The sequence below is a fragment of the Ekhidna sp. genome (assembly GCF_039960695.1).
GTDB lineage: Bacteria > Bacteroidota > Bacteroidia > Cytophagales > Cyclobacteriaceae > Ekhidna.
Map to the genome: position 1 here is coordinate 461,369 of NZ_JBDVKP010000020.1, position 57,671 is coordinate 519,039.

54 protein-coding genes (2 of these 54 running past the window's edge) are annotated in these 57,671 nt (G+C 36.8%); 12 read left to right on the forward strand and 42 right to left on the reverse strand.

Translation table 11 applies throughout. The features are described from left to right. From ABJG98_RS18335 to ABJG98_RS18415, 17 genes are all read right to left on the reverse strand, one after another. Positions 1-719, reverse strand: the beginning of a protein-coding gene (locus ABJG98_RS18335; RefSeq protein ID WP_348281007.1) for a serine hydrolase domain-containing protein. 1,009 nt of this gene lie to the left of the window's left edge; the window shows 719 of its 1,728 coding nt (coding positions 1-719); its start codon is at positions 717-719; the stop codon falls past the left edge of the window. A 122-nt stretch (positions 720-841) separates the two neighbouring features. Continuing rightward, the gene (locus ABJG98_RS18340; RefSeq protein ID WP_348281008.1) at positions 842-3,655 is read right to left on the reverse strand and encodes a pitrilysin family protein; all 2,814 of its coding nucleotides are present in this window, start codon (positions 3,653-3,655) and stop codon (positions 842-844) included. 243 nt (positions 3,656-3,898) lie between these two features. Then, on the reverse strand, positions 3,899-4,357 hold the full coding sequence (locus ABJG98_RS18345; protein ID WP_348281009.1) for a heme-binding domain-containing protein: 459 nt from the start codon (positions 4,355-4,357) through the stop codon (positions 3,899-3,901). A gap of 275 nt (positions 4,358-4,632) precedes the next feature. Then, on the reverse strand, positions 4,633-4,953 hold the full coding sequence (locus tag ABJG98_RS18350) for a hypothetical protein (RefSeq protein WP_348281010.1): 321 nt from the start codon (positions 4,951-4,953) through the stop codon (positions 4,633-4,635). A gap of 49 nt (positions 4,954-5,002) precedes the next feature. Then, a complete protein-coding gene (locus ABJG98_RS18355; protein WP_348281011.1) occupies positions 5,003-5,896 on the reverse strand; it encodes a hypothetical protein in 894 nt (297 codons plus the stop codon). A 20-nt stretch (positions 5,897-5,916) separates the two neighbouring features. Next, positions 5,917-7,761: a serine hydrolase gene (locus tag ABJG98_RS18360; protein WP_348281012.1), complete on the reverse strand. Its 1,845-nt coding sequence runs from the start codon at positions 7,759-7,761 to the stop codon at positions 5,917-5,919. A 2-nt stretch (positions 7,762-7,763) separates the two neighbouring features. Continuing rightward, positions 7,764-9,602: a serine hydrolase gene (locus ABJG98_RS18365; RefSeq protein WP_348281013.1), complete on the reverse strand. Its 1,839-nt coding sequence runs from the start codon at positions 9,600-9,602 to the stop codon at positions 7,764-7,766. Between the two features lie 15 nt (positions 9,603-9,617). After that, positions 9,618-11,330: a DUF885 domain-containing protein gene (locus ABJG98_RS18370; protein ID WP_348281014.1), complete on the reverse strand. Its 1,713-nt coding sequence runs from the start codon at positions 11,328-11,330 to the stop codon at positions 9,618-9,620. 23 nt (positions 11,331-11,353) lie between these two features. Further along, positions 11,354-11,797, reverse strand: coding sequence for a hypothetical protein (locus ABJG98_RS18375; RefSeq protein WP_348281015.1), 444 nt, complete (start codon positions 11,795-11,797; stop codon positions 11,354-11,356). Positions 11,798-11,850: 53 nt separating this feature from the next. Beyond that, the gene (locus tag ABJG98_RS18380) at positions 11,851-12,588 is read right to left on the reverse strand and encodes a hypothetical protein (protein WP_348281016.1); all 738 of its coding nucleotides are present in this window, start codon (positions 12,586-12,588) and stop codon (positions 11,851-11,853) included. 24 nt (positions 12,589-12,612) lie between these two features. After that, positions 12,613-12,789: a hypothetical protein gene (locus ABJG98_RS18385; RefSeq protein ID WP_348281017.1), complete on the reverse strand. Its 177-nt coding sequence runs from the start codon at positions 12,787-12,789 to the stop codon at positions 12,613-12,615. A 54-nt stretch (positions 12,790-12,843) separates the two neighbouring features. Beyond that, positions 12,844-14,262 carry a leucine-rich repeat domain-containing protein gene (locus ABJG98_RS18390; RefSeq protein WP_348281018.1) on the reverse strand — a complete coding sequence of 473 codons (1,419 nt, stop codon included), beginning with the start codon at positions 14,260-14,262 and terminating at the stop codon, positions 12,844-12,846. Continuing rightward, positions 14,259-14,921, reverse strand: a complete 663-nt coding sequence (locus tag ABJG98_RS18395; protein WP_348281019.1) for a hypothetical protein — start codon at positions 14,919-14,921, stop codon at positions 14,259-14,261. The genes ABJG98_RS18390 and ABJG98_RS18395 overlap by 4 nt, the downstream gene beginning before the upstream one ends. A 65-nt stretch (positions 14,922-14,986) precedes the next feature. Next, entirely contained in the window at positions 14,987-15,742 is a 756-nt protein-coding gene (locus ABJG98_RS18400) for a DUF3667 domain-containing protein (protein ID WP_348281020.1), read from the reverse strand. Beyond that, on the reverse strand, positions 15,739-16,824 hold the full coding sequence (locus ABJG98_RS18405; RefSeq protein ID WP_348281021.1) for a hypothetical protein: 1,086 nt from the start codon (positions 16,822-16,824) through the stop codon (positions 15,739-15,741). Before ABJG98_RS18405 ends, ABJG98_RS18400 begins: the two co-directional genes overlap by 4 nt. A gap of 205 nt (positions 16,825-17,029) precedes the next feature. Beyond that, the gene (locus tag ABJG98_RS18410) at positions 17,030-18,349 is read right to left on the reverse strand and encodes a S41 family peptidase (protein ID WP_348281022.1); all 1,320 of its coding nucleotides are present in this window, start codon (positions 18,347-18,349) and stop codon (positions 17,030-17,032) included. Further along, the gene (locus ABJG98_RS18415; protein WP_348281023.1) at positions 18,346-19,485 is read right to left on the reverse strand and encodes an alpha/beta hydrolase-fold protein; all 1,140 of its coding nucleotides are present in this window, start codon (positions 19,483-19,485) and stop codon (positions 18,346-18,348) included. The genes ABJG98_RS18410 and ABJG98_RS18415 overlap by 4 nt, the downstream gene beginning before the upstream one ends. 97 nt (positions 19,486-19,582) lie before the next feature. Here ABJG98_RS18415 and ABJG98_RS18420 point away from each other — a divergent pair, with 97 nt between their 5' ends. Then, positions 19,583-20,455, forward strand: a complete 873-nt coding sequence (locus tag ABJG98_RS18420) for a winged helix-turn-helix domain-containing protein (protein ID WP_348281024.1) — start codon at positions 19,583-19,585, stop codon at positions 20,453-20,455. Positions 20,456-20,490: 35 nt separating this feature from the next. Here ABJG98_RS18420 and ABJG98_RS18425 read toward each other — a convergent pair whose 3' ends face one another. The 4 genes from ABJG98_RS18425 to ABJG98_RS18440 all read right to left on the reverse strand — a co-directional run bounded on the left by ABJG98_RS18425 (position 20,491) and on the right by ABJG98_RS18440 (position 26,477). After that, a complete protein-coding gene (locus ABJG98_RS18425) occupies positions 20,491-21,984 on the reverse strand; it encodes a serine hydrolase (RefSeq protein ID WP_348281025.1) in 1,494 nt (497 codons plus the stop codon). A gap of 322 nt (positions 21,985-22,306) precedes the next feature. After that, the gene (locus ABJG98_RS18430; protein ID WP_348281026.1) at positions 22,307-23,815 is read right to left on the reverse strand and encodes a hypothetical protein; all 1,509 of its coding nucleotides are present in this window, start codon (positions 23,813-23,815) and stop codon (positions 22,307-22,309) included. Positions 23,816-24,099: 284 nt separating this feature from the next. Then, on the reverse strand, positions 24,100-25,626 hold the full coding sequence (locus ABJG98_RS18435; RefSeq protein WP_348281027.1) for a serine hydrolase: 1,527 nt from the start codon (positions 25,624-25,626) through the stop codon (positions 24,100-24,102). A 323-nt stretch (positions 25,627-25,949) separates the two neighbouring features. Beyond that, a complete protein-coding gene (locus ABJG98_RS18440; protein WP_348281028.1) occupies positions 25,950-26,477 on the reverse strand; it encodes a TlpA disulfide reductase family protein in 528 nt (175 codons plus the stop codon). A gap of 291 nt (positions 26,478-26,768) precedes the next feature. Here ABJG98_RS18440 and ABJG98_RS18445 point away from each other — a divergent pair, with 291 nt between their 5' ends. Both ABJG98_RS18445 and ABJG98_RS18450 read left to right on the forward strand, forming a co-directional pair. Next, positions 26,769-28,214: a S41 family peptidase gene (locus ABJG98_RS18445; protein WP_348281029.1), complete on the forward strand. Its 1,446-nt coding sequence runs from the start codon at positions 26,769-26,771 to the stop codon at positions 28,212-28,214. A 516-nt stretch (positions 28,215-28,730) separates the two neighbouring features. Continuing rightward, a complete protein-coding gene (locus tag ABJG98_RS18450; RefSeq protein WP_348281030.1) occupies positions 28,731-31,010 on the forward strand; it encodes an outer membrane beta-barrel family protein in 2,280 nt (759 codons plus the stop codon). A 47-nt stretch (positions 31,011-31,057) separates the two neighbouring features. On the opposite strand, the gene ABJG98_RS18455 is transcribed toward ABJG98_RS18450, so the two are convergent. The 4 genes from ABJG98_RS18455 to ABJG98_RS18470 all read right to left on the reverse strand — a co-directional run bounded on the left by ABJG98_RS18455 (position 31,058) and on the right by ABJG98_RS18470 (position 35,299). Then, the gene (locus ABJG98_RS18455) at positions 31,058-32,101 is read right to left on the reverse strand and encodes a hypothetical protein (RefSeq protein ID WP_348281031.1); all 1,044 of its coding nucleotides are present in this window, start codon (positions 32,099-32,101) and stop codon (positions 31,058-31,060) included. Between the two features lie 518 nt (positions 32,102-32,619). Then, on the reverse strand, positions 32,620-33,834 hold the full coding sequence (locus ABJG98_RS18460) for a site-specific integrase (protein WP_348281032.1): 1,215 nt from the start codon (positions 33,832-33,834) through the stop codon (positions 32,620-32,622). Positions 33,835-34,082: 248 nt separating this feature from the next. Then, a complete protein-coding gene (locus ABJG98_RS18465) occupies positions 34,083-34,700 on the reverse strand; it encodes a hypothetical protein (protein WP_348281033.1) in 618 nt (205 codons plus the stop codon). Between the two features lie 14 nt (positions 34,701-34,714). Then, positions 34,715-35,299, reverse strand: coding sequence for a hypothetical protein (locus ABJG98_RS18470; RefSeq protein ID WP_348281034.1), 585 nt, complete (start codon positions 35,297-35,299; stop codon positions 34,715-34,717). Positions 35,300-35,459: 160 nt separating this feature from the next. Between ABJG98_RS18470 and ABJG98_RS18475 the strand changes: the two genes are divergently transcribed. The 3 genes from ABJG98_RS18475 to ABJG98_RS18485 all read left to right on the forward strand — a co-directional run bounded on the left by ABJG98_RS18475 (position 35,460) and on the right by ABJG98_RS18485 (position 39,170). After that, positions 35,460-37,163, forward strand: coding sequence for an ATP-binding protein (locus tag ABJG98_RS18475; protein WP_348281035.1), 1,704 nt, complete (start codon positions 35,460-35,462; stop codon positions 37,161-37,163). Further along, a complete protein-coding gene (locus ABJG98_RS18480; protein ID WP_348281036.1) occupies positions 37,160-37,789 on the forward strand; it encodes a response regulator transcription factor in 630 nt (209 codons plus the stop codon). The genes ABJG98_RS18475 and ABJG98_RS18480 overlap by 4 nt, the downstream gene beginning before the upstream one ends. A gap of 103 nt (positions 37,790-37,892) precedes the next feature. Continuing rightward, a complete protein-coding gene (locus tag ABJG98_RS18485; protein ID WP_348281037.1) occupies positions 37,893-39,170 on the forward strand; it encodes a sodium:proton antiporter in 1,278 nt (425 codons plus the stop codon). A 10-nt stretch (positions 39,171-39,180) separates the two neighbouring features. Here the strand turns inward: ABJG98_RS18485 and ABJG98_RS18490 are convergent, their stop codons facing one another. The 7 genes from ABJG98_RS18490 to ABJG98_RS18520 form a co-directional block, all read right to left on the reverse strand. Next, entirely contained in the window at positions 39,181-39,471 is a 291-nt protein-coding gene (locus tag ABJG98_RS18490) for a hypothetical protein (RefSeq protein WP_348281038.1), read from the reverse strand. Positions 39,472-39,573: 102 nt separating this feature from the next. Continuing rightward, on the reverse strand, positions 39,574-40,212 hold the full coding sequence (locus tag ABJG98_RS18495; RefSeq protein WP_348281039.1) for an MCP four helix bundle domain-containing protein: 639 nt from the start codon (positions 40,210-40,212) through the stop codon (positions 39,574-39,576). Further along, positions 40,209-40,430 carry a hypothetical protein gene (locus ABJG98_RS18500; RefSeq protein WP_348281040.1) on the reverse strand — a complete coding sequence of 74 codons (222 nt, stop codon included), beginning with the start codon at positions 40,428-40,430 and terminating at the stop codon, positions 40,209-40,211. Before ABJG98_RS18500 ends, ABJG98_RS18495 begins: the two co-directional genes overlap by 4 nt. 47 nt (positions 40,431-40,477) lie before the next feature. Further along, a complete protein-coding gene (locus ABJG98_RS18505; protein WP_348281041.1) occupies positions 40,478-41,029 on the reverse strand; it encodes a DUF3124 domain-containing protein in 552 nt (183 codons plus the stop codon). Continuing rightward, positions 41,011-41,595 carry a hypothetical protein gene (locus tag ABJG98_RS18510; protein WP_348281042.1) on the reverse strand — a complete coding sequence of 195 codons (585 nt, stop codon included), beginning with the start codon at positions 41,593-41,595 and terminating at the stop codon, positions 41,011-41,013. Before ABJG98_RS18510 ends, ABJG98_RS18505 begins: the two co-directional genes overlap by 19 nt. A 123-nt stretch (positions 41,596-41,718) precedes the next feature. Continuing rightward, the gene (locus ABJG98_RS18515) at positions 41,719-42,273 is read right to left on the reverse strand and encodes a hypothetical protein (RefSeq protein WP_348281043.1); all 555 of its coding nucleotides are present in this window, start codon (positions 42,271-42,273) and stop codon (positions 41,719-41,721) included. Positions 42,274-42,277: 4 nt separating this feature from the next. Further along, positions 42,278-42,682: a hypothetical protein gene (locus ABJG98_RS18520; protein WP_348281044.1), complete on the reverse strand. Its 405-nt coding sequence runs from the start codon at positions 42,680-42,682 to the stop codon at positions 42,278-42,280. Between the two features lie 295 nt (positions 42,683-42,977). Here ABJG98_RS18520 and ABJG98_RS18525 point away from each other — a divergent pair, with 295 nt between their 5' ends. Next, positions 42,978-43,379 carry a response regulator gene (locus ABJG98_RS18525; protein WP_348281045.1) on the forward strand — a complete coding sequence of 134 codons (402 nt, stop codon included), beginning with the start codon at positions 42,978-42,980 and terminating at the stop codon, positions 43,377-43,379. Between the two features lie 2 nt (positions 43,380-43,381). On the opposite strand, the gene ABJG98_RS18530 is transcribed toward ABJG98_RS18525, so the two are convergent. From ABJG98_RS18530 to ABJG98_RS18555, 6 genes are all read right to left on the reverse strand, one after another. Continuing rightward, the gene (locus ABJG98_RS18530; protein ID WP_348281046.1) at positions 43,382-44,908 is read right to left on the reverse strand and encodes a HAMP domain-containing sensor histidine kinase; all 1,527 of its coding nucleotides are present in this window, start codon (positions 44,906-44,908) and stop codon (positions 43,382-43,384) included. A gap of 37 nt (positions 44,909-44,945) precedes the next feature. Next, positions 44,946-45,731: a GAF domain-containing protein gene (locus tag ABJG98_RS18535; RefSeq protein ID WP_348281047.1), complete on the reverse strand. Its 786-nt coding sequence runs from the start codon at positions 45,729-45,731 to the stop codon at positions 44,946-44,948. A 57-nt stretch (positions 45,732-45,788) separates the two neighbouring features. Next, on the reverse strand, positions 45,789-46,208 hold the full coding sequence (locus tag ABJG98_RS18540) for a VOC family protein (RefSeq protein WP_348281048.1): 420 nt from the start codon (positions 46,206-46,208) through the stop codon (positions 45,789-45,791). Beyond that, on the reverse strand, positions 46,208-47,833 hold the full coding sequence (gene pruA, locus ABJG98_RS18545; RefSeq protein ID WP_348281049.1) for an L-glutamate gamma-semialdehyde dehydrogenase: 1,626 nt from the start codon (positions 47,831-47,833) through the stop codon (positions 46,208-46,210). Before pruA ends, ABJG98_RS18540 begins: the two co-directional genes overlap by 1 nt. An 87-nt stretch (positions 47,834-47,920) precedes the next feature. Continuing rightward, a complete protein-coding gene (locus tag ABJG98_RS18550; protein ID WP_348281050.1) occupies positions 47,921-48,607 on the reverse strand; it encodes a YjjG family noncanonical pyrimidine nucleotidase in 687 nt (228 codons plus the stop codon). Beyond that, entirely contained in the window at positions 48,604-48,987 is a 384-nt protein-coding gene (locus ABJG98_RS18555) for a metalloregulator ArsR/SmtB family transcription factor (RefSeq protein WP_348281051.1), read from the reverse strand. The genes ABJG98_RS18550 and ABJG98_RS18555 overlap by 4 nt, the downstream gene beginning before the upstream one ends. 73 nt (positions 48,988-49,060) lie before the next feature. Between ABJG98_RS18555 and ABJG98_RS18560 the strand changes: the two genes are divergently transcribed. Then, positions 49,061-49,678, forward strand: a complete 618-nt coding sequence (locus tag ABJG98_RS18560) for a carboxypeptidase-like regulatory domain-containing protein (RefSeq protein WP_348281052.1) — start codon at positions 49,061-49,063, stop codon at positions 49,676-49,678. Positions 49,679-49,681: 3 nt separating this feature from the next. Here the strand turns inward: ABJG98_RS18560 and ABJG98_RS18565 are convergent, their stop codons facing one another. Next, positions 49,682-50,950 carry a dipeptidase gene (locus ABJG98_RS18565; protein WP_348281053.1) on the reverse strand — a complete coding sequence of 423 codons (1,269 nt, stop codon included), beginning with the start codon at positions 50,948-50,950 and terminating at the stop codon, positions 49,682-49,684. Positions 50,951-51,165: 215 nt separating this feature from the next. On the opposite strand from ABJG98_RS18565, the gene ABJG98_RS18570 reads away from it, so the two are divergent. Further along, positions 51,166-51,900: a hypothetical protein gene (locus ABJG98_RS18570; protein ID WP_348281054.1), complete on the forward strand. Its 735-nt coding sequence runs from the start codon at positions 51,166-51,168 to the stop codon at positions 51,898-51,900. A gap of 54 nt (positions 51,901-51,954) precedes the next feature. Here ABJG98_RS18570 and ABJG98_RS18575 read toward each other — a convergent pair whose 3' ends face one another. Continuing rightward, on the reverse strand, positions 51,955-53,382 hold the full coding sequence (locus ABJG98_RS18575; RefSeq protein ID WP_348281055.1) for an aldehyde dehydrogenase: 1,428 nt from the start codon (positions 53,380-53,382) through the stop codon (positions 51,955-51,957). Between the two features lie 7 nt (positions 53,383-53,389). After that, positions 53,390-54,166 (reverse strand): SDR family oxidoreductase, encoded by a 777-nt coding sequence (locus ABJG98_RS18580; RefSeq protein WP_348281056.1) that lies wholly within the window; start codon positions 54,164-54,166, stop codon positions 53,390-53,392. A 41-nt stretch (positions 54,167-54,207) separates the two neighbouring features. On the opposite strand from ABJG98_RS18580, the gene ABJG98_RS18585 reads away from it, so the two are divergent. From ABJG98_RS18585 to ABJG98_RS18595, 3 genes are read left to right on the forward strand one after another with little or no spacing between them, the layout of a single operon-like run. Continuing rightward, a complete protein-coding gene (locus ABJG98_RS18585) occupies positions 54,208-54,738 on the forward strand; it encodes a 3-hydroxyanthranilate 3,4-dioxygenase (RefSeq protein ID WP_348281057.1) in 531 nt (176 codons plus the stop codon). Between the two features lie 9 nt (positions 54,739-54,747). Next, a complete protein-coding gene (gene kynU, locus ABJG98_RS18590; protein WP_348281058.1) occupies positions 54,748-56,022 on the forward strand; it encodes a kynureninase in 1,275 nt (424 codons plus the stop codon). Then, positions 56,012-57,328, forward strand: a complete 1,317-nt coding sequence (locus tag ABJG98_RS18595; RefSeq protein WP_348281059.1) for an NAD(P)/FAD-dependent oxidoreductase — start codon at positions 56,012-56,014, stop codon at positions 57,326-57,328. Before kynU ends, ABJG98_RS18595 begins: the two co-directional genes overlap by 11 nt. Here ABJG98_RS18595 and ABJG98_RS18600 read toward each other — a convergent pair. Beyond that, positions 57,303-57,671 carry the 3' portion of a hypothetical protein gene (locus ABJG98_RS18600; protein ID WP_348281060.1) on the reverse strand. 78 nt of this gene lie beyond the right edge of the window, so 369 of the gene's 447 nt are visible here — the last part of the coding sequence; its start codon lies off the right edge, out of view — the gene reads right to left on this strand; its stop codon occupies positions 57,303-57,305. The two genes, ABJG98_RS18595 and ABJG98_RS18600, sit on opposite strands and share 26 nt — an antisense overlap.

A 57,671-nucleotide genomic window follows, 5' to 3' on the forward strand; every position in this document is an offset into this window, starting at 1 on the left:
CCGACATAGCTATATTCATAAGTTGGACTAACAACTCCTTTATGGTAAGATTTAGTCTCCTGCAATGACCCATACCAACTTTCATTCATTTGCAACGGTTCAAATACTTCTTTTGCTACAAATTCCTCAAATTTCAACCCTGATACTTTTTCTACCAGTAGAGCCAGTAAATCTGTGCCCCAGTCAGAATATTGGGAGACTAAAGCGGGTGGAGCAATTAAATAGCTGTCTCTGGAAATATCCAAGATTCGTGATAATGGCCTTTCTTCAATCAAGGAGTATCCTTTTGCATGTACTCTAGGCAATCCAGCAAAGTGAGTAAGTAAGTGCCGAATAGTGAATGGTGTCTTCTGTTTGAAGTGTTGCTTTATTGAAAATTCAGGGACATAGTAGGTATATGGTTTATCTATGTCAATTAAATTATTGCTGTAGAGTTTCAAGACTGCTGTCGAAGTGATCAACTTTGATATAGACCCTACAGCAAATTGCGTATGTTGGTCAACAGTAATATTATCCTTTTTATTTGCAAATCCGTATCCTTTGGATAATAGAACTTGACCATCAATTGCCAGCGATACACTTACTCCGGTGACTTTCTTTTTGTCTTTTTCCTTGCCAATGAATTTGTCAAGTTCGGTTACAAATTCTTTATGATTCTGACTAAAGCATCCATTAATTGAGATGTTCAAAACAAGCAATAGTAAAATTGTATATTTCATATTATATATTATTATGTGAGGAACATTTCTCGTTATTTTCAGTTTTTGATAACTGTCTCGATTTAAAATTCCCTATTGATTATATTTTACCTCGTATTTCAGACCTAATTCAATCCAATCTCTCACTTATTAATCAGTATGGGCTTGCCGAGACCCAATTCTTCGAACTTTTCAAGCTGTTTTGACACATCCCCCACAATCAACCAGATCATTTTGTCAGGATGTATATATCTTTTTGCAAGTCTTTTGATATCATCTACTTTCATTTCTTTGACCATTTCCATTTGTTGACTTGGATAATTCTCTGGTAGGCCATAATTGTCAATATTGAATAATAGATTAATCTTACTTTCATAGGACTCATATGACAAAGCACTGTTTTTGATAAGGAAATCTTTAGTGGTATGCAAATCCTCCTCGCTATAGGTTACGCCATAATTTTCTAGAATTTCTAAAATTTCCTTGGCTGACTCATATATAACATTCGTACGAATACTGGCTCGTACGTAGAATGGGCCCTTTACTTGACTCCCCACAAACCTCGATTTTATGGAGTAAGTGTAACCTTTATCTCTGCGCAAACGCTGCATTAACTGCGAATTGCCACCCCCAAGACGATAATTTAGAACTGTGGATATTGCATAGTAATCTTTAGATGTAGCTGCAAGCGCAGGATAGCCAAACCTTATTTCAGCTTGTTTTGCCCCTGGAACGTTATAGAAGTATATAATGGAAGAATCCACTTCTTTGGGATTTTGAATAATCGGAAATTCAAATTCTTTCGAATTCCAATGATTGTCCAGACGAACAAATGGATCCATCGCCTCTTCCTTGGAAATTGCTCCAATTAAATGGACACTCATTATAGTTGTAGAAACAAAGTTATCGTAGTATTCCTTTAAATCATTGATTGATATCGTCGTGACAGATTTCTTAGTTCCAAGGATAGTTTTTGAAAGAATATGGTCTTCTCCGTAAAGAAGTTTAGCAAAGAGGTCATCCGCAAGTTGGGCAGGTTCAACCAACCGCCGTTCAATTCTACCAATTACGCCTTTTTTTAGTAATTCAAATTCATCGACATCCCATCTTGGTTCTTGCAGTATTTCTTGAACTAGTTCAACCGTTTCAGAATAATACTTAGCCAATGTTGTTACGGAAACTATAATGGATTCTTTTCGAGCATTAACTTGAATTGATGCACCAAGATCCAATATGGCATCTTCAAGATCATCCGAAGTTCGTGTTGCCGTTCCTTTCATTAGCAAGCTTGCCAACAAATTAGAGACCCCAGTTTTATTCAGATTTTCCAACAACATCCCGCCTTTTAGCTGAATTTGAAACTTCACAATTGGGATTTCATTATTTTCAATTCCATATAGTTTAATCCCAGAGGCGAGTTGATCAGTCCAAATTTCAGGCACTTTCACTCTGAGGCTCTCGCCATACGGGGGTTCAACACTTCTATCAAAAAAAGAGGGGGTTCGTTGAAGCGCAGTATTCGTTTGAGGTAAAATTTTAGCGCTTTCGACATTCGTCGATTCTTCATCGAATATCTGAGCCAATTTCGAGTCCTTCAAGGATAGATGTTTTTTACCTTTAGGTACAAAACTGGTAGCTACATAATCTTTATCTTTTAAATACTTCCGATAAACACGGATAACATCGTCTTGTGAAACTGATCTAATATTTTCGATATGCTCGGTCATGAATCCAGAATCTCCTGTGAAAATCTCATACTCTGATAATTGGAGTCCCTTTCTAAGAACGGAGGTTAAATTATTGGATAAACTGGCTTCACTCTGTATCTTGATCCGATTCAGGTCTACTGGTGAAATACCCTCCCTTTCAAACTTGGAGAAGGCCGAATTGAGCTTTTTATGGATATCTTCTAAAGAAATGTCCTTAAACGCCGTAATCCTCAAAAGAAGACTACCGGCTAGTTCACCATTTCTTTGCCCCATAATTATATGATCTGTCAATTGATCATCTAAAATCAACATTTGATACAACGGGGAGTTTCTACTTTCAGCTAAGTAATCGACAAGTGCCTGCAATGTATACATGTCATTATGATATTTATAAACTCCAGGCCAAGTCAAGCTCAATTGTGGAACACTAGCAAAATTATCTTCATAGTAGAGTTTTTTAGTTTGATTTAAGCTTACTGGCCTTTTTTCCGCTTTGGGGATTTGAACACCAGCTTCAATCTCATTAAAGTATTTCTCGATCCATTTTTTAGCTTGGCTAGGATCAAAGTCACCAACAATTGTAAGCACTGTATTATTTGGGACATACCACCTTTCATAAAAAGCCCTGGCATCACTTAAATTGACATTCTGAATATCTTTCAAAGAACCTATCACTGGCCAATTATATGGATGGTTCTTTGCGTATAGATTTTTACTTATAACGTAATTAGTTAACCCGTATGGTCGGTTATCGAATCTTTGCCTTTTTTCATTTTTTACTATTTCCTTTTCAATGTCTATTGCAGACTCTGTAATTGTATTTATGAAAAACCCCAACTTCTCTGCCTCAGCCCATATCATCTTTTCCAAAGCATTCTTTGGGACAGTTTGGTGAAAATTTGTTTTGTCTCTATTGGTAGACCCATTAGCACCCGACCCACCAACTCTTTCGCTCAATTCATCCAAGCCTCCTTTCCCAAGGTTTTCCGAATTAATAAACAGAAGGTGCTCGAAAAGATGGGCAAGGCCAGTCGTACCTTCCAGCTCTCTTGAGGAACCCACATGGCACGTCAAAACCACTGCGACGACTGGATCCGATCGGTCAATATTAAAGATTACCGTTAAACCATTAGTAAGTTTGAATTTTTGATATTCAATACTGAACTCATCAATTTCTATTGCCCTTTTTTGGGCATAGCTAGTAGCAACCACCACAAAAGCACAAAAACACATTGCTATGCATCTCATATTTTCATTCTTAAGATTGATATAACACAGTAGCATATGTTTCATTGAGACATGTCTTTAATATCTTTTTTGCATTTACGTTATTTGGGTTCAGCTCGAGAGATTTCTTGTAATTTTTGATTGCATTTGATTTGTTAGCATATATGCCTCACCTAGGCTATCAAAAACATTCGTACTATTCGGATACAAATCCGTGTTAATCTTAAAAACTTCGGACGTTTTGAAAAAACAACACAATCTTTTTTATGGCTTTTCCAACTCTTGGCTTAATCTATTGATAAAACTTATTACCATCTCACTTTCTTTTTTACTCCATTCTGCATCAGAGTGCATAATTAGGTAGTTTGAAGGAGGCATTTCTTTTTTCACTATTTCATCATTAATCAGTCCAAGGATTTCTCTTTTTTCTTCAATTGTATAGCTTTCCCATTTACTGAAATTCAACTTCCCTTTTCCATGTCTAACATGCCCCTTAATCCAATTTGAAATGGGAGGGAAGTATGCATAAATAGGAAAAGATGCTTCTGTGGAGTGGCAATCATAACAAGCCGACTTTACCAACCCTTGGACATCTATTGGAGGGTTGGTAATCGCAAGAAAATCCATGTCTTCTGAGTAGACTTTGGGGGTATCAGGAAGTGATAAGACAGTTACGATAACGTATCCAATTGCAACAATAATTATCAATACTTTTTTTTTCAATTCGGTTTATTTTTATCGATACTTAGTTTGAAATTTCTATGGTTACAAAGCCTACTAAAAGACCATCACTTGTTAAATAAAGTTCTGCTAAAAAATGTTGATTGCTTTTTTTAACAAACCTTCTATTCATCCAAGTAGAATATTGTCTAAAATATATGTCATATGCTTGTGGTTTTGCAGAAGGGATGGTAGTATGAATGTGTCGGTTATCAGTACTAGATCCATAATCACCTGGCAAGATGGTAGAAATGAAAACCCTTCCTGCCGAATCTGTTCTAGCTTTTCCACTTAACCTTGCAGGTGGACTCATCTTCAGGATTTGTAGGATTATATTCACCATCATTGTTAGTGTGATAAGTTTCTATTTCCTCGTCGACAATTGGCTCATTATTATGTTTATTTATCACATAAACACATAATAATAACTGTTGGCCGGGTTCTGAGGAATCAGTTATTTGAATCCTCGATTTTGGATTTAAATCCATAAATTCTTTTAATAGAGGAGCACTTTCATTCTCTATTAAAGTAATCTCTCTCTGGTTTGAACAACCAAATAGTACGAGTAGTAGAAGTATTGGAACAATTATAGTTTTCATCCTTTATAAGTTTGATAGTTTTTACAATTGAGTTGGTTTTTATTTATTCTTATTTCAATTTAATAGTCTGTATGCGGTCTGATTTAGTAAATAATTCTGTAAAATATAGGACATTGTTTTTACGATCAAAGGCTAAACCATCAGGTTGTATGTTGTTTTGATTTGATTTGTTTACTAACTCACTATTTGTATTTTCAGCATCAAATAAAAATCCTATTTGACCATGCAAATCAATTTTATAAATTTTAAAATTCTGCAATCCAGCAACATACAAATTGCCTTTTATGAATTTCAAATAGCTAATTCTCCATTGTTTATTACTTGATATTTTTGCAAAAACACTTGCAATTCCATCAGTGATTTTTATAATATTTCCGTTATTGAAATTAGCAACGTAAAGATTCCCTTCATCATCAAAATCAATTCCTCCAGGATTTACAAGTAGAGGATCAGATATAATAATAATAACCTGACCATTTTGGTCAATTATTGAAATAAAACCTGACCCATCGTTAATATTATGTGTAACATATATGTTTCCCTTAATATCAATTGTCATAAGGCCTGGACCGGGCTTTACTTCGGCAAATGTTGTAACCTTACCTTTCGATGAAATTTTTGATATTCGTCCCCCTTTTTTATTGCCGTTCATCCATTCAGACACATAAAGGTTTCCATCTTTACCCATTATTATATCAATTGGTCCCTGAAGATTAGATGCGAACACCTCTACCTGTCCATTCTTTATTTTATAAATTTTAGAACCATCCCATCCTTCTGCAGCGTAAATGACTCCATTATTAGTAATTAAAATACCATCAGCATTAATTTCCTTGTCTAACATTATATAACTTAACTCTTGACCCAATACCAATGAGTTCGTTACTAAGCTGATTAAAACAATTAGACATGTGCAGTTTAAAATTTTAGTAAATGATTCCATAATGAATTATTTTTAGAGTCTCATTGAGACATTTCCTTAATATTCTTTTTTGCATTTTCGTTATTTGGGTTCAACTCTAGAGATTTTTTATAATTTTTGATTGCATTTAATTTGTCACCATTAAGCATATACGCTTCACCAAGGCTATCAAAAACATTAGCACTATTCGGATACAAATCCGTGTTAATCTTAAAAATCAAAATGGCTTTGTCAAATTCTTTATCTCGAATTAATTGATACCCAAATCGGTTGATTGAGTTTTCTTGCACCAAGGAATGGTTCGGTTTTTTTACTTGAAGTTTCTTATATGCTTCCCGTGCACTATTATAATCCCCACCTTCAAGAACAACTTCATTCGGAAGCTTACCGAAAAACTTTTCGTACATAATTTCTGAAGGCACATTTTCATCTCTGGAGTATTCAATTAAAGTGTCTTTTTCACTAAAAATGAATTTGAATTTACCGGGAACTTCATTTGTAATAAATGTATTATCACCAATATGGATTAAATCATTTCTTACACCATTCCAATAACTTGGAACATAAAGTTTACCATTCATATCTTTTATTTCAAATATTGCCCCAAAGGTTAAGTCTTCATAGCGCCCTACAATTTTGGTTGTTAAGGCTTCCGGAATTTCCTTTTTGTTTTCCCAATCATATTGTAACCCCCACTTGTGAGTTCTGATGATATTGTCCCTTAATAGATTTATTGTTGGGACACGAATTGAATTCGGGCCATTACCAAGCAAGACAATCCCTTTACCTTCTTCCATTGTAGCATAGACATGACCGCCCACACCAGTATTTGCTCCTCCATGAGAAAACCAATCTAGATTTCCGAAAGCATATCTACGTTCCCAACCCAGGCTCCAACCTCGCATCACCTTTAAAGTGACAATTTCAGTAACCCGATTTGCAACACTGGTTGATATAATTTTCGATTTATTATTTAATGCTTTTTGAATTTCAATTAAGAATAGTGACAAATCAGTTGGAGTAGACCATAAACCAGATGCTGAAACTTGAGGTGTTATCGGAAAACCTGTTCTAATTACATTTCCAGTATTGTCATGCGCTTTTGCAAGATTCAAAATTTCACCCGCCTGATATAGTGAATCAGATATAGTAGCCCTTTTAAGTGGATTATACTTAGGCTGAATCATCGTAGTGTTTTGAAGATTTAATGCGTCAAAAATGTATTGTTGCGCCAATTCCGCTAATGTCTTCTCAAGATGGTCTTCTAAAGCCATCATCGCTATAGTGTAGCCCCCTCCGCTATATTTCCAATGCGAACCTGGTTTAAAAGTAATTTCTATCTCGTCATGATCTGAATTTGGTATTTCACCCTTTATAGATTCTAGTATGGTAGGTATTTCATCTCCCTCATAGAAGTCTATAAAACCCCCTTGAGTAGTTCCTGCTGTATGACTTAATAAATGCTCCAAGGTGATAGGTGTATCTTTATTGTATTCCCCAACAGGGATCTTCCACCTCTTGAGATAATTGTTAACCGGGATGCTTAAATCGATTAAGCCCTTCTCTTCAAGAATTGAAAATAAGGTAGCAGTAATTGGTTTAGCAATTGATGCAGTAGAAAAAGCTGTATTTACATCTAATGGTACTGAATCATACTTGACTCCCCATGAGTCAGCCCATATTATTTTATAATCTTCAAAAACGGCAACACTTAAGCCCTTTAATCCATTTTGAGCCATTAATTCTTCAATTGACAAGGTGTCGCCATTACTCAGAGGTATCTTCGAAATGGCTTTTTCTTTTGCTAAAACATGTTTTTGAGAGAATGCTGTTTTGCATATCAAAAACGTTAATACAAAAAGTAAGGGGAGAATTATAGATTTCATACTTATAAGTTTGAGAGTCTTATCAATTCCTGTTTTGCGAACGTATTATCAGGGTCTATTTCCAACGATTTTTTATAGAATTTAATGGCCTGTTGAGTGTCTCCAGCCTCATTATAAACCCAGGCCAAATTGGACCAAACGCTGGGTGATTCAGGGAATAATTTCGTCGATAATAAAACGATGCTAATACCCTTCTCATACTCTTGTTCTTTGTGAACTATATTAACTCCCCAATCAACTAGCCTGTTCATTATTGTCTCCTTCATCTCAGCTTCGTTATCAATCAAATTTTGATAAGCATTAAAGGCTTGATCAAAATCTCCATTATCTATAAACTCGGAAGCAAAGCTTTCATTTTTCGATAACCTCGAATACTTAAACTCACGGCCATTATCTAAGGTGATTATGGTGTAAAATTCATCATTAACTGGATCTCTTTTAAAGCTATACTTATAAGTTCTGTCTCTTCTTACGTATGTCGAATCCGAGACCCTTATTAGTTCTGTCTTCGGAGACTCCTGATACTTTATAAACAATTTTTCGTTTTCCTTGAAAATTCGGAACAGCTTGTCATAAGCTACATTATACCTCCCATTAATTCTTTCAAACTCCTTTTCATCTATTAAAACCTTTTTATAAGTTGAGTTCAAAAACCCTTTCCAATTGTATGTGTCCGCAATACTTCTTTCAATTTCTTCGAGCAGTGAGACCTTCATCGCATTTTGCATTACAATAACACCATAACCGTCTTTTTTATGCAGCCACATACGCGCAGTAAACCCAGGTGAAGCACCATTATGGTATAAGTACTCTTCTCCTTCTTTTATTTGACTCATAATCCCTAAACCGTAAAAATCACTTAGATAGGGTTCAGACATAATGTTAGCCATGTCTTGAGAGATCACCTTTCCGGAATCATCTTTTAGTGTTTTCTGAATGTCAATAATAAACTTGGCTACATCTTCTGCTGTGCACCACAGACCACTAGGTGCTAACATAGCCTTATACCAGCTTTTTCCTAGGATGGCCTCACCGTTTTCTAAATGTCCAGTAGCTGCTGCCTCATCAAATTTTTCAGGCAATGGTATTGATAAACATGTGCTTGATCGCATATCTAAAGGTTCAAATACCAGATTATTGACAATAGAATCAAAGCTCATTCCTTCTACATCCATGATAAGCTGTTGCATGACCGCATAACCTCCACCTGAGTACTTGTGTCTAGTGTTAGGTGGTTCCACCACCCGAATAGGATCATTAGTGGCAGGAGGTTTTCCATCCAGAACGTCCAAAAGAGTGGGGAATGGAGGGGTCTCATAACCGCCACCCCCGCCAATATTAAATCCAGCTGTGTGGCTTAAAATTTGCCTCAGCGTAACTGGTGTTTGTTGCGTAAACTCATTTGATGGAATCTTCCAAGACTTCAAGTAATCATTAACAGGGCTATCTAAAGACAATTTCCCCTGCTCAACCATCTTCAAAGCGGCATAAGCAGAAACAGGTTTACTAATTGAACCAATTCTGAAAATAGTACTTTCTTTAACGGGTTCATTAGTCTTAGTGTCAGTAACCCCGTACGTTTTTAACTGATGTATTTTAAAATCTTTAATTATGGCAATACTCACTCCGGGAGTACCATAATATTTCATTCTATCTTCAATATTCCATAGAGACTCTCCTTCAATTCTTATATCTGGCTGGAGTCTATTGTCAAATTTTTCGAGATCAGGAGTTTGCTCTGATTTACAAGAAATAAATAGAAAGAAAATATGAAAAGTCCATAGAATTGATCTTACTATTTTGTCTTTACTATTATGTGCTCTTTTTGCCAATGGTTTCATTCTTCGAGATTTATATTATTTGGATTTCTCTTGAATCCAGTGATTAATTCTTTGTTCAAATAAGGTTAAGGGCACTGCTCCCATACTGAGAATTTCATAATGAAACTCTTTTGGATCAAACGTGTCCTCAAGCGTCGTTTTGGCTTGCTCTTTTAATTCCAGAATTTTTAACTCTCCTACTTTATAAGAAGTAGCCTGACCAGGCTCTCCAACGTATCGCTGAAACTCCCTTGTCATTTGGCCAAAATGATACTGAGCTACATAATCTTGACAATCCTCAATTGACCACCCTAAGTGATGAATGCCGGTATCAACTACAAGTCTAATGGCTCTCCATAATTCCGATTCAAGTTTCCAGCGTTTTTGGCGGGGGTCTCGAAACAAATTCAGCTCTGATCCCAGGCTCTCAGCATAAAGTCCCCAACCCTCCATAAAAGCTGAGTAGAATGAACTCTTTCTGAAGTCAGGAAGGTTCGATTCTCTTTGAATTGCAATTTGGTAATGGTGCCCCGGAACTGCCTCGTGTAAAAAAAGTGCCTCGCTAACAACATCCGGGTTTTCACTCAAGTTATAAGCATAGAAATAAAAAATACCTGATCTGGAGCCATCCAAAGATCCAGGTTCATAATAGGAACCTAGAGTAGATGGCCTGATTTCCAAATCAGTTTTCGGTGTGATCCCAAATAAAGAATCTAATTTAGCCTGACTCCCATCGTAAATATTCTGATAAGCTTTAGCTAACGAATCTTCGTTGTAAAAGAAATGAAGTGGCCATTCTTCAGATCGATTTGACAATCTCTCTTCATATAATTTCGAAATCCTGCTGACTTCTTCAATACCCAGTTGGTGTATTTCATTCGCAGTGAGATTTGCCGTAGTGAATTTTTTAAGTTTGAAAGCGTACCATTCTTCTCCGCTTGGAAGATCAGACCATGCTAAAGTTTCTCTAGTATTTGGTAAGTATTCCCTCTGAAGAAAGTCAAGCAATCGCTGGTAAGCAGGAAGTAAAGTAGTTTCAGCTACATTCTTATAATTATCTCGTAATCTTTTCTTGTCAAATTCAGTGAAATGTACAGGTAATGCCTGAATAGGGTGATAAAATTCACTTTCCTCAAATTTTTCAACAGCAAGTGGCCTAATCCTTTCAATAGTTAATTCACATACTATCTTAGGCAAAACAACCTCTTGGTCAATTCCTGTTTTCATGTTTGAGATTGAAGTATCAATCCACACTGTGAAATCTTCCATTCGACTCAAGAAATTATCATAATCTTGGACTGAATTGAAAGGGTGAGCAGATTCTCCTGAGCCCCAGTTGGCAAATTCAGCCGGCACGCAGTTTACGGTATGGTTGAAGGGTATTAAGTGATCAGGAAAGTTCAATTCATCAAGACCCGTTTCAATATTGTAACTCAGAATATCATAGGAGAATTTATTTTCAATAGTCAGTTCATCATAATGAAAAGAATTCAGTTTTGTCTGGTAGCCTCGATAGAATTCCCTCGCTTTAGTGCGGTGATCTTCACTAATGTCCACTTCATATAGGCTATCAAAATCATGCACTCCAATCTCAGTGGCTTGAGATGGATACAAAGCTAAATATTCCTTATGATACTCGTTAAACAGACTTTCTATTTGAATATTACTATTGTTTAAATTGTTGCACCCACAAATAATGAAAAATATGACCCATCTGAATCCTCTTGGTCGAAGTTTTAATTGGCTCATATCAATACGGTATTTTCTAGTCATCATGTTCGAAGTTTATCGTAAGGAATAAAGTGCTTTAAATCAGATTTTACCCATTTATGTCTGGCTTCAGCTGACATCAAAAGTTCTTTACTGTAAAACTCAAGTGGATATTCTCTCTTAGAAAAAGGAGATTGTAAGAATTCACTTAATGCCTGAGAAATTGAGTTAAATTTCTCCTCTTCTATAAAAACAAAGGCAGTAGTCAACCAGAACTGAGTAATTGTTTCATGGTAGCCTTCAGAATTGGAATTAGGTGTTCCTACTGACTCATTGAATTCCTTAATATTCTTCCGAATTCTTACTAAGGCTTCACCATAACCATATGCCGAAGCATAATAAATAGCAACAGATAAGTGGGATGTGTGATCCCATTCGTTTTTTGTCAGAAGTCTTTTCTCAAATTTTCTTACAAGACTAATTACCTGTTGATCACTTTCTTTCATCTTTTGTTCGAATTATTAGCATAATATCTTCGTGTATAGAAATTTTCAAAGAATCAAAATTGACTTTTGATTAACTCAATCGTTAATTCCGGCCCAGGAACATAAAATTTTACGATCTTCTTTGGTTCTACATTACTTATCCAAATCTTATTCGTGGGCATTCCACCACTAGATTGAAGTAAGATCACTATACATTCGAAATTCCCTGCTGGCACCTCGACTTGATCTTGACCTATATATTTAATGACCGCTCTAGAAATTCCGAATCCAGTTGGAACGAAGACATCTAGTACCAAGCTATCTCCCGGTTCGTAATCCACTGCGTGCATAAGCATATAAAGCTCTTCTCTAAAGGCATCAAGTCCGTAAACAGAATCCACTAGATTTTGTCTAGAAAGAGTGTCTCTTCTCATAGTAGCTCTACCTTGTATTTTTCCATCCTCGTGCAATACATCGACATCCAGAGTAGTTGGTCCCATCGACATATCAATAAAAACTGCTGACATTGTAAAATCAGCAGTATCAAATTCGAAGACAGCAGTTTCATACACACTTCCATCATCAAATTGAGAAGTATCTCGTGAGACTAACATCCCATCCTCGAATGACCAGCCAAAATCCATTGAGCCAATTTTTGTTCCCGTAGAGTCAAACATGTGATAGATATTGACCGATTCTTGGATCCGACTGAACTTCACCGGTTTACCAAGCCATTGCTTAGAAATTCCCTTCTCACTGATCGAACTGCATGAGGATATAAGTAGTGAAAGCAGTATAGTTGTGTATTTCATCTCGTTTGATTTTGGATTTGATGTTTACTCAGTTTGTTTCTTTCTTAACCCAACAACTAACCGATCCAGGAATGCGCCAAAGACTACCAATAATAGTACATCTACACTTAGAAGGGCGCTCAATTCGTTTCTTGAGAAAATGAAGGATCCAATAACGATCAGAAATATTACAGATACTTTAATGGCTTTCCAGTCTTTCATAATTTTTAGGTTTGAATAGGTTTATAATTCTATTTGTTTGTGTTAAATATTCGATTATTGAATGATCTTAATGGATGGAAAAAGCACTTGAAATCGATTCACATCTTTCTCTGGTATCTCATTTCCACGGACTACCAAATATTGTAGACTTTTCACTTTTCCAATGACATCTGGTATCGTTTCCATATCGTTGTTGTTCAGGCTAAGTACTCGTAACATTTGAAGGCTGACCAAATTCTTGGCCAATTCATCTACATTCAATTCAGGGTTATTATTTAGCGAGAGTGATTCAAGATTTTCACACAAAAAAATCTGATTTGGCAATTCTTTTAATCCATTGTTGTTTAGGCTTATTGATTTGACCTTTGACAGCTTCTCAACTCCTGGTATGCTAGTTAAACGATTGCCAGCCAGCCATACATTCTCAAGGTTTTGAAACGAGCCTTCCTTGAAGGTTAGAGTTTCTATACCAATACCACCAAATCCTAGATGCTTCAAGTTGGGTAGTTTTTTCAAATCGTCTAATGCTAAGGAGATGTTTAAGTCTTTGTTTTGGCCAATCCATACTTGCTCAATAGATTTTAGATTCTTTACATTCTCAGGAAGTCTTACAATATTATTATTCATCACTGCAAGAATTTTTAAACTGGAAAAGCTGGCCAGTTGATCGAATACTTTTTCCAAATCCAAATTTGGATTTCCATTGATGTTTATTTCTTCAAGATTCTGGAGCTCCATAATACCTTTGGGAAGGGCATTTAGATTTTGGTTTGGGGATTCTAGATGATCGACATTCAGTTTTTGAAGTTTTTTTAGCTGACTTATTTTTTCTGAGATAACACTAACTCCTGTATTACTCAGATTCAAGCTTTGAAGATTATCCAATCGGAATACTTGATCCGGAATTTTAGTCAACTCTGTTCCTGAGAAGTCGAGTACATAAACGGAATCTTCCATCCCTTGAGTAGATTCAATAGATTTAAAGACTTTAGCTTGCCTCAATTCGTCAGCAGATAAAAGCTTTACGTCTTGCCCGATCATTTCTTTTATCTCAACTATTGCCATTGCCTCCGTTTCAACCCTCATACTCCTTAAGGCTAATTCCTCCACCCCAACCATCGTGATGGCCGGCATATTACCCTCGCCAAAAATTTCCATACGTACTTTGGAGATAATATCGAGATGTCTAGGCCGATAATCGTCAATATAGATTGTCATTTTTACCACATCGGAGAAAGAAGCTCCTGCATCTTTGAGTTGTTTTAAAACACCTAGAAATGAAGTCTTGTAATGTTCCTCTAACGTTTGTCCATGTCCAACCTGACCCGCCACATAAATGGTTTTAACATTCCCGTTAGTTACAACAACTGCATTACTGTATCCCGGTGTGGGATTTACATAATCTTTACTAAACGGTTGCGCGTCAACGGCAATCATTAAACCAAGCACAATAGGTACCAATATGTTCTTCATTCTTTTTGAATTTTAGTTAGTAGTCTTTTAATATGAATATCTGTAAACCCGTATACTCCCTCTCTTTCACAGAAAGACTCAAAAATCGCTGAGAATTCAACGGTTTTTAAATCTTCTATAATTCGTTTAAGCACTATAGTGGGTTGATTATCATCTTCAATGCCTCTATTTAAATGGGCATTAATAGCCTGTTTTATGAAATCAAATTTTGAAGCATCGGCTAGACTTTTTAAGTCCAGAAAACGATTATGCTTAAAAGCGATCCAACATTGATTGAAGAATTGAATATCATCTTTTGAAAGTCTTTCTTTAGCGAGAATTTGCTTTTTTAGTTCAGCCGTCTTCATGTTTGCAAAACCAGACCAACCAATGTCTTTACTAGGTATTACAAGAAAGACTTCTACGTCAGATCTATTGATTAGCGAGCAACAAAACCAAAAATTAACTTGACAAAAAAGATCTCTTTCAAACCATAAATGCACTGTGCTAAAGGCTGGTATCGACAAAATTTTCTGAAATTCAGGGATAGATTTTTGATAGTATTCTGTTGATGGAATGGAATAGGCTTTACTCAGATACACAGCTCTTCTATTCCAAAAATCTGTCAAATTTTCACCAGAAACATCTCCATCAACAAGGCACTCTCTAGCAACAATCACCTCACCTGGAAGAGTGAATTTGTCCTTTAATGTATCCCCGTTCAGAATATGATATACTGCTTCCATCATTTCATCATTAGAATGGTAATTCCTGCAACCAGAATAGCATATATGAAATAGCTTAAGAGTACAACTGCGAGACTCTTGAAATAATCAGATATTCCATATTCGTCTTTTAACTGCATCAATGCAATTGGTAGAGGTATAATGATGATTAATATTCTTAGAGCGAAAAGTTTGACGTTTAAAAGAGCTAATAATAATATACCCGAGTTCATTAAGATGGCTATTCCTATTAAATAGAAGGAAACAATTAATTTTTCGGCGAAATTGTACCTTCCTTTCTGAATGAACAATCCCATGACCATTGCGAAAACCAGTGGAAGAAGAAAATATAGATAGTTTAGATTTATTTTAAGAAAAGTGCCTAGTTGTTCAATCTTTTGCTTTGTTTCATCTTCCTGAACAAAGCTGTCATTTATTGAATCATAAATCAAATTGCCCACTGATACAAAAACCAGAAGGTAGACACCTAAAATCAAAATGAAGAAATGCACAGGACCTACAAAGTCAACCTGTCTGCCGTCGATATAAGATTTTACAAAACGTCCTTGCTTCTTAAGAATTTCTCTAATGGTTCTGTAGACTCTTAAATCTAGTAAAAAGAAGGTTTGGAAAAACTCTGTAATCAACAGGCCTAGATTCGGCTTGTATAAGAAGAATCTTTGACCACAGATTGAACAATATGTGGCGTGAACCTCGGATTCACAATTCAAGCAAAACTTCTTAGAGCCCCTATTCATATCTACTGTCTCTTTCATTCTATTTCTGCTCCTTCAACATCAAATCGTTGAACAACGCTTCTTTTACCTTTTGAATCGTATTGGAAAGACATTCTAAAAAATCCTTGTTGGGGGTGCATTCGCGGCTCCTTATTTTGCCCGTAGTATTCTATTGACTTCAAATCTCCGCCCTTGGTCATTTTATAGAATGTCTCATGTATGGAGAAGTTGTTTTCTATTGGATTAGAATTTGCACCAAAATATTTTTCACTTACTGAATCCACAAGTCCCAACATTCGATTTTTCCAGTATTTCTGATACGTCCATTTGGCATAGCCATGATCCATTTTTCTGAATGGAACTCTATTCACAAGGTTTCCGTCGACATCCTGAAATTCCCAGCTCATTTCATTTCCAAACTCATCGAATACGAACTTAACTCTAGCATATCCTGCACTATCACTCATGCTGAGTAACCCATCCTCATTTACATTTTCTATTAAGAGAAGGTGGTTTCGTTTGTTAGCGGTGATCCGGGATTTATAAAACGGGAAGTATTCGGTCAGCAGGTTAGGGCTCCCGTCTAATTTGAATTGTGCTTGAATAAAAGTCCGCTCGTTGAGAGTCTCCCATGTAATCAGCGCTGTGCCTAATGTTGTTACTGCTTGGTTTCCAACAGTATCTTCAAAAATTAATGATGCTTTTCTACCATCATTGCTAAGTGCAAATACTTCTTTATGAATAGGGCCGCCCATGTAGTAGTGCCTCCACATGAATGCTTTTTCCCCTTCCAAATTGTAATACGTACGCTCAAGTTTTTTATCTCGATAATTGTATTTGACTGTATGCGTTCTAAAATAACTTTCATTGCTTTTATTTTCTCCCTTGTAATAAGAAAGCTCACTTATCTTATTTTCTGTATCATAGATTACCCTATAATGATTCATATTAGATGCTTCAGATCGATTTATTTCACCTCTTGGCTGATAGTCGAAATAGGGAGAAATGATCCCTGTCAATTGAGAGAAATACCTAATCTCATTCGTCTCATGTGAATTTTTCTGGCAACTCAATTGAAAAATAAAAAGCATCATTAAAATGATTCTTAGAGTTACGTTCATATAGGTTTATTTATGATAAATATTGGTTATTAACTCGTCCGTAAAGTTCGTCAGTAGTCAAACGTTCACTAAAAAATGATGCGCCCATTAGAAGAACATATGAGGATGTATTATAAATTATGAAGCATGGATTGAAATTGTGACGCAAACACTTACGATCTTAATGAAATAATGTCATCATCATAAACTGTCGTATTGAAGCTTGCTAATTCATGTCTTTTAAAGACACATCTACATCTCCATTCCGATAGACTCCTTGAAGCGCGTTAATCATGTTGTTTTCTCTAATAAACTTTAGCCTAAAATCTGCTAATTCTTCAATCATGAACAGATCCCCACCCATTGGGATTAACTTATATTCTGGACCAGAACGCTGATAATATAGGTCTTCGTTAATCACTTTAACCGATCTTGGCCCATAGGTACCTATGTATGATTCGGTTTCTAAAATGTTCATTTTAACTGGATTTAGTCCCGCCTTAGCTGATTGTAGGTACCATTCAAGGTAGTTCTTTTCCTTAGCTGATCCCGTGCGCACAAGTAGCTTTTCTAATGCTAATATTTTTGCACATTTCAATGCTGCTTGGCTGTTAGTTTTTATGTCTGGTTCAACGCCAACACCCTCCCAGTTTGAATTAGTAATTGGGCTGATTGCTCGTCCATTTGGCACCCATATCATAAAGTACTCTGATACTATCTTAACATCTCCAGCATGTGCGGCTCCTCCAGTTGACTCTCCGATGAGAGTTGCACGATTTAAATTTTTAAAGTTGTAAGCAAATTCTTCGGCTGCCGAGAAAGTCCCTGAGCCAATTAGAATGTAAATATCCACTTCAGGCATTCGAGTACCTGGAACATGCGGTAGTGTCCAAGTTTGTTGAATCATATCTGATGACCGCCAATAAAAATTGTTAAGGTGTGTTGGGGTGGAGTTAAAAAAGTAGCTTGATAACAGCTGGATCATTGTGGGTTCACCTCCCCCATTATTTCTTAAATCAATAATTATGGCATCTGTTCTATTTAAAAATTGCATTGCTGCAATGGCGGTTTCTCCAGCGAAATGTGGATCATAAAACATCCGAAGGTCTAAGTAGCCAATATTTCCGTCCAAGATTTTTACTTCTTTGAATCCAAAGTTTCTCTTACTCATTTGATCGGCTTTCTCCTGAAGGTATCTTATGCTATCCTCAGTTGAAATGACCATCCTTTTTACTCTTATTTCATCTGGAGCGAAGAATACTCGAAGATGTCTATCCTTACTAATAGATTGTAAGTCTTCTGTCACAAGTAGGGCAAATGTATTTGGGTTTGTAATGGACTGATATCTGGTCTTCGTGAGATTTTCTTGAAGATTTTTTGATAGTTTTTGAGCTACTTCAGGAAAAACGTATTCAGTATTTAGAATTGAAACAATTGAATTAATAGCTTGTTCCTTTTCTATTCTAGAGAGTGGTCTGACCTTTTGCTGGGCCAGACCATTCATAGAAACCATGATAAACACAATAAACACAATTGACTTTTTCATTTCTTCCTTAGGTTATCTAGCCTAATCTTCGCATCCTCATACCATGGAGCCACTTCCAAGAGCTTTTCCAAGTACTTTATGGCTTCTTTCTTCTTACCTTGATCTTCATATATCACCGCAAGCGCATCATAGGATACTAGAATCTTTGGATAAATTTTCTCAAAGTGATTAAACACTTCTATGGCTAGATCATACCTTTTCAGGTTCATAAGTTCATAACCGTAAGTCATCATTACCCTTTGAGGTATCTTAATTGGAATACCGTATTTTTTTTCAAGAGAAGCGTAGTAATCTTTTACAAACTGGAACCCTTTTTCTTTGACCAAGTTGTCATCTAAAACCAGATCACTAAAAATAAATCTGAGTCCATCAATTGTTGCAATTAGTGGGGTAGTTGAATGATTTTCTTTTCGATAGTAAGCAAAATCCCATTTTAGAGATCGTGGTGCATTTTCTTCAAACCAGTCCCTCATCTCAAAAACACCATCGCCTTCCTCTCCTGGTTCGTGTCCTACTGAGAAAAAAAATGAATTATTGAGACTTTTATCTGCTCTAAGTCTGTCTTTCAATGCCTGAGCATGTTTGAAGTCATTGTGAACGATGGTTGGCGTAATCGCGATATATCCATTAAAAACCTTGGGGTTCTGACTAAAAGCATGGGATACAAAAAGCCCACCCCACGAATGTCCTATCAACGCACGATAATCATGAGTTCTATAATTTCCATCGACATACGGAATTAGTTCGGTCTCGAGAAACGAAAGAAAATTGTCAGCACTTCCACCTGATATTGCATCATGATTATCAGAAGAAGGTGTTAAATCTCTTGCACGATTGGTATTTGGAATACCAACGACTAGCAGTTTTGGATAACCACTTTGGTAAAGCAACTCACAGATTCCAGTTGTAAATGCGGTGTTTATATTACCATCTAAAACATAGACAACAAAATAGGAATCCTCTGAGTAATCATACCCTGTAGGTTTTGATATCAGAATTGGTCGAGTCTCTTTTAAAATTTTCGATTCTATCTTAACTTCCTCAATTAACCTTCTATCTACTTGAGCGTTTAGGTTTAGTATGGGAGCTGATAATAGCATCAGAATCAATGCTTTGTTAAAAATTGTCAATTTCATTTCGTTTAATTTTGTTAGACAATGATTAACTCAATATGTCGGTTAAGGATCTGAATACCCCATTACCCTTTTATGAAAAAACCTTACATTTTTCTGAATGAGATCAAATAAGCAGGAGGTGTATCAACTAGGCCAATGGAAAATTTTTTCAGATAGGTTGATGTTGCAAAATGAGATCGAAGAAATTCGCATTCACGATAAGAACATGCGAGTATTGAAAGCGCTAATTGATGCGGATGGAGAGGTTGTAACTAAAGAACAATTTTTTGAAACTGTGTGGACTGATACCATCGTTACTGAAAGCTCGTTGAATCGGGCTATTTCAGAACTGCGAAAAATCCTTGACAAAGGAGGGAGTGATCAATCTCTAATCGAAACGATTTCAAAGAAAGGCTATCGCTTAACGCAGAAACCAATTGCCTCAGGTGAAAACAACAAAAGTGTTATCAAGTGGTGGAAATATGCGGCACTTCTTTCAGTAATTACAATCTCAATATTTTTACTATTTAAGAACGAAATGAATGAAAAAATTGCCGTTCACCTATCTCCAAATGGAAACAAGGTCGCATATTTTTTGAAAAACAATTCGAAATATACCTTATATATCGAAGACTATTCAACAAAATCTGTCACCCTTCTAGAAGCAGGACTTAACCCGGAAAGCTTTGCAATTGCATGGTCTCCAAGGAGTGATTATGTTATTTTTAACGCTACTGAAAAGGCCAAGCCTTTTTATGCAATCAACATTAGATCAACTGAAGGTGAATCTCCAATTTTCGTAAAATTCGCAAAGGACGATTATAAGCATCAAACCCAGTCAATTCCAGAGGATCTAAAATCCCCAATGGAGTATGCTGATTACAAAGAAATAACCATGAACAATAACAAAATTCACCATGTTTATCTTAATGAGCAGGACACAATCAAAGTGTTTTTTGACGACAAAGTCATTACAAGCTTTGGGTGGTAAACTTTAGTATAAGTGACTGCCTCCTTATTCATTAGTTAATGCGCATATTCTGCCAATTTCTTGAATGATGGTTCATGAGAAAACCGGGATAAATTGGAATCTCTCATAAGCGCATCGCCATCGTTAAATCCCAAGTTAACAGCTTGGCTTAAATATTCAATCGCTTTTTCATCCTCACCAAGATTGGCCATGCAGGATGCCTGATAAAAGAGCGCATAGTCTTTGTAGATGTTGTCTTTAATTGCAACGTTTAAATATGATACTGCCTCCTTGTATTCAGAAAGCATGTAAAGTGCTTTTCCTTTCAAGTAATGTGCTCTACTATTTGAAGGGTTTAGGCCTATGAGTTCGCTGCTCTTTTGCAAAAGAGTTTGCCAGTTTCCTTCAGAGAAGGCCATGCCGATCTGGCGTTTAATTAATGACAATTCATTATAAATAACTTCATGAAGTTCTTCGCCAATATCGTCGGCAACATTACCTCTATTTGCAAGAACAATGAACCCTACACCATCTTCTGGTGAAAATGAAATATAACTGCTATGTCCGTCTGCATTTCCTGTGTGGAATAGATGCTTCCCCACCTTCTCATCCACACCTATGTACCATCCAAATCCTATGAATTCTGAATGCGATCGATTTGTTGGAATTTTGGAAACTTGTGATAAAACGATGTGGCTAGGTGAAATAACACCTTCAACAGAACTACTTCTCTTAAATTGAAGACTTAAGAATTTGGACATATCCCCGATAGTGGAGGTCAACCCTCCATTTCCCCAAATTTCACCTATTTTCCAACGCGCATGAGGCTCAGCTGCATTGTCGACATTCCAATAATGGGATGCTTCATTGAGGTACAAAGGCTTATTTTGCGCATAGGTTGAATTCATTTTTAAAGGTTCGAGTATTTCAGACTTCAGTAGCTCTTCTAATGTAGACTTAGCTACTTCTTCCAAGACATGGCCTGCTAGTTTAAATCCGAGGTTCGAATATTGAACACTTGTTCCAGGTGTGAAAAGTAATTGAGTGTTCTTGAGTCCATCATACAGTTCTTCTTTCGAATACGGTTTAGGAACAGATGGAGTATTTGACAAATTGACTCGATTCACCGGCTCTTCAGGTAAACCTGAAGAGTGAGTCAGTAGGTGTGCCATGCTTACCGGTGGTATCGCTTTAGGAATATCTGCATACGGCAGATAATTTTGAACGGGTTTATGAATGTCGATTTTACCATCTTCATAGAGCTTCATTGCTAGTATTGCAATAATTGGTTTTGTTAAAGAAGCAATTTGAAACCCTGTTTCTGTTTCAATCTCAATTTTATTCTTCTTGTCAGCATATCCATATGTGTAGAAGTATTCGAGTACATCGGCTCTCACAATTCCGATGGCTAACCCCGGTATATTTCTTTCTTCAATCATTTTTTCAACAATTGCATTGAGTTGATCTGAATCAACAGGATACCTTGGATTAGGTTGCCCGAATAGGAAAGTAGAAGCACCTAGTGCTACTACCAGAGCTATACCTTTCATTTGGCGGGGGGTAATTAGAGTTCTTTCCAATATCATTTCTTAGATAGGAGCAGACTGGTTAAAAAACTTGTTTTGTTTGAAAAATCAATCAGTAAAGATTTAAAAAAATCTATTAAAGACAGAATAGAGTTGCGGCAAAATGTGTCATTTATGACGAGATAATAGAAACTATGACGCAGATTATTTCTAATCATTCAACCTTAAGGTGGGTTAGATTGAGCCACGAGTAATGGACTTAAAGTCATCAATATTAAAAACAGACCTATTCTATTCATTATTTTAGTTTTTCGTTTCGTCAAAAAATAAATTCTTCCAAGACTTTTTATTTACTCATCGATCGATAAATACTTTCCTCCTCCATTTCTTCTAGGTTCAAATAAAAATCTCTCTGATAGTAGGCCAATGCCAGACCAGCTTTTTCACAAGCATTATTGATAGCTTCAAATGCAGGATCATTTCCGATAATGTAACTGTCAAAAAATGGTCTAAAATCTACCTTGGCTAGCTTATTTAATTCTTGAATTTGAATTTCAAGGCTAATGGGTTTTCCTTCTTTTCCATATTTTAGATACAAGACTTTCATGAAATCATCTAATGATTTCACTCCGTTGGTTTTCGATCTTATTTCTACATCAAGAATAAATGCCATCGTCGCACCTCCTCCATATATTAAAAACCAATTTTCTCCTTTTTTTTTGCCAGCATCAACTAGACTTATTCGATCTTTATCAAGCATTTGAGCGGTATTCATCCTAGCAAATTGATAAGCCAACCATCGTAGGTGATCCTCTTCATCTATAATGCCAACTCGTAGTAATGTTAGAGCTGAATAGTATTCCGTGAAACCCTCCGAAAACCAATAGTTGCTTTTATAATCCTCACTGTAGAGAAAATTTGTGCCATTCCAATAATGAAACATTTCATGTGCAAGAGTGTTTGCCCATACAATCTTCGTGTGTTCTAAGTCTTTATCTTGAAACATTTGATGAAAACTATTTCTAAAAGCTTCACCATCTTGAATCTCATTCTTAGAAGCGCACACTAAGTAGTTGGCAGATGGTAACTCACCAAAAATTTCTCTATAAGCTGGAAGTATTTGCTCTAAACTTTTATGTATCAATTCTATTCTGTGACTAAAATTTGAAGGAGTCGCTATGGTAAGAGACATATTATCAACTTGAATAACCTTTTCGGAATGATTGCCCATCATCAAAAGATTGTTAATTAACTCTTCCGAATTTTTCGCGATAAAAATTCGATTCGACGACTGTACCCAAGCAGTTGATATTTTCCATTCCACCGGCACATCAAACGTGATTTCGTATTCGGCTGGGTGCTCCTCCTTGCTATAGACAAACAATCCGGCTGTTGCCCAGAAAATGGTATTATCAAGCCATACAGTAGGTCTTCCATCAATTCCCCCAGCTGAATCCCAATTGTGATTATCGTGAGATAGATTTACTTTATATAGTAGATTAATTATAGAATTGCCACGGATATTTAAATCCCACTCTCTCGTAAGGTCATTCCATTCAAAATCGATCGACTCCCCTTCTTCATTTGAAATAGATAGTATTTCTACGAATTCCGCCCAGCCTTTTTCAATTTCAGGTGGGCAGCCCCAGAAACGCATCTGTAATTTTGAATCTTTAACCAAGATTGTAGCCTGTACTTCGACCAATCTCAATTTTTTCTCAACTACTTTTATTTTATATCGATTCTGAGACTTTAGGTTACTTTGGGAGTACCCATTAGAAGCGCAAAAAATTATGAACACATAAGTGATCAGCTTTTTAATAGCACTTGGGAAAGTTGTTACTAATTTTCTCATATGATCATTACTTTATCATCTCTTAAATGTGTCTATCAGAAATGAATTTATAAGCTGTATACCTTAAGTTCAATTCCATCTTCATTTTCATCATCTCTAATCCTATTTTGTTCATACTATATGCAATAGTCATCTGGCTTTCTCGATTTTATAGCGCAAAACTCCACTGACACCAAAACCTGTACTTGATTTTTTTTCTAGAGAAAAATTATGATTTTAGGAAGGCTTCATAAATCATGGAATCGAACAAAATTTTTTAACTTATTTCAAAAACTTATTACAGCTTAGTTATTGACTTTCTTAAAAAAATACGAATTAGGCTCCACATTAGCATCTACAGAAAGCATAAAGCCAACTATTTCATTATTTTCTATTAGAAATTCGCTAACCTCTATTCCATAAATCGGATCATCATATGTACACAAAAACCTTCCTTCGCTCAAGTAATTAAGCGAAGCTTGCATATTGTGATGTTGGAATTTCATCACAAACTCCTCATTATCCATTTCCAATTCTAACTCTCCGTATACCTCATTTGAATAGGTGCCTATATAAGGTTCTAAATTATCAAGACTGTTAAGTGGCTTTATTGAATTCCTGACTACTGCCAAATGATTTGATTTTTGGTTTTTTTGAAATTCATAAAATCGATGTGCAATATTACTGTAGTCGCGAAATGGTAATTGTAGAAACGAATCAACTATTTCAAGTTTGATTGTTTCAAAAAGTAAATGATTATCCGAATTGGTAAGGATGGCAATTCCCAAATCAATTTCAGGAATCAAAGTTACAGACGATGTAAAACCGTACATCCCTCCATTATGAGTTATAAACTCTCTCCCCTCATAATCCATGTTATACCAGCCTGATGAATAATGCTCAAACTGACTTCTGTTAAACATCGCATAAGGCATTCCAGTCCTTCCAATCAAAATTTTTGGCTCTCTTACCTTCAAAACGACTTCAGGTCTTAATACCTGCATCCCATTAACTTTCCCACTGTCTAGTTGTGCAAGAAGCCAATTTCCTAAATCAGATGAAGTTGAATAAATGCCACCACCAGGACTCATATTATCTGCCTTACCTACTTTGGATACAACCAACTCTCCATTTTGATCAACTACATGAGGTGATGCATAATTTTCTCTCTCTGACCATGCAGAAGTATTTGCGCCGGTCCTTTTCATTCCAAGAGGTTCAAAAATGGACTCCTCCATATAGCTTGGGTAGGTCATCCCTGTAATTTTTTGAATAATCTCACCCACTAAAAAATAGCCAGCGTTCGTATAGCTGAATGATTTGAATTCATTTTCAGCAGGTAAATACTTGAACTTTTCGATATATTCTGAGGCTTTTAGATCAGTTCCAAAAAAAATGAAGTCGCCAGCGAATTTATTTAGACCAGATCGGTGAGAGAGAAGATCTTGAATTGTAACAATTTTAGTAAGCCAAGGATCCGAAAGTTCGAGTGAAGGAATCCAATTGATAATTGGATCATCCAAGGAAAACCCTTTTTCGATTGCAAGCTGAGTTATCGCAGTAGCTGTGAAAGCTTTTGTGGTAGATCCAATTAGAAAAAGTGTATTTTCATCAACACTATCTGCCTTCTCAATATTTGTAACCCCATATCCCTTACTTACCAAAACTTCTCCATCCTTGACAATACAGATAGCTATGCCTGGAACCCTCCATTTATCTAAGGCTTCTAATACATATCCATCAAGCCTATGCTCGACTAAGTCTGGTTGGCTATTTTGTCCTATCGAGTTTAAAAACGAGCAAATCAAAGCAAGGATTATTACTGTTCTCATTATGGTCATATTTGCGTTTACTTGATTTGACATGATTATTAAGCCAATGTTGCTTGTATCAAAAAAAATCTTTCAAGGCAAAGGTCATTGTTGCTCTTTCATTTCATTAGCAATCATGATTAAAGAATATTAACTATGAACGAATAATATAAACTATGGTGCACGCTTAAATTTTTGGGGAAAATGAAACACATTAAACTTTGTCCATTTAACAATTTCTATTCTTGGATTTTCCAAAAAAAATAACTCTTGCTTTTAGTTGTTAAGAGTTAAAGTAATTTGCCTTTAAGTAGTTGATTTTTTGATCACTTTGGTTTAAAAAATTATTTTGCAATTGCTGACTTTATCATCTCACTCAGTGTTTTCTCAATGTCCTCTTCATAGCCAATAATTAAGTCCATAATTACTCCATCCTTGATGACTAAATGAGTAGGAAATACCTTAACACTCATTGTGCGCTTTGTAAATTCTTCAGACGATACTAATTTGTATTTAAAGGGACGCTTTTTAACAAATTTCAGGATCTGTTCCTCTGTGTCAAATGTCGAACCAATAAAAGATACTTCTTTGAATTCAGGGTTGGAAGCAATAGAGTTGAGTGCTGGTAGCTCCACAATGCAAGGTTTACAGGTTGTAAACCAAAAATTAAATACTGTCACACCTTTTTTTAGCTGGTCTTTTGTGATTTTTTCTCCGTCAACGTTCCATAGCGTAACATCAGAGAGTTCTTTGTTAATCCACTGACTTCTATACTGGTTTGTGTAATCTATTAGCCATTGCTCCTTTTGAGTATATCCATGACTCAACGTACTCAGAAATAAAACAATTAAACCGATTTTTAGGTAATTCATGGCATTTATCTTTTAAAAAAAATTAAAGTCAGTGTGTCTCGCTATGCATATCTGAATCTTAATTCAAAATATTAGTCGAAATCAGGATTTCGTTCTTAGGTAAAAATCTAAATACCAGCTATTTATCACTATACAACTATGAGGAAATAATACAACTTATGACCTAACCATTGAAAGTATGATACACTTTTATAAACTATGAAGCAAAATAATTTTTTTTAAAAAAAATAGATCAATTTTAAGACCACATCTGAGACGATAACACAAAAAAGACCAGAAACATATAAAATCATGAAAAAATATATTCTTCTCCCAACATTAATTGGTATGCTCTTGATAAGTAGCTTCATGTTTGCTCAAAATACTGAAAAGATATCTCCTTCCCTTCAGAAAGGGATTATAGAGGAATTAAGTCGCCAAATAAAAAAAGAGTATATCCTGGAAGATATTGGATTTAAAATGTCCTCTCGTTTGGACTCTTTGAGTAAAATAGGGTCAAGAACAGAAATGGATTCGGAAGCTTTCATCAAAATGCTCAATCAAGAACTTAGATCTGTTTATGCAGATAAACACCTTGGTGTGGTTAATCCAAAAAGATTCAAAGAATTTCAAAAAATGTTAGGATTAGATCAAAACCAAAAGAAAGATCACCATTCCAAACTTAAGCAAAAATCTAATCATAATATGCATGACTATAAGAATGGCCAAGGATCGCATGCAGAAGACGCAGATAAAGTTATTGGTAATGAATTAGCAGGAAGTCGAGTAATAAATAGAGATGGCAGAACAAATATTGGTCTGATAAACCTAAGCCGATTTGACGGGACGGAAAAAGGTTTAATGAACATGAAAGAATTACTCAGTTCTTTTGTTGGGGTAGATGCTGTTATTATTGACTTGAGAAATTGCAAAGGTGGAGATGCTGAAATGGTAAAAGCACTCAGTGGTTATTTCTTTGATACCTCAACGTATTTGGTTTCAACTATTGGTAGAAAAGGTGAAAATGGAAAAAGGGAAACAATTGAACGATGGGCTATTGCGAATGAGCTTAGTTCTAAGTTTGTTAACACCCCATTATATATCATGACTAGTGCCCTTTCCTTTTCTGCTGCAGAATCCTTTTCATTCGGCCTACAATTAAATAAACGGGCAATATTAGTTGGCGAAACTACGGGTGGAGGCGGCCATATGAATGCTTTTTTTGCACTTCCAGGCGGATATGGAGTCTCAATTTCTGTAGGTAGAACTTTTGATGGGAAAACCGGTAAAGGTTTTCAGGGGACAGGTGTACAAGCAGATATATTGATTGAAGCAGATCATGCTTTTGCCAAAACACTCGAACTAATAAAACACAAAAGAACAGCTGAGCTCGGGTATGATGACTCTAAAGAAAAAGTACACCAAACACTACAACAACTATCTGAAGCTTGGTATACAGGAGATTTTAAAAGTGCAAAATCATTAATATATAGTAAGTATAAAGCCTATCTAAGTATCGATAATGAAAGCATTGTGAATGAAGTTAATCTTTTGAAATTAATTGAGAACGGTACTGGTGCAAAAACCCCTCGAGAAGTTAGGAATAGGGAAATATCTATTTATGAAGTGAGAAATGATGAAACTGCTACTGCCAGATTAATGTTTCGTGATCAAATTCATTATCTTCATTTAATAAATGATAACGGCACCTGGAAAATCATTTCAGATTTAATTACTTTGAAACAAATGCATGGTTAATTGAATTCGAAAACTATAAACTCTCGGTGTATAACAACACGTATTCTCGGGTTATTGCAGGTTTATCTTCTTTTGATGTTTTCTTCCCTGTCAGTGCTCCACAATGTAATGTCCAAGAGCCTTATTAATGCACTTACTTCAATGCTGACTGTATTGCTAATTAACCACTGTTCTTTTTGAAATAGGCATAATAAAATATGCTGAAAAAAAACATCAAGGTAACCTTTAGATATTTCATACTTAAAGTTTTTATAGATACAACTGATTAATTCACTCTTCCTATTATAAAAAAATCCAAAACTAAATCTGCAATTAAATTTTAATAAGAGTTAGAACTTAGGACGAAATCATTGAAAGCATGAAACACTTGTCTAAACAAGATAGCAAATCAATTTGTAGCGAAAAACTATGATTTGTTTTAAGTGCTAAGCTCCTTAACATTTCATTAAGAAAAATTAGGAATCTGTTAACAATACATGATTTGAAATGCACCCAATTTGCTTTTTAAATACAAAAATGCTGAAATTAATCTCAATAATATCTCTCTTTATAGCTCATGGGATAATTGCACAGAAGCTCGAAGGTTCTGTAAAAGATTCAAATACTCAATCACCTATACCCTTCGCTACAATCACAATTTACGCCATGGATAGTTCCCTGATCAATGGAGTTATTGCCGACGAGAATGGGAATTATTCACTCAACTCACTAACCCCTGGGGCTTACATACAACATGTCAACTTTATTGGCTACAGTCCTTTTTCCGATACACTTTCAATTTCCGGTCTTACAATTAAAAACATATTCTTAAGTTACGAACCAATAAATCTAGATGAAGTAATAGTTGAAAGTGAAAGAACAAGCATTTCTCAATTGATTGATAGAAAAGTAATTACAATTGGAGATGATATAGCTTCAACCGGAGGCGATGCAAGGATTCTTCTTGAGCAGATATCAGAAATACAAATCGATGAAAACGGAGGAGTTTTACTGCGCAACAACTCAAACGTTAGTATCCTTGTAAACGGAAAACCATCTCCCTTACAAGTAGAAGAACTACTTCGACAGCTATCTGCATCCGAAATTGCAAGCATAGAAGTCATAACTACTCCATCAGCGAGACACAGAGCAAATGGACTTACCGGAATTATTAATATAATCACCCATCAAAAAGTCAATAAGGGATTAACATTCAATACAAATTCAGGGATTACTTCTTTGAGAGGTTATAATATAGGATCCACCGTAGGGATTGGAGATAGCCTGCTGAGTCATCGCTTACATGCTTCTTACCAGAATTTCATTTATGAAAACAATCATTATCAAGAGCGAATTGGTATTTTTCCTTACATCCAGAAAGGGAATTATTTATTCGATGGTGATGTAACATTTTTGACGTATCGTCTCGATTGGTTTAAGACCGAAAAAACAGAATATTTTGCATCTATTGATTACAGATTGAATGAACATGAAATTGATCAACCTACTTCAATAATTGAGATAGGCACTGAGATAAATCAAACTAATATTTCATTTCATTCGCACCGCACGCTTGATTACTCACTTGGTATGGTACATCGGTTTAGTGGAAACCATAAGATTGAATTTGATTCAAGATTATCCAACAACCGAAATCAGCTCACCAGTGCTTTTTTGCCAAATTTGGATATCACAAACAACAATCTTGATAATAATGTTAGTATTTATGATGTGGCTGTTGATTATACCCGCCAAATATTCAATCAGTTAAATCTTGAAGTCGGATACCTCCTAAACATTCAGGAATTCAGAAACTCACTTGAGACTAAAAATCTATCATTAGAAACAATAGATTTGTTCTATAGCGATGAATTAACCCATGCAGCTTACATATCATCCAATCTGGAATTAACCCCATTAGAAGTACAAGTGGGGTTGCGAATTGAATCGTATGAGCGTAATGTAAAAGAGTCTTCAATCCTGGACTTTAGTCAAGTCAATCTATTTCCGTCGATTCACTTAATTAGAGCTTTTGATACCCAAAGAAATCAGATATTTAAAATAGGATACAGTAGAAGAATTTCAAGACCAACCCTATCACACCTAAATCCACTGACCTCTCAATCCAATGAGTTCCTGGTTCGAATCGGAAATCCAAATTTGATTATGGAGTTTTCCAATAATATTGAGAGCTCATACCAATGGAATAAGAAAAAGGTTAGCATCACAACCACGATATTTTTCAATAGAAAAGAGAACTTGTTGACAAGCATATTTGATACGCAAAGCGATAGACGAGTGATCCACACCTATGAAAACTTGGGCAATAGTTCAGTAACAGGACTTAACCTAAGTGTAAATGTAGATGCTGGAAATAAGCTAAAGTTAAATGGAGGGATAAGTTGGAGCAGTGAGAAATTCCATTCTGTCCCCTCCTATCTAAACCAATCAGCAAAAAACCTTAATGGTAGAATTAACAATTCTTATAAGTTATTATCAAATCTGATTGGTATTGTTTCATGGAGCTACAATGGACCAAGACGGTACTTAACAGGTTCATTAGAAGTCTATCATAAACTTGATCTTGGTTTAAAGTATAGTCTTTTTGAAGATCGGATCAAGGCAGAAGTACGTCTTACTGATATCTACAACAACCAGAGATATAGAAGAGAAATTGTTGGAGATGGGTTTACAAGAATCTCCGACTGGAAGCCACAATCAAGGATGGCTTTCCTTAACATTAGCTACAATTTCAGTAGAGGAACGTTAATTAAACGGAAGGATAAAAAGTCTTATAGGAGTGGTGTTTTGGATTGATAAATAGCATCTTCAAGGTACTCAACAGTATGAAAAAGAGTCATTATTTATTCCTTCAATTGTTTAATTGTTTGACCTGCCCAGGAAATCCAATCTCCATGCTCGATGTGCTCCAAAACCTTACCGTCCTTGATGACTAAAATCGTATTTATAGGTAACTCGAATTCTAATATTCTATCTACTGACTCATATCCTGTGAAATATTTTGCTGGAATTTTATATGAATATGTTCCATATAAAACAGCAAACTCTCGGGAGTAGAATTCTTCTTCAATTATATATTTTGCATCAATTACTCCTTGGAAACCTGCTTTTAGATCAGAAATTATGTTACTTCTTCCTTTACTTTGTATTATCTCATGATCAGGATTGGGGTAAATAACCTTGACAGATCTATCCAACCATACCGAGCTATCTGAATAGTAACTGGCCAGACTTTCATAATTCATATCAAAAAATGCTTTTAAATAACCTAATGCAATAGATTTAGTATTACTGGATTCTTTTTTTGGATTGATTCCCTTCATTTGTAGCAATGTCTGCATTGCCGCGGATGTCCAATCACCGTGCTCTATGTGTTCTAAAACTTTTCCATTTTTGACTACCAGTATTGTATTCAGGTCAATTTGGTAATCGAAAATTTTACTTGAAGACTCGTATCCAGGATATTTGTTAGCGGGAATTTTGTATGAATATATTCCGTGCAGAATTGCAAATTCTCTCGAATAAAATTCCTTTTCAACTTTATAATTCGCATCAAATACACCACTGAACCCAGACTTCAAGTCTTTAATTATTTTGTCAGATCCAATGCTTCTATCAACCTTATATTCCGGATTCGGAAAGAGAACTTTTGTTGATCGATCTAACCAGATTGACTCTGATGTATAAAAATCTTCTAATTTGTCATAATCCAAACTATAAAAGGTTTCTATATACTCCTTTACATCGGATTGAATAGAAACGATTTTCGGAATTTTTCTTGCTTGTGCAATAATTGCAGTGTGAACGAAGAGTGCAATGCCTAAGACAATAAGTTTTTTACATATATTCTTAAACATCCGATTAGAGAAAAACTTAATTAATTTCATGCTGAGTCGTGAGATTTTTTTTCAGAAGATGAATCACTAATGTAGTGTGATTGAAAGCCTTTCGTCCCAAAGAATATCTTACTTATTCCTTACTTATTCCTTACTTATTTCTGAATTTCAGGCTCCATCAAATCATACTTTTAAAAACCAGTTCTCCTCCTTGACATCTGTTTGCATTTAAAAATTTCTCAATCCTATCATTGGAATAACTCTGAAGCTAATTTTCATTTCTGTCCCTGCATACTTAACAAAGTAGCCAAAAATTTATGGTCGAGTCAATACAGAAAATACTGATTACTGACATCTTCAACGATCAGAGTTCGTAGGGGGAATTGCCTGAGGCTTCACTCGAATCTCGAGTTGGAAGCTACAATCAAGAATGGCTTTTCTAGAGGATGAGCTACCGTTTTAATAGAGGCAAACTTGGTGCTGAAAAAAAAAGAGATCGAACAGAAGTGTAGTTTTGGATGAAATTTCAATTCATAGAATAATGGGTTACAAGGTATTTTGAAAGCTGTTTAAAAACTTGTTAAGAATCCAGCATATTCTCTTCTAGTTTCCTTGTCAAAACTGGATAGATAATTCTCTGTTGTTTTGATAGAATTATGACCAAGAGCATCACTAATAAAAGTTACTGGCACTCCTTTCCTTTTCAAGATTGTTGCGTAAGTATGTCTTGCAGTTTGCATACTAAAATTTGCGCCGAGGTTCAGTTCTTCTGATATCAATTTCAACCTCCTATTCAGATTACGATTGAAGTTCTGTATCCTCTTTTTCTTTTGATTCTCATCCATGCCAGCCGTTAAAATATCAAACACATAGTTGTCCATAGTTTTGATTGGATTACTCCAACTATCAATTAATTTGCCAAGCGATGGAGTCAACTCTACTATTATAGGTTTACTCTTCTGAATGGTATTTTTTGTTTTTGTGCGATTGAAGATAATCTGACCTTCCATTGAATCAATATCCTTGAATTGGAGTCGTGCTAAATCAGTAACATTGGCACCATTAGCCAAGTAAGAGAGCAGAAAAAAATCCCTTGCTTTTTCTTGTCCAATACTTGCTGGATTAAAATCCATAATGGTTTTAACTTGATCAAAACTAAGCGCCCTTTTTACATTAGATCCAGATGGAATACGAAACTTTCTTTTTCCAAAAGGATAGTGCTCACTTGATATTAAACCATTATGAATTGCATTATTATAAATAGTTCGAAGGCTTCTACAGTAAATCCCCACTGTAGTTAAACTTTTATTGCTGCTGATCATCCATTTCTCATATCGCTCTAACCAACCAGGAGTTATATCATCAATCAAAATTCTCCTCTTAAAACGATGGAAAGAGTCTCTTGCATTTTTATAGCTAATAGCACTACCTATACGTTCTTGTCTATTTAGCTCTTCGATATAGCTGTCAAATAAAGCTATGACATCCCTCGAAAAAGAACCTGGAGATGTGAATTTTCGCTTAAACAAATCGAAATTAAACTTACCCATTTCATCAATTAGGGATTCGGCTCTCTGTTCGATTGCATTTAGTTTTAGCCTTATCTGCCTCATATCACCACGAGCTTTCGGATCAGTAGCTCGATCAAATTGATCCGGTGTAAGAAAAAATCCAGTGCTATACATCCTATTAGATCGATCGTAAATTACTCTCAGTTTAACTGGATGTTGTTTTTTGCTATTCCTGGTTCTTTTGTCCAATACTATTGATACTGTTGCTTTCATAGTTCAAAATTTGCACAACAATTTGCACAACAAATATGGTAAAAAGGTATAAAATTACGTAGTGGTTTAAGTATTATTTATCTATAAATATCTGATTATGAATTAATTAGTAAATATTGGTAAATAGAAGTAAGTATATTGGATCTGACTGTTAATCAGAGGGTCCTTGGTTCGAGCCCAAGAGGGAGAGCAGAAGCCTGGCAGTCGCCGGGCTTTTTTTATTTAAAAAAATTCAAACCTGGATGGGCCTACCTTAATGGCTTGAAAAAAATCAGCATTTGAATCAACAGACCAATAATTATTAAAGCTCCGATTTCCAATCGAGATATAAGGTTGCTAGCGTTGATCGTGCGTGTTGAATGGCTAATTTCTCTCTTAGCCTCGTCCAGCTGAATTTTAGACAAAATATCTAACTCTTCATATAATTGTGAATACCGATCTTCTCTCACATTAAGTGACGGGAGTTCTTCGTTTATGAGTTCCACTTGACTCAAATTTTGCTCAAGTTTATTTAGCTCATTCAAATTATTTTGGAATGATTCAAAGCGAAGTGCCTCAGTCTCGGTCAACTCAGTTTGAGAAAATTTGTAAACTAAAACATCGATTGAATCATTAGCCATGTTAATAGTCCACTCTATCTGATTCATATCACCATTGTAAATGATGTTCTTTTTGATTTGAAGCTGACGTGATATTTTGTAGATGTAATCCTTTGCCAAAAGCCGATCTTCGTATACAGTAGTCAGGCTTTTTTGCACAATGATGAAATGGTTGCTGTCCATCCTATTGGTGGCCAACACCAATAGGAATACAACCGCTAGCGCTGCTCCTGTCCTGATTCTTTTTGCTAAGCTTAACTTCCACATTCTCATTCCTCAAATTAGTCTTGAAAGGAGTTGTTACTGGCTAGTTCCAGCCCTATTCTATCCGGATGAATCATATGCATGTGCTTTTCAATAGCCAAGATTCGTTTGTCTATGTGTTTCAGGTATTTAGTTAACCCGCTTTCCAAAACGAGCACTTGCCCATCAAAAGAATTCATTCCAATATCCTTTTTTAAATCTTCTTTATTTTTCTCCAAATCGTTTCGGGTTATGCAGCTTTCACGTAAGAAATCCAAAAACCCTTTAGTGCTGTATTTAGCTTCAAAGTTGTTGATGTCTTTTAGGGATTTTTGATACTCTTTTTTACCAATTAACAGTTCTGTGGTCGGTTCATGAAGAAAATTGATCATTACTGAATCGAAATGATGCAAGTCGCTCAAAATATTGACTGCATATCCCCTGAATTCTTGACTCTGGCAAAACTTCGACAGGCCATTGTAACTTTTGAGCTCCACTGATACCTCCAACCACTGATTGGTTAATGTCTCATATTGTTCTTCAACATTCTGAGCTTTCACAGTAAGTGTTGAGCCCAAAATTAATATTACGAGAAGGGCGACTTGATACCGAAGTTTTGTCATTGGCTTATTTAATTATGTCATCAAATCTAAAATGCCAAGACCTTCATTCATCTATCAGAATATTGGTAAAAAAGTGTGGTAAAATCACGGAGAGCTGCATCCGTATTAATACGGATAGCTCAACAATCGTATTAAGAGATAACTTTACCAAATGATTCGCATGAACAAGATTGGCAACAAGCTAGCTCTGATTATGATTTGCCTGGCGCTGGTTGTGACCACTTTTCTTGCTTCTCTCTTTTACTACCAATTTGATCAAGCGCTTAGAGAGCGTGTGTTTCTTCAACTTTCTTCTGTAAAGCAATTGAAATTGGTGAAAATAAAAGCTGAAGTAACTGACCGCATTGCTTTATTTAATTCGATTAAAACAAACCACTCTCCAGGAGAAAAAGCAACGGGTTTTTTCGAATTTGCAGTAGATACTATTCAGCCAAATACTATTGGGGCCTATCAGGTTCCCAATTTTGTGAAATGGTCCGATGAAACTTTTATTATAGATTTTACCAATCAGCATCCATCCGGAGAAATCACCCTTGGCTTTGCCAGACATGAAGGTGGTTTATACTTTTTAGCAATTGCTTATGTCCCCGATATTCAAGCAATCCTTCTTGAACGGACAGGTCTGGGAGAATCTGGAGAGTCTTATCTCGTAGGTGACGATTATCAATTGAAATCACGCTCTCGATTTGATTTTGCTTACGGCCATGGAACAACTGTTAAAACAAAAGGAGTGCTCAGAGCTCTTTCTGGCCAAACAGGAGAGGATAGCTTCTTGGACTATCGGGGCATACACGTCTTTAGCTCCTATGAAAAAATGGAGATAAACGGACTGACATGGGTAATGCTTAGTGAGATAAACCATGACGAAGCTATGGGACCTATTTTACGTTTGCGGAAAAACTTGTTGGTAATTGTTGCCACAATTATCGCCTTCATTCTCATTGTGTCATACTATCTATCCAATATGATTGTAAGCCCGATAATCAGTATGGAGAAAAAATTAATTCGCATGTCTGAAGGTGCTCAAGAAGATGTGTTTCCCGATGAAAATCGAGAGGATGAAATTGGCCACATGTTTATCGCACTTAATAAGCTAATACAGGCGCTAGGAGACACCATAAAATTTGCTGACGAAATAGGTTCCGGAAACTTTACTGCGCAGTTCACACCGCTGGGACCCTCGGATAGATTAGGATCTTCTTTGATTGAAATGAAAGAAAAACTTCAGCAATACAAGGAAAAAGAACTCACCCATCAAAAGGAAAACCAACGTTCGATTCTCAGCGGTGAAGAAAAAGAGAGGTCGAGACTTGCAAAAGAGCTTCATGATGGACTGGGGCCTTTGCTAACCACTTTACGTTTAGATGTGCAATCCACTTCAATCGATGTAAAGCTAAAAAACCAATTCTTAAAAAAATTGGATCACACCATTCAAGAGGTAAGGAATATGTCTAACAATCTTATGCCTAGTGTGCTCAAAGATTTCGGAGTTGGAGAGGCTGTCGCCAATATGGTGAAAGAGATGAACGATAGCTCTGCTATTACCATTCGCTACAGGCATGACGTTCCTGTCAAAGTCGATTTAGACGATCACATTCAAATTTCAATCTATCGCATCATTCAAGAGGCACTCAATAACTCTCTGAAACATTCAAATGCCACTGAGATTAAGCTATCGCTAACCTATTTTGAAGATCACCTCGACCTATTTATTTCGGACAATGGGCAAGGTTTTGACATTGCTGAATTAGGAAATGGGAATGGAATTAGAAATATGAAAGAACGAGTTAATCTTTCATCAGGAACTATTAATATCTTTAGTAACGCCAAGGGAACAACTATTGAAATAGAAATACCGGTATGAGTTTATTGAAAATCGCTGTAGTAGATGATCATCAATTATTTCGGGAAGGCATGATCTCATTGCTAGAAAGAAGTGATGACTTAGAGGTTGTAGGAGATTCTTCCTCAGTCAATGAGCTTTTTGAGCTATTGGCAAAAACTAAAGTTGATATTGTGTTGATGGATGTATCCATGCCAGGCGGCGATGGACTTGAGGCTATTGAAAAAGCTCGTGAGGAATTTCCAAAAGTCAAATTTATTGTTTTGACCATGCATGCTGAAGGTCAGTATGTTGTGAAAGCAGTTCGGAATGGAGCCTTCGGATATTTGATAAAAAATGCTGATGAAGCAGAATTGCTAGAAGCGATCAAACAGGTTTCTCTTGGTAAGAAATACTTCAACAAGGAAATCTCTCACCTGATGATTGGGAATATGGCTATTGAAGGAGAATCTCACAAGAAGCTCTCCGAACGCGAATTGGAAGTTTTACAGCTTGTTTCAGATGGTAAAACAACAAAAGAGGTTGCTGAACTACTTTTTGTAAGCACGAGAACCGTCGAAACACATAGGGTAAATATGATGAAAAAACTAAACGTTCAAAACACGGCAGAGCTTATAAAAAAAGCAGCTCATTTGCAGCTCATCTAACCAACACTCCGTATTTATACGGATCAATTTTTACAGATAAATTCTCATTTCCCTGTCAATATGTGATCTCTAATTTAGTGTTCGGTATTTAACCGCTTAACTAATGAAGATATTCGACATCTTAAGTCTGCTGATATTTTGTTCCGGGCTTTTCATCTTTATCAATACTTTTTTTCTAAAGTTACCCTCTTCGATAGGTTTGATGGTGTTAGCATTGGCTCTGTCGCTAGGAGTCCTTGCTTTTAGCCTTGCTTTCCCTGAGTATCATTTGGCTCAGCATGTCAAGAAATACGATTTCTCAGATGTTATGTATCGATTTGTGCTAAGCGTCATGCTTTTCGCAGCAGCTTTAAAAATTGATTTTCGTAAGCTGGGCAGCCAGTTAATCCCTGTACTGATCCTATCTTTTTACGGGGTTATGATCTCCACGCTTGTCATTGGTGGGCTAATGTTTTTTATACTGGATTTAACCGGAATTGGCATCAGCTTTATAAGCTGCCTGGTATTTGGAGCGTTAATTTCCTCGACCGATCCCATCGCTATCACCAAAACCATCAAACAGTACGATCTCTCCAAAAAGTTAGAGACGAAGATCTCTGGTGAATCGCTCCTGAACGGTGGTATTGCAATTGTGCTTGCCTTTACACTTGTAAATGTGCAGCAAGAAGCTGTTTCTCATGGTGTGCTTAGCACCTGGGACATTTCGCTCATTTTTCTCAGAGATATTATTGGAGGTTTGGTTGTAGGTGTATTGTTTGGCTGGTTAGGCTTTAAGCTGCTGAAATTGGTAGATAATCATGTAGTTGAAGCAGAAGTGTTGATCACTCTTGCCCTGGTGATGATGGGCTCATATTTGGGTGATTCTCTCTCAGTATCCTCTATGATGGTGGCTGTGCTTACCGGACTTATCATTGGCAACTATGGTAGAAGTGAAACGGGCGAAAGTGCCGTCGGTGAATACGTTTACAAATTTTGGAGACTTATTGAAGAAACACTTGCAGCCATGCTATTTGTACTGATCGGATTCGAAATGCTGGTGATACCACTCAGGCTCGACTACTTCGCGCTTGGCTTTTTTGCAGTCATCATCGTAATCTTCGCCAGATGGTTAAGTGTTTTTATCCCAATTAAGCTCATGTCCATGAGTCATACATTCGATAAGGGAACAATCTCCGTCTTGTCGTGGGGAGCGATTAGAGGTGGGCTTCCTGTTGCATTTACGCTATCACTTGCACCTGGTTTTGAAGGAAAAGAAATAATAGTGACACTCACTTATGTGGTGGTGGTTTGTTCTATACTCTATCAAGGCTTGAGCACTGCTACCCTGATGAAAAGATATGAAGCAAACAATGCTAGAAAAAGTAAGTTATCCTCAACATGATAAGCGGTTTTCATTTAGTTGAGTAGGTTGCGCCCCACCAAAATGGTGGGGTTTTTTTCTGTTCATTCTTGATTGTTTTCTGAGAAGGGCACATGTAACCGCTAAATGAAAGCTGAAGCTCACCAGCAATCCCAGTGACTGCTGTCATTAGACTGCCTTCCGCTTTGTGCATGATTTTAGGGAAAGGAAGAAGGTGGTGAAAGGGAATAGGTAGAAACCTATTTGTCAGTTGCTGAGGAGGATCACCTAGAAACGCTCCGATGAATAGCTGCACAGAATAGCAAAGGATAAGCAATATCACTTAAGGCATAGTGAAAGAAATACGGTGAAAAATGAAAAGGCTGGGCATAATGTATATGTCCAGCTTGTCGCTACTTATTAGTGATCTTATTTGAATGAATAATCAAGCATACCACAAATCCTTTTTAACAACTCGTTTTGATGACGAGTTGATCATTATGAAAATAAGGAAAACGATGATTATCAATGCAGTTTCTACCCGATTAGTCACTGAATTTGAGGTCATTATCTGATTGGAATCTTCCAACAGCTTTTTGCCTTCCACAAGCTGGATTTCAGACAATCTTACCAGATCATTTAAAATCAAATTGTGTTGGTCCTCGAGACGGTCTTTAAGGGCATCACGAGTCAATAATGATGGATTGTGCTGAACTTGAATCTCTAATTCTTCCAAAAAACTTATATTCTTTTTCAGTTTTCGCAAAGAGTGACTTTCATCGTCAGTCAATTTCGTTTCTTCAAATTCTTCAATCACTTGCATCATTGCATGATTTGCAGCAATACTTTTTTCAAAGAATTCATCTTTTGAACCTATATAAGCTTTCTTTTCATGTATTTTTTGCGTCAATGTTAAGATATAGTTCTTCGCAACCAGACGATCTTCGTAAATCGATGTAACCGCCGCTTTCATATCTGATATATGTCTATTATGCATGTAGCCAATCATCACAATCATTAGAATGATTGATATCAAAATCAGATTTTCGTTTCGTTTCTCAGTTAGAATATTTTTCCATTTCATGACTTTGCTGTTTTGTCGAACCAATTATTTTTTTGATTAAAGTTTAGCCACCAGTTAAGCTCGGCCTGCTCATCAAGACTTAAATACTTAAGCCCTTTTTGATATTCTTTATGCAGGAGCTCTCTGTTGAAACTCACCTTACTCAAGAGGAGCTTGTAATACTCCAGCAATGACATCTTTTTCTTACTTATTTCCATTCCGATGAGTTTACTTTTCATAATTGTGACTTTTATGTTTTAAAATCTTTGTTTAGTGCTTTATGGACTTAGTACTTTATCATACTAGTTGATGTATTTCTTACCAGGTGCTGTCCATGTGTCGAAAAAGAGAAGCTTCGATTGCCAATAGCTGATAGCATCAAGCATTCAAAAATTGGCTCAAATGCCTGTTCCCTCTTTCTCCAATCAAATAAGAAATTAGCTCCAGATCCACCTTCCTTGTCCAACCTTGGAATGACAATCTCAACCGTTTCCATAGGCAGAACAAAAACAGGTGCCTTCACATAATTGCGAAGTAGTGTTCCAGTTGTTTCAAAGTAATCGGCGCTTGTTAAGAAAATGCTATCGGTTCTATTTGGATTTTTAATACTGATAGTTGCTCCTAATAATATTCTTTCCTGATCTGTATTTATATAGATATCGGAATACACTGACAAATACGTTTGCCCTGTGTGTAAAGAATCGAGACTCATTGTACCAACAGTCCTATCTCGCCAGTTTATATCTACTTTAAATGACTCTGGCTTCTGAACTTCACGATGAGCGCATGAAGAAATAAAGAGTGCTAGTAGAAAATAAATTATCCCTCGTGTTCCCATACTTTTCTTCTGATATAAAAATGTTCAACATGCTTTTTAATATTCTTCACCCTTCTGGTAAGTCGTTTTAGGTACCTATACATCACAACTTCCTGAGCATAAACTTTACCTCCGTATGAATGGGTGGCAAAACCTGCTTTGTAGTGATCAGAGTACTTTTCTATCCTAGATTGAAAAGAACACTGATCACTAAAAAATTCAGTAAAGTCATCTGAATTGAACTTACTATCCAGTCTATCCATGTGCTTCAGTATTCGAGTGATGGTGTGCTTTGAATGATTATAGGTAGTGGACTGCAAATCAGCCTCAAGCATATCGTGATATTCGTGAATTTGATCCAGTAAGCTGAATATCGTACGTCGATAGCTATCATCATTGCAGAAAATCTTAAGGTTCCTATACCTTGAGAGTGCCATCATCTCCACATCCAAGTTGGCGGAGAGCACTATTATTTTTTTTTCGACCCTGTATGGTTCTGATAAATCCACTTCAGAAGCAGAGGTAGCATACAGGTTCGCTGTAGCGAAAGAGAGAATTATTATAGCAGTAAGTGTTGTGGGTTTCATATATCAAATCAACGCACTACACCTGACTAGGTAAATAACGATTATTTCGGAATTTTTTTGCGTGAAATACGGAGGATTATTCTGTCACGCAGCATGAAGCAAATAATCTGGCAATTGTTTGAGTTACAGAACGCCTATTAAATATCCCAGACCTAAACCGATGGCTCCAACTACTATTTTATCGGTCAGTCCATTCCACCATATTCCTCTTATTTCTTGCTTTAGGCGCTTAATTGTATGATCCATTTCGCCGATCTGCTTTTTCAAATCTTGATTATTTTTTGCCAGCTCAGAATTGTTTTGCTTGAGAGATGAAAGGTTTACATCTAGATCGTTTAGTATCTGTTCCAGATCTACATCTGCCTCTGCAGATGACGCTTCCATACGTTTGAGAAGCTTTCCTACAAGCTTTTCTACCTCTTTAACCTTTTCGAGCAAATCTTGATTAATTGTTTTAAGCTCAGCGTTAATTTTTCGTGTGCTTTCCAGCTGATCCAGCTTTTCGTTCAACAAAATCGCTCTTTCTCGGCTGATTAAGTAAGCAGTATCGGCTTGAATTCGCACTAAATCTCCTTTCTTTAAAACTAATTTCTGATCGGAGTTTCGAAACTTAATTTCCTGACCTGTAAGAAAGAAGGAAAATAACATGAATAAGAAAGATAAATAGTGAGTTCTCATAATACTAAAATCTAAGGCTGTCAATATTGACTGTGTCCGGTGGAATTGATACATCAATAGTATCATACGCATTGACCAAATTGCCCAGTTCGCTACGGATTTTGCTTAAACTGGCATTTTGTGCATTTGATATTTTTGCCAATTTTTCTTTGAATTGAGAAATTTGAGTTCTTGTTGTGCTGAATTCTCCATATAAATCCACATATTTTTTTTCTAGCTCCTTATACTCATTCTCTACTGCCTGTAGCGTGTCAATCCTTAACTCAAGATCTTTGGTTATTTTTCTTGCTTCCTTTAATGAGGTTCTTCCAAACAAAATATTGAGTCCGAGTGCTAAGGCCAATCCAACTACAACGACTGTTTGCCATTTAATTTGCTTAAAGGCATTGATGTTAAAAAAGGTTTTCATGGGTTGGTAATTAAAGATTAGTTGTGCCGCCTACTCTCTATTGATCCTTCCATTTTTTTGGCTTATTAAAAGTAACGTAATCAGCCTTATTTTGCACATTAATCTTAAAATGCTCTTAACAAATCACGGAATAATTCTATTAGTTAAATCGTATTTCCAAAAGTGATCTGATCAAAAAAAAGCCATTCAGCTTGATTCCGTCTGTCATAATCGAATTTTCATCAAAAAAGATCGACCTCAAAACAAATTTTACATCTGCTTTCTTAACTTTAGAAATCTAATTCATCGCTAACCATTGGAAACTTTTAAGAAGGTACTTTTAATAGACGATGATGATATCGTAAATTCAATCAACTCGGTAATCATCAAACACGCCAAATTTGCAAATGAGGTTGAGTCTATCAATAATGTACCTCATGCAATTGACTTCCTTAGTCAAGTCAAATCTGCAGGACAAACGCCAGATGTGATTTTCCTGGACTTAAACATGCCTGGCCAGGATGGTTGGGATTTTATAGAAGAGTATGAAAAACTCGGGATGAATGGCTCCACCAAGGTAATTATGCTGACATCTTCCATTTCTGCTAAAGATGAGGAACGAGCCTCTTCTTCTAAATGCATTACTGCGTTTATTTCTAAGCCGCTTTCTCCCGAGCTACTTGAAAATATCTACGAAAGTCATTTGGTAGAAAACTGAAATCAATTCAATCGCAAAGCAAAAGTTGCACCTTTCCTTGATTCACTTTCTACCCTTACTCCTCCTCTGTGATAATCAATAATTGTTTTAATGATATAAAGACCAAGGCCTGAACCATCAACATGGGAATGTAACCGAGTGTATGGTCGGAAGATTTCATTTTTATATTTAATAGAATCAAATCCTAAGCCATTGTCTTTGAAAATGATTGTTGTGTGTCCATTAACATTCTTTGACTTAATTCTAATCTGCAAAGATTTCTCCGGATCTCTATAGGCAAGTGAGTTAGCAAGAAGATGCTTAAAAATTACTTTCAATTGAGATTTAGGATAGTGTATAAGTGGAGACTCTGAAAAATCTTTTTTTATCACAGCATTCGAGCTCTTGATTTTACTTATTTGATTAGACACTACTTCCTTGAGGATTTCATCTATGTCTAACTCTTCTCCATCTGCGGACAATTCTTCCCGAACTTTATTTACTTCGACAAGAGAGGTTACGGTTTTCTCCAGTTGCTGATTTGTTTTTCTTGCATTGTTAAGAATAGCTTTGAAATTAGATTGATTTAAATTCTCCTTACCCAACATATCTAACAGAGACCCCAGGTTTGTAATGGGAGCTTTTAAATCATCTGCAGTACTATATGAGAAGTGTATAAATTGATCAATTTCAGCCTGCGAATAAGCCAATCGATCTGCCATATCATTAAAAGACTCTACAATATCACTGGTGATGCTATTTGAGCTTAGCTTGATCTTTGCGCTATAATTTCCGGCCCCGATCCTCTCAGCACCTGCTCTGATATCCTCTAACGGTCGCCATATGCGATAGCTAAATGTATAAACTGCTAATAGCGATAGTATGACAAAAAGTAAAGTCAGTGTGACAATCCATTTCATTGAAAGGACTTCCTCTTGCTCCACTACTTTTACCAACGCCTCAGTGAACATTTCATGTCGCATCAAAACACCTTCCACCTGCTTATTGAATTGATCTTCTTCTGATTCTACTCGCTCTGAAGTGAAAACCGCCTCTTCAATCAGCCCTTCCTCAAGTAAGTCAATGACCTCCAAGGCGTGTTTTTCGTAGCTCGTGTGATCACCCTCAAGTTTTTTTATGGAGAGAAGTAATCCTTTGAGCTTAATTCTTTGAACTTCTTGACTGGTTTGTTTAAGTGCGTTTGATACTTCCTGTTCAGCGTCTAAAAGCAGAATATCAACCAACTCAGCTAAATACCTAAATGTGCTATCCGCTTCTGCAAATCCTTGCACGGCTATGTCACTATTAGTTTCTAATTCTTCCGAATACCTGATTGCACGCTCAAATGCAATAGCTTGTTCTAATTGATTGGTTTCAATTTCAGTTAAAATCTCAATGATGGGTAGATCGATATTAGCGACATCATCAATGTCTTTGTGAGTAGCCACAATTCTTAGGAGGCCAAAAGCACCCAGTATCAAGATCAGAAAAATGATAAAGGTACTTCTGCGAAGAATTATTTCTTTTATTCGATTAGGTCTTCGGGTCATGGTGAATACTCGGGCGTAATTTCAGGTTTTGCAGCGACTAATCTAATTCAATTTTAGCGGTCATAACACGAATGGCATCATCTAGATTCATAGTTTCAATCTTTAGCTGCTGCAGAAGCTCCTCGTAAGTTTCTCTACTCTCCCAATTCAGTTTAATTAAATCAATCAATGCAAGGATAGTTGAAAGTGGATGCCTTATGCTGTGAGAGGTGTAAAATGCATGATCTGAAAGTTTCCGAGCCAGCTTTTCCTTCTCTTTTTCTTCACCTTTTAAGGAACTCACTTCATTCCGATGCAAGAAGTCTTCTTTTAATCGCAGCAATGCATCGTAACATTGACTAATCATGGAGGCTCCAGTAAGAAGGATGAGTTTGTCTTGATCGGTAAAGTCTTTCTTGGCTTGCCACTCGACAGATAAAATTCCAAAGAGTCGATTGTCATTCCAAACCTGTATGCACGCCCATGATCTTAATCTATTTTTTAATAAGTAATCAATTGCAAACTCTTCAAATTCAGTAGAATCATCATTACTCTCCACGTAAATGAACTGTTTCGCTTTTAGCTGCTCAATAAACGTAGGGAAGTTTGGTTTATCAATAGCAACCCCAGACGAGGGGCGATTGCTCTCCGTATCAAAAGATTGGATACCTTCAAACTCATCTTTCTCTGACCGATAAAGCCAAAAAGAAGCGCGATGTGCACTTGTTGATTTACACACCACAGGAATCAATTCAGTGACAAAGTCTTTGAACTTTCCGCCTTGCAAAGCTTCCGACCTGGTCAACTTTAAGATAGCATCTGCCTTGTGCGTGTTTTGACTCATATTCTAGTTAATGAAACTGAATGTATTGAAGATTTCTGAAAATAAAGAATCTTCAACCTACTTAGCAAATAGATCTTCCTCGTTCTTAAAGGATTTGAATTCAAGGGCATTTCCTGACGGATCCATAAAAAACATAGTTGCTTGCTCTCCAACTTGGCCTTCAAACCTGACGTATGGTTCGATTACAAAATCAATATTTGACTCCTTTAATCTTTTTGATAATGTCTCCCAATCTGACCAATCCAGTACAACACCAAAATGGGGAACAGGCACAGCCTTTCCATCTACAGGGTTAACCTCAATATCTTCCTTTATATCAACTTTATGTATGACAAACTGATGGCCATAAAAGTTGAAATCTACCCAACACTCAGAAGATCGGCCTTCTTCAAACCCCATTACCTCTCTATAAAAGACTCGTGTTTCTTCAAGATCTTTTACAGGAACTGCCAAATGGAAAGGCTTAAGCTTATTCATCATCCTAAAAATGGATATCTATAATTTGTTGGGGACACCAATGTCTCTTTAATGGTACGTGCGCTTACCCATCTCATTAAGTTCATCATAGCTCCAGCTTTATCGTTTGTCCCTGAACCTCTAGCTCCACCGAACGGTTGCTGACCAACGACAGCTCCTGTCGGCTTATCATTAATGTAGAAGTTCCCTGCAGCATTTCTCAGCTTATAAGTTGCTAGATCAACCGCATACCGATCTTTGCTAAAAATAGCTCCTGTGAGTGCGTACGGTGAAGTTTGATCAACCACCTCCAGTATTTGTTCAAATTTATTCTCATCATAAACATGAACGGTCAGTACTGGGCCAAATATCTCTTCACACATGGTTCTGTACTTAGGGTCTTTCGCTTCAATCACCGTTGGTTCCACAAACCATCCTTTGGAATCATCGTAATTTCCACCAGAGATGATCTCAACATCATTATCTGCTTTTGCTTGATCGATGTAAGCTGAAATTTTCTTAAAGGCGACTTCATCTATCACGGCGTTTACAAAGTTTGACGGGTCTTCAGGTGATCCCATTTTGATAGACTTAAGGTCATCAACCATATATTTTTTTACATCCTCCCAAATATTGGAAGGAACGTATGCCCTTGAAGCTGCGCTGCATTTTTGTCCCTGGTATTCAAAAGCACCTCTTATTAATCCCGTTGCTACTTCTTTGGCATCCGCAGACTTATGAGCGACCACAAAATCTTTACCACCAGTTTCACCGACTATTCGAGGATAAGTTTTATAGGAATCAAGGTTTGCACCTATGGTTTTCCATAGTGCTTTAAATACCCCTGTACTACCTGTAAAATGTAATCCTGCAAAATCTGGATGATTAAATACTACCTCTCCGGCTACAGGTCCATCAACATATATAAGATTAATAACACCATCCGGTAAACCCGCCTTTTTAAATACTTCCATAATTACCTGTGCGGAATAAACTTGAGTATAGCTTGGCTTCCAAACTATAGTGTTTCCCAACATTGCGGGGGCCGCTGGAAGGTTCCCGGCTATAGCTGTAAAGTTGAATGGTGTTATGGCAAAAACAAAACCCTCCAACGGACGATATTCCATTCTATTCCAGACACCTTCTGAGGAAATTGGTTGTTGCATATATAGCTCTTGCATAAAGGAAGCATTGAAGCGAAGAAAGTCAATAAACTCACACGCTGCATCGATCTCCGCCTGATGAACATTTTTTCCTTGACCAAGCATTGTGGCTGCATTGATCTTTGATCTGTACGGGCCAGCTAAAAGATCTGCAGCCTTAAGGAAGATGCTTGCTCGATTTTCCCAAGTCATTTTCTCCCAGTCCTCTTTGGCAGCAAGTGCTGCATCAATTGCGTCTTTAACATTGGAAGCATCGCCTTCAGAAAAATACCCCAGTACATGCTGATGATCATGTGGGCAAGTCATTGCTATTTTATTATCAGTATGAACCTCTTGAGCGCCGATGTACATGGGTGCATCGATTTTCTTGCTATACATCTCTTTGTATTTGGCTAGTAGCTCTTCACGCGGTGCGGTGCCCGGAGCATAGCTCAATATTGGTTCATTGATTGGATCTGGTACGAAAAAATTTCCTTTTGGCATCTCTCTTTTGTTTATAGATAGGAGCGCAAAAATAAAGCGAATAGTTCAAAAATTTTTTCAAGCAAATGACGGTCGAATTCCTATGAGCTATAGTAATTTCAGAAGTTCCATGTGAGACTGAATAGTGAAGTCTGCAAGTGATTTTTTTCTACCGGAAGGATCGTAGAACACCGTCTTCATACCAAAATCTTTGGCACCTTGAATATCCGTTCGCGGGTTGTCGCCAATCATGATACTTTCAGATTTGGTTGCTCCAGCTTCCTGTAAAGAATATTCAAAAATTTCCGGACTAGGTTTTCGAGAATCAATGCACTCTGAGGTAACCATAACCTTAAAAAACTTTGTGATGCCAGAGCTACTAAGTTTACGATTTTGAGCATCAATGAAGCCATTTGTAATGATATGAAGCTCATATTTGTTGGATAAGTAATGCAGCGCAGTTAATGCATCATCCATCAAGTACGGCTTAAGTGAGCAATTATTTAAAAAATAAGATGAAGCCTCTTCAGACTTCACTTCATTAATACCTGTAGATGTGAATACCTCGTTGAATCGTCTTGTTTTGATATACTCACGATCAATTAAGCCATCATTATACTTTACCCATAACTTATTGTTTACTTCATAAAAAGTATTAACAAATTTTTTTACAGAAAGCCCTGATTTTGACAACTCTAACTGAATATATATCTCTGATAATGTCTCCTGAGCACTTCGATCATAATCCCATAAAGTATGGTCTAAATCGAAGAAGATGTGTTTGATTCCCTTCACCTATTATACTTTTTCGCCTCTATCTTATTTTTTGCAAGCGCAAGATTAGCATTCATTGTTTTATATACCTCCAAATCTTTTCGTAAAACCGGGTCTTTACTTAAAAACTCAAAAATCTGACTCACCATGTCATAACCTTCCTCCTTTATACTATAAAAAACCCATTGATCATATTTTCGGTAGGTGACCAAACCAGCATTTTTTAAATACGTTATATGACGAGATGTTTTTGTTTGAGTGAAATCAAGGATTGCTTCAAGATCTGAGATACAAAGCTCTTCCTGACGGTATAATAAGTGAATGATACGAGTTCTTGACTCATCCGAAAATGACTTGAAAATCTGGGTGCCATAAGACAAGTTGAAATTCTTGAGCCTCATTTTTTCACTACTTTTACCGAAGTTAAACTTTTATTGCCTAAAACACTTTAATAGATAGACAAAGGAACTTGGTTTGAAATATATACTGATACTTTCAATTTTTGTTTTCTCAATTGCTTCACTTAATGGTCAGGAACGAGCAGAAAAAGTGATCCAGTTCACTGGTGTGGTATTCGGTGCAGATAGTACTTCAGTCGTACCTGGCACTCATGTATACATTCCAAAGTCTGGCAGAGGCACAACCACTAATCCTTATGGTTTCTTTTCATTGCCCGTCCTGGAAGGAGATAGTGTTCTATTCAGTGCTGTAGGATACAAGAGGGCATATTTCATAGTACCAGAGCACGATAAAGAATCGAGTTTACGTGTGATTATTGCGTTACAAGATGACATTCAGTTTTTGGAGGAAGTTGAAATTCGTCCCTATCCAACTGAAAGTATGTTTAAAGAGGCGCTGATCGGCATGGAGCTGCCAAATCAAAAAGAGTATGCAAATATTTACCAATGGTTGAACAGTCAGGTGATGACAGAGGCATATTTAAATTTACCTGCGTCACCAAATGCTAATCATCAATATTACATGCAACTACAGCGACAGTCTTACATTAATCGCTACTCCCCCCCACAAAATCAATTGTTAAATCCTTTCGCCTGGGCGAACTTCATCAATTCACTCAAGCGAAAGAATTAACTCTTAAATATCAGACTGTAGCTCCTGGGCTACTTGCTGAACTTTTTTCCAAACTCTGAATGTGTTTTTGTAACAGATTTGCTCAATCTCCTCTGGAGAATAGCCTCTCTTCAGTAGCTCTTTAATTAAGTTAGGATACGTTGATACATCTTTAAGGCCTTTTGGTAAGCTATTGCCCACACCGTCATAATCTGAACCAAAAGCAACGTGATCAATTCCAACAAGGCTAACTACGTGATCGATGTGATCTGCCACCTTTTGGACGTCTTCGTACACCTCATTATCAATGGCATACTGATTCGCATATGCGGTGTAGATAGAGTCATCTGATGCCAGATTATTTTCAGCTCGATAGTTGGTAAGATCTTCTCTCATTTTGTCAAACTTATCTTGTGACTCTTTGGATAAGAAAGTAGATCCAAAGTTGATATGAATAACTCCACCATTCTCTGCCATTGCCATAATCAGATCATCCGGCATGTTTCTCTCAAAACCTGGTGTAAACTTTCTTGCAGAAGAATGTGAAGCAATTACTGGTGCTTTTGTAAGTCGAAGAGCATCGTATGCAGCACTATCTGTTACATGAGAGATGTCAACCATAATTCCCCACTTGTTCATTTCAGCAATTACCTCCTCACCAAATGGGCTTACCCCGTTCCAGGTATAAGTTGTATCATATGATGAATCGCAAATCTGATTATCTCTGGAATGAGTGAGAGTAATATATCTGATTCCTCTATCGAAGAAATACTTTACATTCTTGATGTCATCTTCTATTGGGGCTCCATTTTCCATTCCCATTGGTAGCGAAATAAGGCCTTGTTTGAAGTTTCCCTCTATATCTGCAGGAGTGTTTGCCATCGCAAACAGCTTTGGAAATGAAACGGGAACTCGAGAAACCATATCAATAAGCGAATCAGCAAAATCTTTCGCTCCACCCGTTTCCTGATATCTTGATGGAACATATATTGACATAAAAGGCGCATCCAATCCTCCCTTTTTTGCTTTTGGATAATCGAAGTTGCCTGCGGTCTCAACAGATACATCTTCAACCGTTTTAGTTATCATGAACCCTTTCACGTTCATTCGGTAGGGTAGATCAACGTGACCATCTACTATTATGAATGTCTGGGCAAGTGAATCTGCCATAGCAGTCAATTCCATGTCCGACATTTCTGCGATGCTTTTTGTCTCTTTAGGAGCAGGTGAGCAACCGATCATAAAGGCTGCTATCAGAGTTATTAAAAAAAGTTTTTTAGGTAAAAAATCCATGTTGTGTTTCAAATTGATTGATTTCGGCAAAAATACCAAATTGCATCTAGACCGTCGATGAGTAAAATAGGATTGCCCGTGTTACATTTTTTTGATATTTTACAGTCAAATGTGAAGGATTTAGGTTCTTCTTATTTTAATTTGATTCGTTGAGTTATTAAAAAAATGTGACATTTTTGTATACTGAGTATTACCGTATTTAATAAACAGACGCTATGACTGACCCTATTTCACCTGAACTACTAAATAATTGGAACACTTACGGAGGATATCTAGCCATGGCTGTGGCTGGTGTTGGAGTGTTGATACTGATAGGACACTATCTGAAATTGCTCGCGACAGGAGACTTCAAGACAAGGTATGACTACATCAACATGCATGAGATCAATATGCTATGGAATGGAGCATTGCTTATCATCGTAGGTGGTACGCTTTACTTTAACACCATATTTGGTGAGTCTACTTGGTTATGGTTCTTTGTGCGATTGTTCATGAGCTCGATGTTCGCGGTAATACTTGGAGTGATCATTCAAAACGTTTTGAAGTTCTATTATCCATTCTTCATTGAGAAGCGTCTAAAAAAGCTTAGATATAGCCCAAGAACTTCTCCTGACGGAAGAAAAATGAAACTTCTTAGTGAGGAAGAAGAAGATGTTTATCTAGATGAAGGTATGCAAGCTGAGGAAGATGCTTTCTCTGTTGATTACGATGTATGGATAGATGAGCAGTCTGGATTTACTAAGATTGAAAAATACAATGGTAGACTACATGCACTTCAGTGCAACAATTGTAACTATCAGACTTTGAAAGTTGACCGAGAAGAGGTAATTCAAACCGCTACAGAAACTGAAGAAGGTGAACTGATGAAATATTATGCTTGCGGATATTGTGGACATAAAGAAAGAAAGTCTTTTAAAATCGCAATGCTAAAGTCCGGAGAGACTGCTTAATTAGTAAAAACCGAATAGAATTTACCCTGACATATGTCAGGGTTTTTTTATGCCTTATAGTTTTATGCAAACGTTCTGAGCTTCGGAAAAAAATCTTAATGCTTCATTGCCCCCCTCTCTTCCTATTCCAGAATCTTTCATTCCACCAAATGGAGTTCTCAAGTCCCGAATCAGCCAACAATTCACCCAAATAATTCCAGACTGCACAGCGTGTGAAACGCGATGTGCGCGTTTTAGATCTGAAGTCCAGAGTGTACATGAAAGCCCATATCGGGTGGAGTTAGCAATGTCTATGGCTTCCTCTTCCGATTGGAATCTATTGAGTGTAACTACCGGTCCAAATATCTCTTCCATGTTGGTTCTGCAATGCTCGTCTAACCCCTCAATAACAGTAGGCTCATAATAATAACCTTCTTTTTCAATACGCTTCCCGCCATGAAGGATTGTCCCACCTTCTTCCAAAGCCAATCTCACGTATGAATCTACTTTATTGAGATGCTCCTCAGATACTAATGCCCCAAGGTTTGAATTGGTATCCATCGGATCTCCAACTATTAGTTTCCTACACTCCTCTAGGAATTTTGTCTTGAATTTCTCATAAATCGAATCCTCTATTAAAATCCTTGAGCCACATAGACATATTTCTCCCTGATTTGTAAAAGAGCTTTTAACACTTGTCTTTGCCGCTTCGTCTAAGTCACAATCCGCAAAAATGATGTTTGGATTTTTTCCTCCCAGCTCAAGCGATACCTTTTTGAATTGCTGAGAGGCAGTGGCTCCTACAATCTTTCCGGTAGCTGTTCCTCCTGTAAATGAAATAGCCTTTGTGGATTTATGCTCCACAATTGCTTGACCAATTCCTTTTCCCTCACCATGAAGAATATTTAGAACGCCAGGAGGCATGCCCGCTTCATTCGCAAGTCTGCCAAGTAAAAAAGCGGTCATAGGTGTCAGCTCAGACGGTTTGGCCACCACACAATTTCCCATAGCAAGCGCTGGGGCTATTTTCCATGAAAAGAGGTATAGAGGCAAATTCCATGGAGAGATACACCCAACGATGCCAATTGGAGCTCTACGGGTATAGTTAACCATGAAGCCTTCAGAAACCTGAGCTTCAGTCGAAAAATTGACAATAGCTGAGGCATAAAATCTAAAATTTGTGCTCGCTCTTGGTATATCTACTGCTTTAGCCAACCACAGCGGTTTGCCGTTATCCCGGCTTTCCATAAGCGCAAAATCGTCAAGGTTTGTTTCTATTAGGTCTGCCAGCTTATGAAGGATCCTACTACGCTTATCAACTGACATTGTGCTCCAAACTGGAAAAGCTATTTTGGCCGCCTTAATGGCCTCTTCCAAGTCTTCTTGAGTAGAGTTAGGTATTTGAGAAAAAACTTTTCCTGTGCCCGGCTCTACATTATCTATGTACTTCCCTTTGATTGGATCAACATAATTACCATTAATGAAATTCTTAACTTTCTGCATATCATTTTTAAATTGATCCTGTTCTGCCCCCATCTATTCGTAGACTTGTACCATTGATATAACCACCACTATTGCTGCATAGCAATCCAGCGTATGCGGCTATTTCAGAAGGTTCTCCAAATCTTCCCGCCGGTATTGTTTTTTTCATTTCTGCTTCTACCTCAGCTTCAGTTTTACCTTGACTTTTCGATTTGCCTGCAACCAGGCTTTCTATTCTTGAGGTATTAATAAACCCTGGTAAAATATTATTCACAGTAATGCCAAATTGTCCAAGCTCATTGGCAAGGGTTTTGGACCAAGAAGCCATCGCGCCTCTCACGGTATTACTTACTCCCAATCCTGGTATAGGTACTTTGACAGAGGTAGAAATAATATTAACAATTCTTCCAAAATTGATCTCTTTCATACCAGGAAGTAAAAGCTGCACTAACGTGTGGCTCACATGCAGATGCCTTCTCATTGCTATTTCAAATGCTAAAAGGTCTGCTCCTACAAGAGATCCTGGTGACGGACCTCCTGTGTTATTTACAAGTATATGGTAAGCTCCATTATTAAGTCCTTTCTTCACTTCTCTTTCAACTGCCTTTAGGTCATCAAAATCTGCTACCAGATAGTCGTGATCTCCTGGTGAAAGCTCCTGTAACCCTTTTTTTAATGACGCTTCATTACGAGCAAACAATGTGACTTTTGCACCCATTTCGCTCAGTTCTTTTGCGATAGCAAGTCCCATCCCTTGTGAACTACCGCAAACTAAAGCTCTTCTTCCTTTCAGGTCTAAATCCATAAATTTTTCCTAACTTTTCTTCAAAAATAAACATCTCTGACATGGCGCTAAAAAGACCCTTCAACTTGCAAAAATGGATCGATGAAAATCGGGACCTTCTTAAACCTCCTGTAGGGAATAAAAACCTGTACAAGGAAGCGGGAGACTATATAGTTATGATTGTAGGTGGCCCGAATGCGCGTAAGGATTATCATTATAATGAAACAGAAGAACTCTTTTACCAACTCGAAGGAGATATAGAGGTGACCATTCAGGAAGATGGAAAAGCAGTGAAAGTGCCCATAAAAGAGGGGGAAATGTACCTGCATCCTGCAAAAGTGCCGCATTCTCCGGCAAGGCCCGAGAATACGGTTGGTCTAGTTATTGAAAGAAAAAGGGAAGATGGTCATACGGACGGATTGATGTGGTTTTGTGATCATTGCAACCATAAGCTGCATGACACATATTTCCATTTAGAGGATGTTGAAAAAGATTTTCAACCAAGATTTCGTGAATTTTTCAATTCTGAAGAGTTAAGAACTTGCGATAATTGCGGTGAAACAATGGAAACAGATCCAAGATTCACCGATTAATAAAACGTTTTGAAGGAAGAAGCACTTAGTAGAGCCAACGAGCTCGATTCATCAGATTCATTATCATCATTCCGATCGCAATTTCACTTCCCTCAAAGGAATGGGAAAGATTGTATCTATTTATGTGGGAATTCATTAGGATTGCAACCAAAAAATACATCAGATTTTGTTAATAATGAACTAAAAAATTGGCAGGAGAGAGGTGTAGAAGGGCACTTTACTGGTGATCAGCCGTGGGTGAGTTATCACCAAAATTCAAAATCTTCATTAGCCAAAATAGTAGGTGCATACGAGCATGAAGTGGTCGCTATGAATAATCTCACCACTAACTTACACCTAGCTATGGCTTCATTCTATCAGCCAATAGGAAAGCGAACGAAAATTCTCATTGAAAGAGGAGCTTTCCCTTCTGATTTTTATGCGGTCTATTCGCGAATACAGAATAGTGGGTTTGACCCGAAGGGAAGCCTAATTGAGCTAGACCCTGTAGATGGTTCTGACTATTTAAGTACAGAAGAAATCATTTCAAAAATAGAAGAGCTGGGAGATGAATTGGCTTTGGTAATGTTCCCTGGTGTTCAATACTACACTGGTCAATTTTTTGACATTAAGACTATAACAGACGTAGCACATAAAGTCGGAGCAAACGTAGGTTTCGATCTTGCTCATGCAATAGGCAACGTACCACTTCAGTTGCATCAGCACAATGTAGATTTTGCAGTTTGGTGTACGTATAAATATTTGAATTCGGGGCCAGGCGGTGTAGGAGGACTTTTTATTCACGAGCGCCATGGAAAGAATAAAGAGCTGCCCAGACTCTCCGGTTGGTGGGGACATAATGCAGAAGGACGCTTTAAAATGGATAATCAAGTAAATCCAATCCCGACTGTAGATGGGTGGCAACTCAGCAATGTTAATATTTTATCGCATGCCTCACATCTAGCCTCACTGCGGATATTTGATGAAGCTGGTATAGAAAATTTAAGGAACAAAAGTCTTAAGCTCACAGATTTTATGGAAGAATTGATCCTGAATTCTGAAGTGCTGAATGATCAAATTAAGATCATCACACCTTCTAACCATGAAGAACGTGGGGCACAGTTATCCATATATCTTGTCAATCACGGTAAAAGTGTATTTGAATTTCTTATTGATCATGGTGTGATTTTGGATTGGCGAGAACCTAACGTAATACGAGTTGCTCCCGTACCGCTTTACAATTCCTTTACTGATGCTGTGAATTTTGTTACCATTCTAGAGAAAGCAATACGCAATGAAGGATAAAATAAGCATAGTTGGAGCGGGCTTAGTTGGGTCCCTATTGGCAGTAATTCTAAAGCAAAAAGGATTTGAAGTTCAGATTTTTGAAAAAAGAAAAGATCCAAGAAAATCCGTGTTGACCGAGGGAAGGTCTATTAACCTGGCTTTATCTCATAGAGGCATTCGTCCTTTAAAGCTTGCCGGAGTTTATGAGACCATCGCTCCTTATCTGATCCCAATGAATGGGCGAATGATGCATGATCAAGCTGGAGAATTGACCTTTCAACCTTATGGAAAGGAAGGACAGTTTATCAATTCTGTGTCTAGGGCACAACTCAATGAGCTATTAGTTGTAAGTGCAGAGAAAGCAGGAGTTGAGGTGTATTTTGATCACAAATGCAGCGATATCGACTTTGAGTCCAATTCTATTTCATTTGAAAATCGAGAAAATATAGCGTCTGACTTGATCATCGGAACTGATGGAGCCTTTTCTGCCATTCGGAAAAAACTTCAGTTTACAGATAGATTCAATTTTTCACAATATTACATAGAACATGGATACAAGGAATTAGCTGTTGAGCCTTTGAACGACAATTTTAGGTTAGCACCAAATTATCTTCACATTTGGCCCCGGGGGAATTTTATGTTGATTGCCCTGCCTAATAATGACAAAACCTTCACATGTACCTTATTTTTTCCTTTTGAGGGTGACCCATCATTTTCATCTTTGAAAACCAAAGACGAAGTAGATGATTTTTTCTCGAAGTATTTTAAGGATGCCCAGGAGCTAATTCCGGATCTGACGGACCAATTTTTCTACAATCCAACTTCTTCATTAGTGACAACTAAATGTGAGCCATGGCATAAAAATCGAAGCATTTTACTTGGTGACGCTGCGCATGCTATAGTTCCATTTTATGGTCAGGGGATGAACTCGGGCTTTGAAGACGTACGATTGTTTGTTGAAATGGCAGAAAATATGAATTGGGAATGGGATAAAATATTACCTTCTTACTCATCTCAAAGAAAGAAAGATGCAGATGCTATCTCAGAGCTAGCGCTACTTAATTTTATTGAGATGAGAGATCACGTTGCAGATCCTGATTTTCTAAGAAGGAAAAAGCTTGAATCTCAAATACAGGAGAGATATCCAAAGGAATGGATCCCATTATATAGCATGGTTACATTTTCTGACATCCCCTATTCTGAAGCTTTAAGACTCGGTAAAATCCAGAAGAAAGTAATGGATGAAGTGTTAACTCTTGAAGAATCTGAGGTAAACTTCGAACAGATTATCGAAAGATTTAATGCTCTAAAGAAAGGCGACTAGACAGCTTGTCAATAGTACGCTGCTCTTCATGCGCTATGCCGTCGGCAGCATTTGCAAACAGATACATGGCTTCATAAACAAATTCCTTTTCACCAGGATGTTCTTCAAGATAGCTCTTGAGCGTATTTAGAAACTTCTTTTCCCACTTGTCTATATTCTCAAGCAAGTACCTAAATTCAGTCCTGAAAAGGGTTTCAATTTTTTCCGCATTGGAATTTGGTATCTGATCCAGATACAACAATGCCAAGCCTTTAGATATATTCAGTACGCCATCCCACTCTTCCGGATCCAACTTTCCATCACTCATACACACAAGCAGAGATGGATATATTTTCAATATATA

What these genes read in the sequence shown, in the direction of transcription:
- ABJG98_RS18505 (WP_348281041.1), bottom strand. Translation starts at nt 41,029, where the DNA reads ATGGGAACACGAGGGATAATTTATTTTCTACTAGCACTCTTTATTTCT.
- ABJG98_RS18390 (WP_348281018.1), bottom strand. Translation starts at nt 14,262, where the DNA reads ATGAAGAACATATTGGTACCTATTGTGCTTGGTTTAATGATTGCCGTT.
- ABJG98_RS18360 (WP_348281012.1), bottom strand. Translation starts at nt 7,761, where the DNA reads ATGAAATCTATAATTCTCCCCTTACTTTTTGTATTAACGTTTTTGATA.
- ABJG98_RS18510 (WP_348281042.1), bottom strand. Translation starts at nt 41,595, where the DNA reads ATGAAACCCACAACACTTACTGCTATAATAATTCTCTCTTTCGCTACA.
- ABJG98_RS18400 (WP_348281020.1), bottom strand. Translation starts at nt 15,742, where the DNA reads ATGAAAGAGACAGTAGATATGAATAGGGGCTCTAAGAAGTTTTGCTTG.
- ABJG98_RS18380 (WP_348281016.1), bottom strand. Translation starts at nt 12,588, where the DNA reads ATGAAATACACAACTATACTGCTTTCACTACTTATATCCTCATGCAGT.
- ABJG98_RS18450 (WP_348281030.1), top strand. Translation starts at nt 28,731, where the DNA reads ATGCTGAAATTAATCTCAATAATATCTCTCTTTATAGCTCATGGGATA.
- ABJG98_RS18485 (WP_348281037.1), top strand. Translation starts at nt 37,893, where the DNA reads ATGAAGATATTCGACATCTTAAGTCTGCTGATATTTTGTTCCGGGCTT.
- pruA (WP_348281049.1), bottom strand. Translation starts at nt 47,833, where the DNA reads ATGCCAAAAGGAAATTTTTTCGTACCAGATCCAATCAATGAACCAATA.
- ABJG98_RS18540 (WP_348281048.1), bottom strand. Translation starts at nt 46,208, where the DNA reads ATGAATAAGCTTAAGCCTTTCCATTTGGCAGTTCCTGTAAAAGATCTT.
- ABJG98_RS18340 (WP_348281008.1), bottom strand. Translation starts at nt 3,655, where the DNA reads ATGAGATGCATAGCAATGTGTTTTTGTGCTTTTGTGGTGGTTGCTACT.
- ABJG98_RS18405 (WP_348281021.1), bottom strand. Translation starts at nt 16,824, where the DNA reads ATGAACGTAACTCTAAGAATCATTTTAATGATGCTTTTTATTTTTCAA.
- ABJG98_RS18585 (WP_348281057.1), top strand. Translation starts at nt 54,208, where the DNA reads ATGGCGCTAAAAAGACCCTTCAACTTGCAAAAATGGATCGATGAAAAT.
- ABJG98_RS18375 (WP_348281015.1), bottom strand. Translation starts at nt 11,797, where the DNA reads ATGAAAGAAAGTGATCAACAGGTAATTAGTCTTGTAAGAAAATTTGAG.
- ABJG98_RS18595 (WP_348281059.1), top strand. Translation starts at nt 56,012, where the DNA reads ATGAAGGATAAAATAAGCATAGTTGGAGCGGGCTTAGTTGGGTCCCTA.
- ABJG98_RS18570 (WP_348281054.1), top strand. Translation starts at nt 51,166, where the DNA reads ATGACTGACCCTATTTCACCTGAACTACTAAATAATTGGAACACTTAC.
- ABJG98_RS18480 (WP_348281036.1), top strand. Translation starts at nt 37,160, where the DNA reads ATGAGTTTATTGAAAATCGCTGTAGTAGATGATCATCAATTATTTCGG.
- ABJG98_RS18500 (WP_348281040.1), bottom strand. Translation starts at nt 40,430, where the DNA reads ATGAAAAGTAAACTCATCGGAATGGAAATAAGTAAGAAAAAGATGTCA.
- ABJG98_RS18575 (WP_348281055.1), bottom strand. Translation starts at nt 53,382, where the DNA reads ATGCAGAAAGTTAAGAATTTCATTAATGGTAATTATGTTGATCCAATC.
- ABJG98_RS18370 (WP_348281014.1), bottom strand. Translation starts at nt 11,330, where the DNA reads ATGAGCCAATTAAAACTTCGACCAAGAGGATTCAGATGGGTCATATTT.
- ABJG98_RS18465 (WP_348281033.1), bottom strand. Translation starts at nt 34,700, where the DNA reads ATGTGGAAGTTAAGCTTAGCAAAAAGAATCAGGACAGGAGCAGCGCTA.
- ABJG98_RS18470 (WP_348281034.1), bottom strand. Translation starts at nt 35,299, where the DNA reads ATGACAAAACTTCGGTATCAAGTCGCCCTTCTCGTAATATTAATTTTG.
- ABJG98_RS18440 (WP_348281028.1), bottom strand. Translation starts at nt 26,477, where the DNA reads ATGAATTACCTAAAAATCGGTTTAATTGTTTTATTTCTGAGTACGTTG.
- ABJG98_RS18430 (WP_348281026.1), bottom strand. Translation starts at nt 23,815, where the DNA reads ATGAGAAAATTAGTAACAACTTTCCCAAGTGCTATTAAAAAGCTGATC.
- ABJG98_RS18445 (WP_348281029.1), top strand. Translation starts at nt 26,769, where the DNA reads ATGAAAAAATATATTCTTCTCCCAACATTAATTGGTATGCTCTTGATA.
- ABJG98_RS18410 (WP_348281022.1), bottom strand. Translation starts at nt 18,349, where the DNA reads ATGAAAAAGTCAATTGTGTTTATTGTGTTTATCATGGTTTCTATGAAT.
- ABJG98_RS18420 (WP_348281024.1), top strand. Translation starts at nt 19,583, where the DNA reads ATGAGATCAAATAAGCAGGAGGTGTATCAACTAGGCCAATGGAAAATT.
- ABJG98_RS18580 (WP_348281056.1), bottom strand. Translation starts at nt 54,166, where the DNA reads ATGGATTTAGACCTGAAAGGAAGAAGAGCTTTAGTTTGCGGTAGTTCA.
- ABJG98_RS18515 (WP_348281043.1), bottom strand. Translation starts at nt 42,273, where the DNA reads ATGAGAACTCACTATTTATCTTTCTTATTCATGTTATTTTCCTTCTTT.
- ABJG98_RS18460 (WP_348281032.1), bottom strand. Translation starts at nt 33,834, where the DNA reads ATGAAAGCAACAGTATCAATAGTATTGGACAAAAGAACCAGGAATAGC.
- ABJG98_RS18495 (WP_348281039.1), bottom strand. Translation starts at nt 40,212, where the DNA reads ATGAAATGGAAAAATATTCTAACTGAGAAACGAAACGAAAATCTGATT.
- ABJG98_RS18530 (WP_348281046.1), bottom strand. Translation starts at nt 44,908, where the DNA reads ATGACCCGAAGACCTAATCGAATAAAAGAAATAATTCTTCGCAGAAGT.
- ABJG98_RS18350 (WP_348281010.1), bottom strand. Translation starts at nt 4,953, where the DNA reads ATGAAAACTATAATTGTTCCAATACTTCTACTACTCGTACTATTTGGT.
- ABJG98_RS18520 (WP_348281044.1), bottom strand. Translation starts at nt 42,682, where the DNA reads ATGAAAACCTTTTTTAACATCAATGCCTTTAAGCAAATTAAATGGCAA.
- ABJG98_RS18415 (WP_348281023.1), bottom strand. Translation starts at nt 19,485, where the DNA reads ATGAAATTGACAATTTTTAACAAAGCATTGATTCTGATGCTATTATCA.
- ABJG98_RS18385 (WP_348281017.1), bottom strand. Translation starts at nt 12,789, where the DNA reads ATGAAAGACTGGAAAGCCATTAAAGTATCTGTAATATTTCTGATCGTT.
- ABJG98_RS18535 (WP_348281047.1), bottom strand. Translation starts at nt 45,731, where the DNA reads ATGAGTCAAAACACGCACAAGGCAGATGCTATCTTAAAGTTGACCAGG.
- ABJG98_RS18555 (WP_348281051.1), bottom strand. Translation starts at nt 48,987, where the DNA reads ATGAGGCTCAAGAATTTCAACTTGTCTTATGGCACCCAGATTTTCAAG.
- ABJG98_RS18435 (WP_348281027.1), bottom strand. Translation starts at nt 25,626, where the DNA reads ATGAGAACAGTAATAATCCTTGCTTTGATTTGCTCGTTTTTAAACTCG.
- ABJG98_RS18425 (WP_348281025.1), bottom strand. Translation starts at nt 21,984, where the DNA reads ATGAAAGGTATAGCTCTGGTAGTAGCACTAGGTGCTTCTACTTTCCTA.
- ABJG98_RS18365 (WP_348281013.1), bottom strand. Translation starts at nt 9,602, where the DNA reads ATGAAACCATTGGCAAAAAGAGCACATAATAGTAAAGACAAAATAGTA.
- ABJG98_RS18355 (WP_348281011.1), bottom strand. Translation starts at nt 5,896, where the DNA reads ATGGAATCATTTACTAAAATTTTAAACTGCACATGTCTAATTGTTTTA.
- ABJG98_RS18565 (WP_348281053.1), bottom strand. Translation starts at nt 50,950, where the DNA reads ATGGATTTTTTACCTAAAAAACTTTTTTTAATAACTCTGATAGCAGCC.
- ABJG98_RS18475 (WP_348281035.1), top strand. Translation starts at nt 35,460, where the DNA reads ATGAACAAGATTGGCAACAAGCTAGCTCTGATTATGATTTGCCTGGCG.
- ABJG98_RS18455 (WP_348281031.1), bottom strand. Translation starts at nt 32,101, where the DNA reads ATGAAATTAATTAAGTTTTTCTCTAATCGGATGTTTAAGAATATATGT.